This is a genomic window from Marinobacter sp. HL-58, from assembly GCF_001314605.1.
In the GTDB taxonomy this organism is placed as follows: domain Bacteria; phylum Pseudomonadota; class Gammaproteobacteria; order Pseudomonadales; family Oleiphilaceae; genus Marinobacter.
In genome coordinates, this window is the sequence record NZ_LIHP01000004.1 from 1 (window position 1) to 57671 (window position 57671).

Below are 57671 nucleotides of genomic sequence, written 5' to 3' on the forward strand. Positions count from 1 at the left end.
TTCGGAGAAAGTGATCTGATCCATGGTGGCAACGAATCCTATGCGGTTGGCGATGGCCGTATTATCGCTGATTTCGAGACTTATTCAGAGTCTCCCTAACACTGAGAAAATTCGATAAGTGAACATAATCGATACCAGGCTAAGTCTCGAATACTCCATTTTGAATCGAGTCTGGTATGGAAACATGAGTTAATCAACTAATAATATTCAGTGATTTCAACACTATATCAGTAAGTAATATCCACCTTATTGTTAAGGCTCTGTATTTACAAACAAATAAAAATCGACGGTTATATAAAGCCTGGCTTTAATCAAAATGACTCTAAAAAAGCCGTAAAAAATCTTTCATTTTGACTTTTATCATTTTCAGGCGGTTTTTGCCGGGAGCGCAAGACTTGCGCAATTGGCGAGAGTTCAGGCTGAATGTTATTGTTGATTGCCAATAATCAAGTGAGCCTTAAGACCCTCAGATAGCGCCTTTTACAAGGAAACAGGAGGAAGCATGGAGCCCCGATCTTTCGGAAACACCGATATTCAGGTGACACCGGTTGGCCTGGGTACCTGGGCCATTGGTGGCTGGATGTGGGGCGGCACTGATGAAGGCCAGTCCATTGATACCATCCACCGGGCGATCGACAGGGGCATTGGCCTGATTGATACCGCACCGGTATACGGATTCGGACGATCGGAAGAGATTGTGGGCAAAGCCCTGGCGGGCTATGCCGCGGTTTGCTGTCCGGCAAGATGCGTGAAGATACGCAGTTTACCGGTGACGACCTGAGAAAGAACGATCCCAAGTTCCAGGGTGACCGCTTTCGCCAGTACCTGAATGCCGTGGCTGAACTGGATGCGTTTGCCCGTGAGCGCTACCAGAAGAATGTTCTTGCTCTGGCGCGCACGGAGGCCTGAGCAACTCGATCCGGTGGACGATATCGAAGGCTGGTCGCGGGACAAGGAAGCGTTTGAAACGATTGACGGGATTCTCGAGAGGTGCATTGACGACCCCGTCGGCCCAGAGTTCATGGCGCCGCCAACGCGATAGTTGCCGGATATTGAGAACAAAATCTTGAGTATTGCTTCCAGGGAGGGGGAAAACGGCTCTTTTATGCCGAGGGGTAGATTATGGCATGTTCTTCTGTGCAGGGGCTGATCATGCTTGAGTCTCAAGTCCTGGATGGTCCCAGATCCCGGGATAGGATCCCTGTTGCTTCTATAATGGTCATACTAGCTATACTGTAATGTATTGCTAACGAGGAGTTTCCGTGGCTCAGGCAACCATCTATTATCTCGACGGCCATCAGAGCGTTGGCACCGTCGCGGCCTGGAAGCCCAATTCTGGTCGGATTGATCTGACGTCAGATGTGAACCATAGTCCTATACCCATCCAATGGCCACTGATTGCTCATGTAGACCGTCCCGTGTACGCCAGTCATCTGGGCAGCCCCCACGAGTTCCAGAATTACATTGTCACCCTTGTTAACGGCCAGACTATTAGTGGCACGATGGTTTCAGCCGTGGTCACGTCCCACGGGGTGGAGGTCTGGCATGCATCGGACGAAGCGCATCTTGTAGAACGCTTCGTTCCCTGGCAAGCCATCAGAACATACAGGCTCGGGCATGTTCCTTTACAGTCAGGGCCGGTGGAGGACCCTCCCGGGTTGGCGGCGGAAAGCGCAGATAGCTCGCAGGAAAAAGACACGTCTCCCTTGTCCCTGGGGCTTCTGGAGGTGGGCAATGCCCGACAATTGTCGGATGCCCTGGATCGCAGCAAAACGATTGAACAGAGCGGCTTCGACAGGACTCTGAGAAAAACCATTGGCGATATTCTTGTCCAGTCAGGGGTTCTGGACAGCGAGCAACTGAATACTGCCCTTCACCGTAAACGTACTGAGCCAACCCGTCCCATAGGCCAGGTTCTGGTCGACTTGGGATTTGTTTCGGAAGAAACCATTCAACGAGCCCTGGCCTACAAGCTTGGCGTTCCTTTTGTTCGTCTCGACGAGTTCGATGTAGATCCCAAGGCCACCCGTTTCATTCCTGCCACGACTGCCGCCCGGCTGAGTGTGCTTCCACTCATGTTTCACGAACGCCGGCTTGTCGTGGCTTTGAGCGATCCCTCGGACACTGAAGCTCTCAATATCCTTAATTTTCTTGCCGGCTATCCTGTTAAATATGTCCTGGCATCCAGGCCGGAACTGACCCGGGAAATCGATCGCTATTATGGCGCCGCCGAAAGTCAGGAAGCCGCTGAAGAGCTGGAGATGGAGCTGGTGGAAACCCCGGCTGCTCAGCCCAACCGGCAGGCGATTGAAAAACTTGGTCGGGAAAAACCGGTTATCCGGTTTGTAAACTCGGTCATCCGGGATGCAATCCGCCAGAATGCGTCTGACATTCACCTGAGCCCGAGAGAGGATTATGTTCAGCTTATCTATCGGCTCAACGGCGATATGATTCCCATCAAACGTTTCAACAAAGGGATGCTGGCGGCTGCCGTAAGCCGGATAAAGATTATCGGTGGTATGGATATCACCGAGCGCCGGACACCCCAGGACGGACGTGCATCAGTAAGGTGGGACAAGCACGATGTGGATCTCAGGATCTCGGTAATGCCCACCATCGTAGGGGAAAGTGTTGTCATCCGGATACTCAATACCCGCCAGGGGCTCAAATCCGTCGATGACCTGGGGTTTACCGATACAGACCGGCAGAAGTTTGTTGACCTCATTCATCGCGGGCAGGGCATGTTGCTCATTACCGGTCCAACGGGTTCGGGAAAAAGCACGACGCTTTACGCAGCGCTGCATGAGTTGCGCTCAAAGAGCGTAAACATTCTGACCGTGGAGAATCCCGTCGAGTACCACATGGACGGAATTGAACAGATGCAGGTGAACGAATCGGCAGGCTTCACCTTTGCCAGTGCACTGCGAAATATGCTTCGCCATGACCCGGATATTATTATGGTCGGTGAGATACGGGACAGGGAAACCGGCCAGATCGCAGTTCAGAGCGCGCTTACTGGCCATCTGGTGCTAAGCACACTGCACACAAACAGCGCCGCCAGCACCGTGATGCGAATGATCGATATGGGGATTGAAGATTATCTCATCAGCGGGACACTCAATGGTGTTCTCGCCCAGCGACTGGTCAGGCGCAACTGCCCCCATTGCATCGAACAGGAGGTTGTTGATCCCTGGGTGCGCGAAACCCTGGGTATCGGCGCCGATGAAGTGTTCTACAAAGGCAAAGGCTGCCATGCCTGCCACGAAACCGGCTTCTCTGGCAGACTGGCGGTTTACGAACTCATGGTTCTGACACCGGAACTCCGGAACATGATTGTTTCGGGAACTGCCGTGGATGCACTGGAAAAACAGGCTCTCGCCTCGGGGATGACACCATTGACCGGCCATGCGCTCGGCAAGGCCCGGAATGGCGACATTTCAGTTGCCGAAGTCTACCGTATTCGTCTTTCCTGACCGGAAAGGCTCAAGGAGTTGTTGATGGAATTGCCCGCCTATCTCAAAGTCATGGCCGAAAAAGGCGCTTCCGATCTTTATCTGTCCACCGGGGCTCCGGTGATGCTCAAGATCGAAGGTAAAACTGGCCCCATCACCCAGAAACCGTTGCCGCCAGGTGCGGTGAAAGAGCTGGCGTACTCAGTAATGAATGACAGACAGCGCGCCGAATTCGAGAAAACGCTTGAACTGGATATGGCTGTCGGGATCAGCCAGATCGGACGGTTCCGGGTAAACGTTTTCTGGCAGCGGAGCGAAGTGGCTATGGTCATCCGCCATCTTAAAACGGAAATACCCACGATCAGAGAGCTTGGGCTGCCGGATATACTGGAGCAGCTGATCATGGAACCCAGGGGGCTGATCCTGGTGGTGGGGGCAACAGGGTCCGGAAAATCCACAACGCTTGCTTCCATGATCGATCATCGGAACAGCCACAGAACAGGGCATATTCTCACAATCGAAGACCCTATCGAGTATACCCACCACCATAAACACAGCGTTGTAAACCAGAGGGAGGTGGGCGTTGATACACTTTCCTACGGCGAGGCCCTGCGCCGGGCCATGCGTGAAGCACCCGATGTGATCATGATTGGCGAAATCCGCGATCGGGACACCATGAAACAGGCCCTGACCTATGCTGAAACCGGCCACCTCTGCATTGCCACACTTCACGCAAGCAATGTCGACCAGACCATGAGGCGGATAGTGAACTTCTTCCCGGAAAATACCCACAGGGAACTTTTCATGGATCTGAGCATGCATTTGAAGGCGGTGGTTTCTCAGCGTCTGCTAAAAGGCAAAGACGGAAAAAGATCCGCGGCCGTGGAGGTAATGCTTGCGAGCCCTTATATCAAGGATCTGATCAACAAAGGTGAAATGGAAGGCATCGGAGAAATTATGGAGAAAAGCCCGGAGCAGGGTATGAAGACGTTTGACGAGGCGATTCTTGAACTCTATCACCAGGGAAAAATCAGCCAGGAGGAAGCGCTGGCCAACGCCGATTCCCGCCATAATCTTGAAGTGAAAATCAGGCTGGAACACGGCAGCCTGGATTCAGGGAGCAGCCAATTCAGCATTGACCAGAGCTGAAGGCAGGAAGGCTTCGTTGATCGCCTTGTTTGTTACAGAAAATGGTAGGACCACCCAGATTCGAACTGGGGACCTCTACCATGTCAAGGTAGCGCTCTAACCAACTGAGCTATGGTCCTGTGTCCTGCAACGGGGAGGAAATATACTGATTCCGACCGGTGTGGTCAACCTCTTTCAGGCGGATTTCGGTTTTCTGGTCCAGCCTTTGACTGCCTTGCTGATAACACCCCAGCGATTGATCAGCAAGGCCAGGAAAATCAGCCCGCAGCCGGCCAGTTGGGTGGCCGTCATACTCTCACTGAACCAGCCGGCGGCAAACAGCGCCACCCATACCGGCTCCAGCACCAGGATCACCACACCATGGCTGTGGGCCGACAGGCTCTGGGCGTAGGTTTGCAGCAGAAAACGCCCGGCTGTTCCCACCACGGCGCTGGCAATGATCCACATGGCCAGCACGCCGGAGAAGTTTTCCAGGGTCGGTGTCCAGGGTTCCAGCAATGTGGATTCCACCAGCGTCACGGTGCCTACGGTGAGCAGTGCGATGCTGGTGAGGGGCAGGGCGGGTACGCGGTGCTTCTCCACCGTTTCACCCCTGCGGTTGACCACCGTGCGCTGGTTGGCGGCGCGGGTGTTCAGGGTGAAGTACATCGCGAAGATAAACGCCGCTCCGACAAAGAACAGCTGTCCGATCTCGGGGCGGAAGCCGTTTTTCAGTGACAGCAGCGCCAGCCCGCTGACAGCCACGGGAATGGCAAACCAGGTGCTCAGGGGCTGCTCCTCCCGAAAAACCACCCGGGCAATCACCGGTACAATCACCACGCCCAGGCTGGTAAGAAAGGCGCCTTCTCCCACATGGGTAGCATGGAAAAGACCCATGACCCAGCAACTCATGGCAACCCCGAAAACCAGCCCCACGCCGGTACTGCGTTTGACCTGATCCAAGCTCAGCTTTCGCAGGGAAGGCCAGGCAATGACGGCCAGAACAGAACCGGCCAGCAGAAAACGCAGTGCCATGAACATCAGGGGTGGCATCAGCAGTACCGCTTCTTTGGAAAACATCCAGCTGATGGCGGCCATGAGGGTGACAACAACCAGTAACAGGTCGGATTTGTGGGTATTCGAGAGGGGCATTCACAACCGCCTTGCAGAAAATCGTCTGGCCCGGTCCGGGGCAGCGGCGGAGTTTATCACGAGCGCGGGAAAATGGCTCTTCCGTGAGCCGGTTGGTTCTCCCTCGGGCGGGTGAGCCCTTTGGTTGTTATTCAGTTATTGAGTGTGTTGTAGACCAGGGTCGACATGTCGGTCTGGTCAGAGCCGGGAACCTCCACATACTGGTCACCGGACCCCCACAGCTGCCACCAGGCCCGCTTGTTGTAGGTACGGCTGGCGAAGTCCACCTGGAGCCCGTTGAGGGTTGTATTGTTCACCACCGGCACGGAGATATTGCCGGTTTCCGAACCTAGCACACCACTGTGCGACACACCCTCGTTCATCAGAATGGGGAAGTGGTTGTAATACAGGTCGGACGGCCCGTTCTGGCTGGATACCTTGCCCGCCAGGCTCAGGTCGGAGGTACAGGAGTCGATGCCACTGCTGGATGTGGCGCCGCAGGCAGAGTGGGTGGGAACCACGCCATCGTCAGTGCCGGCGATGAACGGCTTGGTGATGCCGCCGTAAGACGACCCTCCGGCCACAAACCGCAACCGCGGTATGTTGTTGGGGCTGACCGCCAGGTTCCGGGCGGCGTTGGTTTGCAGGTCATTCACCACCCCCAGCTTACCCGGTTCCGGATCAATACCGGTGAAGGCGCGAACAGCCTCCTTCAGTGGCCAGTTATACCAGCTGTCGTTGTAGGCAATGCTCAGGGCAAGGTCGGCGAGTTCGGTGCCGCCACCGGCCCCCGAGTAATCAATGGCAGCCAGAATCTTCAGGGGTTGAAGACCTTCAGCCTGCAGCCAGCGTGCCTGGTTCTCCAGCAGGTAGCGGGTAACCAGATCACCGGTGGAGTGGGAGACCACAATACAGTAGTCGTTACACAGGCCCTGTTGGCTGATCTGGCGCAGTTGGCTGTAGGCCTGCTGGGCTATGTTACCTTCCACCCGGCCATCGCTGCCCCAGTCAACACGGGCATCGGAGCGGGACAGCCAGAAGGTGCGCCAGTAATCCTCGCCGGCACGTTTGACAGCGTCCAGGTTGGCAGGTGGATCGGCCAGGTCTTCCTGCTGGAAGCCATGAACCAGAATCACATTATGGCCGGCCAGCTGGGCCTGGGCAGTACCGGCGCAAAGCCCGCCGGCCAGGGCGACCGCCAGGGCGGCCTTACAGGCACTTCTCGTTCTTGTTTTCATAAAAGCTCCGTTTTTTGTTTTATTGTTGTATCAGAACTTGTTGGCCAGCCTTTGCAGCAGGGCCGCCCGTTGCTCTGATTCGGGGTCGCTCGCCGGGCTGTCGGTCAATCCGTCCAGGTCCGGTGGCGAGAACGTATAGCCTTCCTCGGGGCCAAAACCGTAATCCGTGCGGTCGCCGGGCTTTGCCGGCAACCGGCGGATCTGCAGGTTTCGCAGCTCCAGCTCGCCGGTGATCTCCCGGTTGGCGATAACCGAGCCGTGGGCCTTCAGTTCCAGCGTGTCCGTGGTGCCGTCCAGCCGCTTCTCGGTCTGTAATTGTGCGATGGCACGTTCACCATGGTAGAGCTGGGCAGCCAGGGCGTAGAAGCCCGGTTCATTGGCATCGAAGTGAACAGGGATGATCAGGTCATTGTTGTTAACACGGGGGCTGCCAAGGCCGTCGAATTCACCCAGGTCAGGCTCAATGGTCAATGTGGAGGCATGGCGTACGGGTTTGCCGTCGATGGTCGCTTCAACAATCAGCCGGTATTCTCCGGGGTCGGCATCGGCTGTGATCACCCCTTCGTACCAAGTGTCGTCAGAGGCGTTACCAAGTGATGCGCTGGCATGCTGCTGGCGGGAGTCCGTGGATTCCAGTGTGGCACTGAGACTGTCGGACACCACGGAAGAGCCGGTAATGGTAGCTACCACAAGAATGTCTTCGTCCTGCACGAAGCGGTACTTCTCGAGGGTGACGGTGAAACGCCCGTCACCCTCCAGAGGCAGCTCGACGGGCTCGAAACGGTTTCCGGTGTAGGCTTCTGCCTGTTCCTCGGAAAGCGGGACAGAGTATTCCGGGTAGCGGATGTTCTGGCTGTACTGATCCGCGGCACTGGCCAGCATGAAGCCCACCGCGTCATCGGGTGGCTCCGGCCTGGGTGGTGGCGAGGCATTGGCGGAAGCGGCTTCGGCCCGGGGCGCCTGCGAATCGGGCCCGGGCTCGCCGGCCGGGTCGCCGGTCAGCCACGAGAACCGATCAGGGTTCTCGGCGGCCAGCAGGTAACCCAGCCCGACGGCAGTGGATGCAGCGAGTGTGAGGGACAATAGCGCCCGCAGTGGCATTCCCGGATCCTTTCTGGTGTTGTTATTGTTCCATCAACATAGCGGGACGAACTTGTCCGAAGCAAAAATTTGGCCCCATTGTGTAACAGAATGTTTCCAGGCTGTGATGGCAGTCACATATTTCAGAGCCAGCCTGATTCGCGAATCGCTTCCAGCCCGAAGCGCAGGCGTACCTCGTCGCCCACCAGTTCATCCTCGATGCCGTAGGTCATTCCCCAGTCGCTGCGATTAATGGTGGTTTCCGCGGACAGGCCGAGGGTGTAATCCTTGTGGCCGATGGGGTAATCGGCGGACTTGTTCAGCGTGACGTCCACATCCACCGAGCGGGTCTGGCCCAGCAGTGTCAGGTCCCCGGTGACAACGCCGGTGTTGTCTCCGGTGGTCTCGAATCCTGTCACCTCAAAGGTGATATCCGGGAACTTGCCGCTGTTGAGGAAATCTTCGTTACGCAGATGGTCGTCCCGTTTGTCGTGATTGGTGAACACGCTCTTGCTTTTGAAGGTTACCTTACCTGAGGTCAGCTCTTTTTCTTCCTCATCGTATTCAAACTCTCCCTCAACCTCCCGGAACATACCCATAACCGGTGCGTACCCGATATGCATGACTTCGAACCCCATGGAGAAATGTTCTTCGTCAAGCACGTAGGTGGCTGGCTCGGCGAGCGCCGAGGAACTGGCCATTGCCAGGCTGGCGGCCGTTGTGGTTGCCAGGATTGCATTCGAGATGGTGGTTTTCATGGCTGTTTCCCTGTTTGATAAAGCCAGCGCAGATCCGTCAGAAACGAATAACACAACAGCGCCAGTGCAGTTGCGAGTGTCCAGGTTGCAAACGCCGTGGAGGTGACGGGCAGTATGGCAATCATCAGTGTCACTACCTGCCAGACACACACGGTTTTTCGTCGAAAGCTCTCGGGCAGTGGCAGCTTCATGAATGCCAGCCACTGGCCTGCGGCTACGAAGGCGTAGCGCATCAACCCCAGGGCAAGCACCCAGGCACCGGCTTTTTCCAGCGCCATTACTGCAATGCAGAGCCCGAGGATAAACAGGGCATCCAGTTCCATATCAAAGCGGGCGCCAAAGCTGGTTGCCGAGTCGGTGGCCCTGGCAATGGCACCATCCACCCCGTCCAGAACCAGGGCCAGTAAACACAATGACCCATACAGCCACAGCCAGTTCCCGAGCACGGTAATAAAGGGCGCCATACCGACCAATGCCACGATCAGCGCAGCGCGCACCAGGGTGGCCCGGTTAGCCCAGCCGAAGTCCCGCCCTGCAGGCCAGTAGCGCAGAACGGGCAGCGCAATGGCCAGATACAGCAACGCTGCGGTAACGTAATAGGCCACGGGCAATGGAAATCCGATACCGGAACCGGCTACCAGCAGGGCAGTCAGGCAGGCGCCCCAGGCCAGGTCAGCGGCCAGCGGCAGGCTAAATGTCCGGGTGCGGGAATCCATCAGTAAACCTCTGCGTATGTGCCTCTGTATGCACTATAGTTGCTTACGTGCGCTGTAAGGAAACAGACGATATGACGAACGCATTCTGGGTCACCGGTCCCCTGGAAGGGGCGATCCGCGAGGCGACCTTTGACCACCACCCCCCGGCCATGGCATCGGCAGACAACCCGGCGGTAGAGGTTCAGGCCCTGTACTCGGGTATCAGCCGTGGAACCGAAGCCCTGGTATTCAGCAACCAGGTGCCGGAGTCCGAATACCAAACCATGCGGGCACCCTTTCAGGAGGGTGACTTTCCATTTCCGGTCAAATACGGCTACGCCAGCGTCGGGCAGGTTATCTCCGGCCCTGATGAGTTGGCGGGGCAGAAAGTGTTCTGCCTGTTTCCCCATCAGACCCGCTACCGGGTTCCCGCAACGGCGGTTGTGCCCCTGCCGGAAGGGCTTTCCGCCGGCAGAGCCGTGCTGGCGGCGAACATGGAAACGGCTGTCAACGGCCTGTGGGACGCCGCCCCGCGCATCGGAGACCGTATTGCCGTGGTAGGGCTTGGGGTGGTGGGCCTGCTGGTGGCATGGCTTGCCAGCCGGATACCCGGTACCCGGGTGACCGCTGTCGATACCAACCCCGGCCGGCAGGCCGTGGCCGAATCCCTGGGCCTGCAGTTCACAACCCGTTGCCAGCAGGATGATAACGACCTCGTTATCCACGCCAGTGGTCATCCCGCAGGCCTTGAAACCGCATTGCAACTGGCGGGTATGGAAGGGCGCATTATCGAGATGAGCTGGTACGGCTCGAAAACAGTGCCCCTGTCACTGGGCTCGGGTTTCCATTCCCGCCGGCTGACCATCCGCTCCAGCCAGGTGGGGCATCTCAACCCGGCACAGGTTCCCCGCTGGCAGTATCGTGACCGCATGGCCCTGGCGCTGGATCTTTTGCGGGATAACGCGCTGGATAGCCTGATTACCGGAGAGAGTGATTTCGACTCATTGCCCGGGGTGATGGCGGCACTGGCCGGTGGCTCCGGCGGCAAAGATTTCCCCTCTGCATCGGAAACCCTGTGCCATCGTATTATCTATAACCGCACCTGATATCGTTCAATTACCCAAAGGAAACCGACCCTATGTTCAGTCTCACTGTCAGAGACCACATGATGATCGCCCACAGCTTCAACGGTGAAATCTTCGGCCCCGCCCAGGGCCTGCACGGCGCGACTTACGTTGTGGACGTAACCTTCGAGCGGGAAGCGCTGGATGAGGACGATCTCATAGTGGATATCGGCCTGGCCTCAAAGGTGCTCTCTGAAGTGATCGCCGAATTCAACATGAAAAACCTGGACGATATCCCGGAGTTTGCTGGCCGCAACACCACCACCGAGTTCATGGCCGCAACGGTGTTTGACCGGATGGCCGGAGCCATACAGGAGGGCAGGCTGGGGGAGACCGGCAGGGGGTTGTGCGGAATGAAAGTTACTCTCGGCGAATCCCATATTGCCTGGGCCAGTTACCATGGCAAGCTCTGAGGGCGCTCACCCGGTATTTTTTGTTGTTCCCGGTGATCCTGACCAGAATACCGGTGGTTACCGGTATGTCCGGCGGATAGCGGAGGGGCTCGGGGCCACCGGCGTTGAAGCATGCCGGGAGGGGCTGAGTGGTCGTTTTCCGTTACCGGATCGCCTGGCAGAGGCGTCAATGAACAGCTTCCTGGCCGGTGTGGCGGACGGTTCCACGGTGGTTCTGGATGGCCTGGCCATGGGTGCTTTGCCCGATGTGGTTGCAGCCCACGCCGGGCGGCTGAATCTCGTGGCGCTGGTGCATCATCCGTTGGCGGATGAAACCGGTCTGACAGCTCAAACCCGGGACTGGCTGTTCGAGGCTGAACGCCGGGCCCTGGCAGTGGTGTCCGGTGTTATAGCTACCAGCCGGCACACGGCGGAGCGACTGCTGGATTACGAGGTTTCGCCACAGCGTATATGTGTTGTGGAACCGGGAGCAGACACCATTGCGGGTGTCAGCGCATCCGGCGAGTCTTCACCCCGGCCTTCACCCCAGACTTCACAAGAGTCCGGCGACACCATCAGCCTGTTGTGTGTGGCCCATCTTTCTCCACGCAAGGCCCAGCATCATCTGGTGGAGGCCCTTGAGGGTCTTCAACACCTGCCGTGGCACTGCACACTGGCGGGCTCGATGGACCGGGATGAAGCCTACGGCCAGAGTGTACGACAGCTGGTCGATCAATACGGGCTTGAGGAACGCATCACCCTGGCCGGTGAACTGGACGACGAGGGGCTGAAAAAAGCCTACCGGCAAGCGGATATCTTTGTTTTGCCCTCGTTGTATGAAGGCTATGGCATGGTCATCGACGAAGCCATAGCAGCGGGCCTTCCCGTTATCACCACCGACGGTGGCGCTCTGGCGAACACCGGTAACCGCCCCGGTATCCGGCAGTACCCGGCTGGCGACATAACACAGCTCAGGCAATGCCTGGAGAACTGGGTTAATGTCCCGGCAGCATTGGCTCGGGCTACTGCAGAGGCGCGCGAACAGGCACAGCACCTGCGCAGCTGGAGCCAGGCCGCCAGGGAGTTCCGGGACGCGCTCTCAAGCCTGGTATCCCCGGGCGACCTTACGGTCTTCGACAGTGACTGGCTGGCGCTGCGGGAACCCGCGGACCACCAGGCCCGCAACCGAGAACTGATGTCCGGGGTGCGGGCGTGGGCAGAGCAGGCGTACAACACTCCGGATACAGAAAAAAGTCAGCATGCGTCCCCCCTGGTCATTGCCGACCTGGGCACAGGTACGGGCTCCAACGCCCGCTATCTGGCACCGGCCCTGGCCGTACCCCAGCACTGGGTACTGATGGACCAGGATGCCGGCCTTCTGTCCCGCGTTGCGGAACGGATGGAACGTCTGGATGTTCCTCTTGTAACCAGAACCTGCAAGCTGACGGCGCCAGAGCTTTCCGGCCAGATTCCCGAGGATGCCAGACTGTTGACAGCCTCGGCGCTGATTGACCTGGTGTCAGCGGATTGGTTAACCGCACTGGCCGATGCGGCCGCGGCTCGCAACGCTGGTGTATTGATAGCGCTTACCTACGATGGCCGGTTCGAATTGTCGCCATCGGAGGCCGACGACCCGTGGATACTGGCAACAGTCAATGCCCATCAGCACCGGGAAAAAGGCGCCGGGGCCGCCCTGGGCCCGGACGCCACTGGCTATCTGAAGGCACAGCTGCAAACCCGTGGCTACCAGGTGTCGGTTGCTCCCAGCCCCTGGCAACTGACACCGGACCAGTGGAAGTTGCAGATTGCCTTGTTGCAAGGCTGGCAACAGGCTGTACTTGAGCAGAGCCCGGGTGAACGGCAGCGGGCAGAACGTTGGTTTGAAACGCGGCTGGCACAGGCACGGCAACGGCAGTTGTCCATTTCCGTTGGCCATCAGGACCTGTTTGCGCGGCCCCACGCAAAGGCTGGTAACTGAGTGTTGCGAACCGGCGTACCCCAGTGGTTACGATGGCTCCTGACGCTGGTGTTGTTGCTGGCCACTGCAACCTTCCTAGATATTCCAGCGCTCTGGCAGGAGCTTGCCCGCTTTTCCCTGCCCATGTTGCTGGCGGCCATGGTGGTTTCGGTCGTCCAGGTAATGGTGTCGGCCTGGCGATGGCGTTATACCGCCGCGCAGCTGGGTGTCAGCCTGCCCTTTGCAGTGGCCGTAAGAGAATATTACCTGGCCACGTTTCTGAACCAGGTTCTGCCCGGGGGTGTACTCGGGGATGTCAATCGCGCCTGGCGCCATGGCCAGGACTCCGGGACCCGGCTCGGGGCTCTCCATGCGGTGATGATCGAACGGCTTTCCGGCCAGCTGGTCATGGTAACCGTTGCGCTGGTACTCGGGCTCTGGCTCACGTTGCACCAGGGAAGGGTTGCCGGCGTTGTTGCCGATCTGGGCGGCGGCGCCTTGCTCGCGGTATTCGCGGTGGTGGTCGCACTGGGGCTTTCGTTCCGGTTGTGGTCCCGGGGCAGGGGGTATGTGTATGCCCTGCGGCGGGATATCCGCAAGTCGCTGTTAAGCTGGCCGGCGTTCCTGATCCAGATGTGTTCATCCGCTCTGGTTGTGGCCACCTACCTGGGCGTGTTCGCATTGCTGGCTCTGGGCGCAGGCTACGGCCCCGGGCCTTCAGAGATGTTTACCCTGCTGGCGCTGTGCAGCCTGTTACTGCTGGCGATGGCGGTACCCGTCAGTGTGGCCGGGTGGGGGGTACGTGAGGGAGCGGCCGCTCTGTTGTGGCCGATGGCAGGGTTGCCGCCTGAGCAGGGGGTGGCATTGAGTGTGGGCTACGGCCTGGCGGTGCTGGTATCAAGCCTGCCGGGGGCGCTGTTCATTATTCGTGGCCGTGCGCCTGCCGGGTGAAGTCCAGGTCAAACAGCATGTCGCTGCCAAGGTCTAGCATCTGGGCCCTGGGGCGCAGGGCACTGCCAAGGTGGCTGATCTCCGGAAGCGAGAAGGCAGGGCGGCCGCTGCCAATAATCATCGGGGCAACCATCACGTGGAGCCGGTCCAGAAGGTCTGCAGAGAGAAACGCCGATACCGTCAGCCCGCCACCTTCCACAAAGATCTTGCGCAGGCCGAAATCCGCCAGAACCGACAGGATGTGAGCGGGGGCTGTGGTGCTATCACTGCCGAGACAGGGAACTTCGGTAACGCCCTGCCGGGGAATCAGTTTGTGGCCGGCCCGGTACTCACCGGCAACCAGTCGGAGGGTAGGCGCCGCTTCGTCACTGAACAGATGGTGGTTATCCGGTACCCGGCGGTTGCGATCAATCACCACCCGCACGGGATTGGCGCCCGGGGCTTTGCGAACCGTCAGCCTCGGATTATCAGTAGCAGCGGTGCCGGCACCCACAATAACCGCTTCCGACACCGCTCTGAGGCGGTGCAGATGGGTAATGCCATCCTCACCGTTGATGAATTTCGAGGCGCCGGTCACCGTGGCGATCCGGCCATCCAGGCTCTGGCCCAACTGGCCGATCACCCTCGAAGGCGCTCCCCTTGAAAGCGGGCAACACAGCGGCAGGAATACCGACAGCAGGCTTTTGGCCTCCGCAGTGGCCTGGGTACATAACTGCCAGTCGCCGTTACTACCAAGTTTCAGGGCCGCTGTGTCGCTGCCGGGTAATGGAAGTGTCTCGTTACTGCGGTTCACTGCTTCCAGTATCAGCGTCCAGGCCGTATTTTTGTCCAGTATCTGTGCCGCCATACCGAGTAATTCCATTGCTGGTGGATTCATTATAGGCAGATTGTGTGCAAAGCTATATGTACGTTACATTTCCTGTTTGATTCACTGAAAGTGTAATTAAACGTTCAGAAACCCGGCAGAGAACAATCCTTATGCGGTACCTGCAAACCTTCAACCGCCGTTTGCGGCAGATACGGGAAGCCGGGCAGCTGTCCCGCCAGGACGTAGCCCAGATGTGTGGCGTTGACGAGTCCAGGGTTGTTGGCTGGGAAGCGACTGACGTCAGGCAGCGCGGTTATCCCGGCGTTACTGAACTGCTTGACCTGTGCATCAGAACGGAAACCCCGCTGGAAGATCTGCTGGATCTGGACGACACCGGAGACACCGGGCAACTGGAACTGCCGGGCCTGGCTTTCAGCCAGGGCGATGATCTGTCGGCGGCACTGAAGGAGCTGGAGAAAGAAATCAGCCGGTTTCAGCTGACGGAAGAAGAGGTGGAACTGCTGCGCCGGTTCCGGAAGACCTCCGGGGAGAACCGGCGCATGGTTCTGCAGATACTGGGTAAATAGGCCAGAACTGCTTACTTGCCTTTCTTGTAGATATTCTCGTAGACGTAGTTGGTGGCTTCCACAAAGCCATCAATGCTGCCACAGTCAAAGCGGCGCCCCTTGAACTTGTAGGCCAGCACGCAACCATTCCTGGCCTGCTCCAGCAGGGCGTCCGTAATCTGCACCTCACCATTCTTGCCCGGAGGCGTGCGCTTGATGATGTCGAAAATATCCGGCGTAAGGATGTAACGGCCGATAATGGCCAGGTTGCTGGGTGCATCCTCAGGGGCGGGCTTTTCCACCATGTCGGTTATGCGGTAAAGGCCATCTTTCATGGACTCGCCGGCAATCACACCGTACTTGTGGGTTTCATCCTCCGGCACTTCCTCAATGGCCACGATGGAGCAACGGAACTGGTTGTAGAGTTTCACCATCTGCGCCAGCACACCTTCGCCGTCGCTGTCCGCCACACAGAAGTCATCCGCCAGTACTACTGCAAACGGGTTGTCACCCACCAGGTTTCGGCCGGTAAGAATGGCATGGCCCAGGCCTTTCATTTCGTTCTGGCGGGTAAAGGCAAAGGAGTTGTTGTTAATCAGCTCGCGAATGGAGTCAAGCAGGTCTTCCTTGCCTGAACCGGCTATCTGGTGCTCCAGTTCGTAACTGATGTCGAAGTGGTCTTCAATGGCGCGTTTGCCCCGGCCGGTGACGAATCCGAATTCGTGAACGCCCGCTTCAGCAGCTTCTTCCACGCCGTACTGAACCAGGGGCTTGTTCACAATCGGCAGGATTTCCTTGGGCATGGCCTTGGTGGCCGGCAGAAAACGGGTACCGTATCCGGCAACAGGGAAGAGACACTTCTTGATCATAACGTTCGTCCTTATATTCGCTTGGGTCGCGGCCTTGTTTCAGTCAGTCATCCGTGAGGGCAGACTCACAAAGTATGCCAAGTGTAACCAAGTTGTTCGTTTAAATGGAGGCCGGGGTACGGAATTGTATAGATTGGTAATAGGGTGAACCCGATCACCTTTGATGCTGCCTGTTGATTTGCATAGAAAAAACTTGCAAATAGCATCGTAACTGTCTGTAAAATATGCACATTTGGTTTGTAAAATTTGGCAACCAGTGCTGGATATATCCCTCCCGATGCAATACATTCCCCCATGAAAGAATATTCAGAAAAAACGGCTTTCCCTGGCTGCGAAGGCCGGCGCTATCTGGCGGGACCCTGAACCTTGAAATTATTCCTGTTGATTGCACTGCTATGGTGCATTTCCGGACAACCTCTCCATGCCAAAGAAAGCGGCACCTGGCTGCGCAATGGCTGGCAGCCGTATTCCGGAAACCTGGCCGGAAGTACCGATGCGTTCAAGGAAGAGCGAGAGCACTGGCTGCGGTCACGGCTGAAGTTTTCCGGCAAGACGGAATTGAACACGGATGGTCGCGATGGTGCCCTGGGGGTTGCCGCAGACAGTCTGGTCAGCCAGAGCGACGCCATTGGCTTTGATTTCCGGGATGCCCGGTCGTACAAAAATGACTCCGATTCCAGCGCTGCGTCTTTTCGTTACCGGTTCCCGGCAGGCGCCAACCGATTACAGTTTGAGGCGGGCAGGTCCCGTTATGATCGTGCTGTCAGTGATGGAGATCGTCGCTTCAATGCCAGCGGTGAATCCCGCATCGTGGGCTTCGGAGTCAGTCGCCCCCTGTTTTCCCGGTTTGGAATGGCCTTTGATGGGGTTGCCCGGCACCGGGGCCGCGATACCACGTCTTTCCAGGAAGAAAACCTGGTGTCTGAATCCCGTTACCAGCTCTCGACCCTGGGCCTGAAAGCAAAGGGTGGGCACGAACTCTGGGGAGGCCTGTCCGCAAGCACCGGCGTGCTGGCCCTGAGCGGCCGTGAATTCCAGGCAACCGATTATCCCGGGCAGGATGTTGCGGCCGATAAAGAAGATTTCTACAAGGTGGCCATGTCCGCAGCGCTGGAGCAGGAATTGCTTCGATGGAACTGGCGTATCAAAGGCCGGTATCAGTTTGCGGATGAGGACCTTCCGGCGTCTGAATATTTGAACGTTGCGGGCCCGTCCATGCTCACCGGCTTCAATGGCCAGTCGGTTTCCGTGATCAGGGGCGGATGGCTGCGCCTGGATACGGCCAGCCCCACCTGGCCCATGCCATTCATGGACGGTGTGCTTTCCAGCATCAATTTTGCGGTATTACAGGGCTGGGTTCCTTATTCCGCAGGCCAGACAGACCGACACGGCAAAGCCTGTGCCGGCCAGGTAGCACTGAAAATGCGAGGGCGGGCTTTTACCGCCAATGTCAGTGTTGGCCGGATGATTCACGCTTCAAGCACAACCATGACCACCCCGGACCATCCGGATGTGCGTTTCTCGCTGTCCATGGGGATCTGACCTCTATTGCGTCGTTGGTGTGCGCAGCCTTACGAAGATGTCACTTGAGAAAGCTTTGGCCGCAGGTGCTACATTAGTGTCCTAAGGGATATTAGTGAGGTCGGAGAACCATGCACTCAGGGACAGGATTGCTATCGCTGCTTTTTTTGCCATGTATTTTCTACGCCTTTCAGGCTCACGCTTTCGAATTCCGGGAGGTGGTCGACCGGGCCAGGGAACTGGCAGAGAGTAAATACCAGCCGCCACCAGAGGTGCCGGGATTTCTCAGAGACCTGAACTACCGTGATTATCAGGCCATCCGGTTCGATCCGGAGGCCAGCCTGTGGCGGGAAGGTCGTTCACGGTTTCGGGTCATGCTGGTTCCACCGGGCAACTATTACACCCACACCGTAAAACTCAACGAAGTTGATGCCAGCGGTGTACGGCCTATACCCTTCGATAAGAGTGCCTTCAGTTTTCCCGGTGATGAACTTGCTAAGCGAGTACCGGCCAACCTTGGTTATGCCGGCTTCAAACTCACCTATCCCCTCGGCGAGGAGACTGAACATAATCAGTTCCTTGTTTTTGCCGGAGCAAGCTACTTTCGCGGTGTAGGGTCGAAAAACCGCTTCGGGCTCTCCGCAAGGGCCGTATCCGTGGACACGGGCCTGCCCTCCGGCGAGGAACTGCCTTCCTTCACAGAGTTCTGGATCGAGCGGCCCGGCGGTGGCAGCGACCGGACCCGGGTCTTCGGCTTGCTGGACGGCCCCAGTGTGGCGGGCGCCTACCGCTTCGATATACAGCCCGGCCCTGCCACACGTATCGACGTAACGGCGGAGCTGTTTTTCCGCAGTGGTATGGAGCAGTTGGGCCTTGCGCCGCTCACGTCCATGTTCTATTACGGTGAAAACACGCTGCGACCGGCAGGGGAGTGGAGGCCACAGGTCCATGACTCCGATGGCTTGCTGGTCCACGACAAGGGTAACGACGAGTGGCTGTGGCGCCCGCTTCTCAATCCTTCCCGGCTCAGCCTCAGTTACCTTCAGGTAAACCGGCTCGGCGGTTTTGGCCTGATCCAGAGAGACACGGAGTTTCACCAGTTCGAGGATGCCGAAGCCCGCTATGACCTTCGGCCCAGCGCCTGGGTGTCCCCCGCAAAGGGCTGGGCGGATGGAGAAGTTGTGCTGGTGGAAATCCCCACGGATTCCGAAACCAACGACAACATCGTCGCTTTCTGGAAACCGGGGGAAGCGGTGAATGAAGGCGACCATCGCACCTTTTCCTACCGGCTCAGTTTCGGAAATCACAGCGTCGCTGGCCAGGACACCGGCCGGGTTGTCAAAACCTTCGTGGGAGACGGCAACCGCACAGGGGGCGGTGATGCTGAAAACGCCTACCGGATTATTGTTGATTTCGCCGGCGGGCCGCTGGATAACCTCAAGCCGGACGCTGCGGTAGTCAGCAAGGTCAGCGAGGCTGGTGACAGTAAAGGCGCCGAAATCATCGAGCATTTTGTTGAGTACATAAAAGCGGACAACAACTGGCGCCTGTCGATGCTCGTACGGCCGGGTGACGGAGATGACCCGGTATTTCGGGGCCAGCTACTGATTGACGACAAGCCGCTGACCGAAGTCTGGACCTATACACTGTCGGAAGCTGCCAGGAATGGCCAGAGCGAATCATGACAACGACGTCTACGCCAGAGATTTCCTGCCAACAGGCGCTGGAGCGGGTATTGACCTACCTGGGGGATGACGGTGTTCCCCTGACCACCGATGCCTGCAGGCAGGCGCTTCGTCTTGTGGATTCGGCCCTGGCTGACGGGGGCGGGGCGGATCTGCCCGCCAGGTGCATGGGCAGCATTGCTCACTATTTCGAGCTACCCACCGAATCCATTCCAGACGCTAATCCACCGCTGAAGCGGGGGCGAATCGGATATGACTGACACCGGAGCCGCAAACGCCACACCAGCCCGCACACGCTCCGGTAGCTGGCGCAGGGTCGCCACACTCAGGCGCCTGTTGCTGACGGTGTTTGTTGTGGGGCAAACCCTCATAGCCTGTTACTTCCTGCTATGGATTTTGCCCTACCATGGCGGAACCCTTGTGGAGCTGGGGCTTCTGGTTCTGTTTTCGCTGCTGTATATGTGGATTGCCGTTGGCTTCTGGACGGCCATCTTTGGCTTTGTGCTCAGGCTGGCGGGAGGTGATCGTCACAGCCTGCTGAAACGGCATGCCGGTGAGGCACTGGAAGCCACGCCGCTTGCGAAAACCGCGATCATCATGCCGGTGTACCACGAGCCGGTGCACTGGACTCTGAGTGGCCTCAAGGCGGTCTATCAGGACCTGGACCGTTCCGGCCATCTGGATCAGTTCGAATTCCACATCCTCTCGGACAGCCGCGACCCGAATATCTGGCTTGAAGAGCAGGCGGCCTGGTACCGGCTTTGCCGGGAACTGGGGGCAGAAGGCCGGCTGTTCTATCGCCGCAGGCGTGTGAATCTCAACTTCAAGAGCGGTAACGTGGCCGACTTCCTGCGCCGCTGGGGCCGCCGCTACCGTTATATGGTGGTGCTTGATGCCGACAGCCTGCTCAGTGCCGATACCATTGTGCGTATGGTGAAACTGATGGAGCGGGAGCCGAACGTGGGCATACTGCAGACGGCCCCCTCGGTGATCAACGGCGAATCCCTGTTCGCAAGGATTCAGCAGTTCTCCAACCGCCTGTATTCGACGCTGTTTGCCACTGGCCTGGCGGCCATTCAGATGGGCGATGCTGCCTTCTGGGGGCACAACGCCATTATCCGGATCAGGCCCTTCATGGATCACTGCGGCCTGCGCAAGCTGCGCGGTTTTGGCCTTTTCCGCGGCCCCATCATGAGCCACGACTTCGTAGAGGCCGCCTATATGGGCCGTGCCGGATACGAAGTCTGGCTGGAGCCCGGCCTGGGTAACAGTTTCGAAGAATCACCCCCAACGCTGTCCGACGAGCTCTCCCGCGACAACCGCTGGTCCCGGGGGAATCTCCAGCATCTGTGGATCCTGCTGTTCGGCCGCCGCTTGCGGCTGGCGCACAGGATGGCACTGCTTAACGGCGTTATGGCTTACATGGCGTCACCGCTGTGGCTGGGATTCCTGATGCTGACGACCGTGGAGGCGGTACAGATGACACTCGCCAGCATCGATTATTTCCCGGAGGGGCATCAGGGGCTGGCGCCGCTCTGGCCGGAATGGCGCCCGGAATGGGCCCTTGGTCTGGCGCTGAGCACCTTGTCACTGCTGTTTATTCCCAAGTTTCTGGCCATTCTGGACGCCGTTATCCATGGCACTGCCAGAGAGTTCGGTGGTTTCTTTCGCCTGTTTTTCAGCGTGATTACGGAGATTGTCGTTTCGGTGCTGCTGGCCCCGGTGCGGATGATGGCCCACAGCCGTTATGTACTCGGCGCCCTGTTAAACCTGTCACTGACATGGGCCGGCCAGAACCGCACACAGGAAACCACCTGGCGGGACGCTTTTCTTACCCAGTTCCCCGGAATGCTGGTAGGCGCCGGCTGGTCTGCCTTTGCCTGGAGCCTGGACCCCATGTTTTTTCTCTGGTCACTGCCGGTAGCCGTGCCACTGGTACTGGCTGCTCCGACGTCAGTCCTGCTTAGCCGTGTCGGACTTGGGCAAAGGCTGCGCAAATGGGGCTTGCTGCTGATACCGGAAGAGCGCTCGACCGTCCGGGTGCTGGAAGATGCCCGGGCTGCCAGGCTTCACAGTGGTGCCGATTCCGTGCTGACCGCCGTGGAAGAAGCGGTGGTCCGTCCCCGGCTCAATCAGCTTCATCAGGCCCTGGCAAGGGATATCCGACTTGCCCGCAGAGCGGAGTTACTGGAGCCGCTGGTCCAATCTTGCAGTGCCGAGGGGCCGGGATCGCTGTCTCGCAGCGAACTCAGCCAGATCTTCCGCGACAGGCAATCCGTGGCGGAGCTGCACCAACTGGCGTGGCAGTCACCACCCCACAGTTTCTGGGGGCGCCGTATAACCATGCTTGGCAAACGCAGCGTATATGGGGCTAACGATCCCGCCCGGTAACGAGGAGCACAACATGGACAGACGCAAGCTGATCAAAACGTTTATTGCCCTGGCGGGCGTTCAGGCACTGCCCCTGTCCGCATTGTTAACCGGCCGGCAGGCACAGGCTGATACAGTGGGAGAGGCCCGGCCGTTCAGTTATGGGTGGCTCAAGGGCCACGCCCGGGCCCTGGCCAGTGAACCCTGGAAATCCGGGGAGGGGGATCTGCCGCGCTCCCTGCGGGATCTGTCCTGGGACGACTACCAGGCCATCCGTTTTCGTCCCGAAGAAGCCCTGTGGCGCAATGACGATAATCCCTTCCAGGTTCAGTTATTCCACCTGGGCCTGTATTTCAGATCTCCGGTGCGAATCCATGAAATAGAGGGCGGAGAGGCCCGCGAACTGGCCTATGCACCGGAATACTTCCGTTATGACGGTGAGCAGCCCCTGGGCACTTTACCCGCAGACCTGGGTTATGCGGGCTTCCGGGTGCACTTCCACACAGACCACGAAAGGGATCTGGCTGCTTTTCTCGGGGCGAGCTATTTCCGCGCTGTAGGTTCCGACATGCAGTACGGGCTTTCCGCCCGGGGGCTGGCCATTAACACCGGCCTCAATGAGGAAGAAGAGTTTCCGCAGTTTACCGAGTTCTGGCTGGAGAAACCCGCTTCGGGCAGTCACCAGTTGGTGATCTATGCCTTGCTCAACTCTCCCAGTACCACCGGAGCCTACGCCTTCACCATGACCCCGGGGCGCAACATGGTCATGAAGGTGGACGCTGCCTTGTACCCACGCAAACCCATGGAGCGAGTGGGGATAGCGCCCCTGACCAGCATGTACCAGACCGGAGAGAACCATCGTCGAATGGCGAACGACTGGCGCCCGGAGATTCATGATTCCGATGGGCTGGCGGTTCATAACGGCCAGGGTGAGTGGCTATGGCGGCCCCTGGTGAATCCACGCTCGGTGCGGGTAAACAGTTTTGTCGACAAAAACCCGCGAGGTTTCGGGCTGCTGCAGCGAGACCGGGATTTTGCCAACTACCAGGACGACGGCGTGTTCTACGACAAACGCCCCAGCGCCTGGGTCCAGCCCCACGGGGAGTGGGGGCCGGGCAGCGTGAGGCTGGTGGAGATTCCCACTGACGATGAAACCTTCGACAACATCGTTGCCTTCTGGAACCCGGAAGAGCCACTGAAACCGGGAACCGAATACCTGTACGGCTACACCCTGACATGGGGTTCGGAGGCGCCAGAACGCCCCGACTCACTGGCTACTGTGCAAGCAACCCGCACCGGGATTGGCGGTGTGATCGGCCAGGAACGAACCTATTTTTCCTGGCGGTTTGCGGTGGATTTCGCCGGCGGGCCACTGCCTATGCTTGCCGACGATGCCGAGGTGGAGCCGGTGATTACCGCCAGCCGCGGCGAGGTGGAAATTACCTCGGCCCGGCCCCTGCCTTCGAATGGTGGCTACCGCGCCATGTTCGATCTGGTACCCGATGACTCCGTGGAGCCGATTAATCTCCGCCTGCAACTGAAACTGGGTGACCAGATACTGACAGAAACCTGGTTGTACCAGTACACGCCACCGCCAGAACAAGAGAGAACATAGTCATGGAAGGACGGGACGAAGAATCAGAAAGCGTGTCTGAACGTGGCCTGATACCGGGGGTTAATGTCCGCAGTACTGCAATAATAATCCTGACCACCATTGCCGCGCTGTATTTCATTTCGTGGGCCCAGGCGGTGCTGCTGCCCCTGGTGGTGGCCATACTCATCAGTTACGCGCTGGACCCGTTGGTGTCCGGGCTGGAGCGATTCCGGGTGCCCCGTATGCTTGGCGCAGCGCTGGTGTTGATCATTGTCGTGGCCACCGTTACAGCAGCCAGCATCCCCCTGAAGCGGGAAACGATGGCGATACTGGATAAGGCACCTCTCGCAATCGAGCAGTTCCAGCGTGCAGAAGCGCGCTCGGCGCCGGAGGAAGAAGGCGTTATGGAAAAGGCCCAGGATGTCGCCAAGAAAATCGAAGACAGTGCAGAAGGTGAAGAGGAGGAGACGGACGAGCCGGAAGTGACCCGGGTCAAAGTTGTGGATGAAAACTTCGATATCAGTGAATACCTGATCGAGGGTTCTTCGGAAATAGTGGTGCTGGTGTCCCAGGGTTTTTCCGCGCTGCTGCTGGTATTTTTCATGTTGTCGGCGGGGAGACTCTACAAGCGTAAAGTCGTCAGGCTGTCGGGGCCGTCATTCCATCGTATGCGCAAGGCGGCGCGAATCATGAATGAATTCCATAGCCAGGTTCGGCGCTTTCTGTTCGTCATGCTGTTGTCTGCTGTGTTTGTGGGTTTTTTCACCTGGCTGGCGTTCTACCTGATAGGGGTTGAACAGGCCATTTTCTGGGGTGTGGTTGCCGGCCTGGCAAGCGTCGTCCCGTACCTGGGGCCATTTCTGGTGCTTTTGGGTACTGGCGTGGCGGCCTTCATTCAGTTCGGTACCATCGACATGGCGGTACTCGTTGCCGTTGTCTCGCTCGTTATCAGCAGCATTCAGGGTAATCTGCTACTTCCGATGCTGACCAGCCGGCTCTCCAGCCTCAACGAGATCGCCATCTTTATAGGCCTGTTGTTCTGGGGTTGGCTCTGGGGCCCGGTGGGGCTCATCATCGCGACACCACTGTTAATGATCGTCAAAACCCTTTGCGACCATGTTAGCAATTTAACCCCGGTAGGGGAGCTATTGGGGAAGTAAAGCGCGCACTCAGGGTGCCATGTCAACAATTGTTCAATCTTTAATCCGTGGATTGTTGACAATAGCGTCGTTCGGGCGTAAATTCCGGGTCCTCAAAGTCACTATTGTTGACAATTTATGTCTGAAGTTGCCAGTCAAACCTATACCCGAGCCGATGAAGCCTTCGATTGTCTGCAAACGGCCATCGTAAAAGGCGACCTGGTTCCCGGCGAAAAAATCGGGGAAGTTGAGCTCTGCTCCCGTTTCAATCTCACCCGTGGCCCGCTGAGGGAGGCCCTTGGCCGCCTCGAATCCCGTGGATTACTCGTCCGCCGGCCCCATGCCGGCGTTAAAGTCGTCTCCGTGAGTGCTGAAGAACTCATGGAGCTGTATCGCATTCGCGAAACCATGGAAGGCCTCGCCGCCCGCCAGGCCGCCGAGCGAATGACTGACGAAGAAATCGCAGACCTCCACGCAACCCTCGACAGCCACGAACAGATGATTGAACAGGCCCAGGGCCAGGCCTACTACCAGGCTGAGGGTGATTACGATTTCCATCACCGCATCGCCACCGGCAGCCGCAACACAAAACTCGCGCAAATGCTGCTGGGTGATCTTTACTATATGGTCCGGATGTACCGTTATCGGCTAAGCACCTCCTCCGGCCGCCCCCACATGGCCCTGGGAGAACACCGAAGAATCGCAGAAGCCATCGCCCAGCGCGACGGCGAGCTGGCGGAGTTTCTGATGAAGCGCCACATTAACGCTGCTCGCCAGAACATCGAGAGAAAGATAAAGGAAGGGGCGTTGACGATCTGATAATTGCAGGGGGCAACGGATCTTGTCGGATTACGGCTACGCCTAATCCGACCTACAAATACCAACGCAGAAAACCAGTAACGTAGGTCGGATTAGGCGTAGCCGTAATCCGACAGCAGAAAACCACCAGACCCGTAGGTCGGATTAGGCGTAGCCGTAATCCGACAGCAGAAAATCACCAGAACAGAGAGGCCACCACCATGACCAAAAAACTATCCCCGGGCGCCCGCTTCCGCAAGGCGCTGAAAGACAACCACCCGCTCCAGATCGTGGGTACCATCAACGCCTATACCGCCATGATGGCCGACAAAGTGGGGCACCAGGCGATTTACCTGTCCGGTGGTGGCGTAGCGAATGCCTCCTATGGCCTGCCGGATCTGGGTATTACCACCATGAACGATGTCGTGGAAGACGTCCGCCGGATTACGTCAGCCACCGACGTACCGCTGCTGGTTGACATCGACACTGGCTGGGGCGGCGCGTTCAACATCGGCCGCACCATCAAGGAAATGGAACGCGCCGGTGCAGCCGCGGTCCATATTGAAGACCAGGTAGCACAGAAGCGCTGCGGTCATCGCCCCAACAAGGAAATCGTGTCCCAGGAAGAAATGGTGGACCGCATCAAGGCCGCCGTGGACGCCCGTGAAGACGAAGACTTCTTCATCATGGCTCGCACCGACGCCTTCCAGAAAGAAGGCCTGGAAGCAGCCATCGAACGCGCCAGGGCCTGCGTTGAAGCCGGTGCCGACGGCATCTTCGCCGAAGCGGTGACCGAACTCGAACACTACAAGGCTTTCTCCGAAGCGCTGGACGTGCCGGTACTGGCCAACATCACCGAATTCGGCGCCACACCGCTGTACAACCGCAAGGAACTTGCAGAGGCCGGCGCCGGTATGGTGCTGTACCCGCTAAGCGCCTTCCGCGCCATGAACAAAGCCGCGCTGATGGTGTACGAAAACATCCTGGAGAAAGGCGACCAGAAAGACGTCGTCGACCTGATGCAAACGCGGATGGAACTGTACGATTTCCTGAACTACCACGACTTTGAACAGAAGCTGGATGAGTTGTTTCAGCACAAAAAAGCTTGATATTAAGCCTGATTGTCGGATTACGGCTTTGCCTAATCCGACCTACAAATACCCAGGCCGAAAATAAAATGTAGGTCGGATTAGCCGAAGGCGTAATCCGACAACCGATACTAATTGATCAGTATAAATGGGGGCAGACCCCAAGGGGTCTGACCCCTTAGACATAAAACGTAGGTCGGATTAGCGAAGCGTAATCCGACGCCAGAATCAATGATGAGGGGGAAAACACCATGGCTGAAGCAAAAAAACTCGGTGGCGCCGGCCTTCGGGGCCAGGTAGCCGGAGTAACATCACTGTGTACCGTGGGCCAGTCCGGCACAGGCCTGACCTATCGCGGCTATGACATCAGCGACCTGGCCGAAAACGCACAGTTCGAAGAAGTCGCCTACCTGCTTCTGCGCGGGAAACTGCCCAACCAGCAGGAGCTGGACGCCTATAAGAAAAAGCTGGCGAGCCTGCGTGAACTGCCATACGCCCTGAAGACAGTCCTTGAGCACATTCCGAAAGACGCCCACCCCATGGACGTCATGCGCACCGGCTGCTCCATGCTGGGCAACCTGGAAACGGAAACCGATTTCAGCCAGCAGGACGACAAGATCGACCGCATGATGGCCCTGTTCCCGGCCATTATTACCTACTGGTACCGCTTTGCTCACGAAGGCGTGCGCATTGAAACCGCCAGCGACGTGGACTCTATTGGTGGGCATTTCCTGGAACTGCTCCACGGCAAGAAGCCCAACGAACTGCACGAGCGGGTAATGAACGTCTCGTTGATTCTCTACGCCGAGCACGAATTCAACGCCTCCACCTTCGCCGCCCGTGTCTGCGCTTCCACGCTGTCTGATATCCACAGCTGTGTAACCGGCGCCATTGGCACCCTGCGTGGTCCTCTCCATGGTGGTGCCAACGAGGCAGCCATGGCCCTGATCCAGAAGTTCCAGACCCCGGACGAAGCCGAAAAGGGCCTGCTGGGCATGCTGGAGCGCAAGGAAAAGATCATGGGCTTCGGCCACGCCGTCTACAGCGAATCTGACCCGCGCAACGCCATCATCAAGAAGTGGTCCGAGAAACTGGCCAACGAAGTGGGCGACACCGTGCTGTACCCGGTATCGGTGCGCTGCGAAGAGGTCATGTGGCGCGAGAAGAAACTCTTCTGTAACGCCGACTTCTTCCACGCCTCCGCCTATCACTTCATGGGCATTCCCACCGAGCTGTTCACCCCCATCTTCGTGATGTCCCGGGTATCCGGCTGGACCGCCCACGTGAAAGAGCAGCGCGAAAACAACCGCATCATCCGCCCCAGCGCCGACTACAACGGCCCGGAGCATTCGGAGTGGGTGCCGATCGACCAGCGCGATTAAGAGATGAGAGCAGCCTGTTTGTCGGATTACGGCTTTGCCTAATCCGACCTACGTGGTCGAGGGGTCTGACCCCGAATGGGGTCAGACCCCAAAACATTTGACCAGGCCTCAATTCCGGCACTAGTTAAGCCGGGTCAGTATTAGTGGGGTCAGACCCCATGCGGGGTCAGACTCCTGAGCCTGACCCCTAGGAGCGTAAACCAATGAACAAAGATTACCGCAAACCCCTCCCAGGCACAGACCTGGACTATTTCGACACCCGCCAGGCCGTGGAAGACATCCAGCCTGGCGCGTATGACAAGCTTCCGTACACCTCCAAAATCCTCGCGGAGCAACTGGTCCGCCGGTGTGATCCAGAGGCACTGACGGACTCCCTTAAACAGCTGATTGAACGCAAGCGGGACCTGGACTTTCCCTGGTATCCGGCCCGGGTTGTCTGCCATGACATCCTCGGCCAGACAGCCCTGGTGGACCTTGCAGGCCTGCGGGACGCCATCAAGGAGAAGGGGGGCGACCCGGCCAAGGTCAATCCTGTCGTTCCCACCCAGCTGATCGTAGACCACTCCCTGGCCGTGGAGCACGCCGGCTTTGAAAAGGACGCGTTCGAGAAGAACCGCCAGATCGAAGACCGCCGCAACGACGACCGCTTCCACTTCATCAACTGGACCAAGACCGCGTTCAAGAACGTAGATGTGATTCCTCCCGGCAATGGCATCATGCACCAGATCAACCTGGAGAAGATGTCACCGGTGGTTCAGAGCCGCGATGGTGTTGCCTTCCCGGATACCTGCGTAGGCACCGACAGCCACACCCCGATGGTGGACGCCCTGGGCGTTATCTCCGTGGGCGTTGGCGGCCTGGAAGCGGAGAGCGTGATGCTTGGACGCGCCTCCATGATGCGCCTGCCGGACATCGTTGGCGTGGAACTGACCGGTAAGCTGCAGCCGGGCATTACCGGTACTGATATGGTTCTCGCGATCACTGAATTCCTGCGCAAGGAAAGGGTGGTGGGCGCTTACCTGGAATTCTACGGCGAAGGCGCAGACAGCCTCACCGTAGGTGACCGCGCCACCATCTCCAACATGACTCCGGAATACGGCGCTACCGCTGCCATGTTCTACATCGACGGCCAGACCATCGATTACCTGAAGCTCACCGGCCGTGAAGACGATCAGGTGGCTCTGGTCGAGAAGTATGCGAAGGAAACCGGCCTGTGGGCCGACAGCATGAAAAACGCTGAATACGAGCGTGTGCTGAAGTTCGACCTGTCGAAGGTTACCCGCACCCTGGCTGGCCCCTCCAACCCGCATGCACACCTGCCAACCTCTGAGCTGGCCGAGCGCGGCATTGCCGGCGAATGGGAACAGGAAGAGGGCAAGATGCCGGATGGCGCGTGCATCATCGCGGCTATCACCAGCTGCACCAACACCAGCAACCCCCGCAACATGGTGGCTGCCGGCCTGATTGCCCGTAACGCCAACAAACTGGGGCTCACCCGCAAACCCTGGGTGAAAACTTCCCTGGCACCGGGTTCCAAAACGGTGAAGATGTACCTGGAAGAAGCCAACCTGATGGATGAGCTGGAAAAGCTCGGCTTCGGCGTGGTGGCCTTTGCCTGCACCACCTGTAACGGCATGAGCGGCGCGCTGGATCCGGAAATCCAGAAGGAAATCATCGACCGTGACCTGTACGCCACCGCCGTACTCTCCGGTAACCGTAACTTCGACGGCCGGATTCACCCCTACGCGAAACAGGCATTCCTGGCGTCACCACCGCTGGTTGTCGCTTATGCCATCGCGGGCACCATCCGCTTCGACATCGAAAAAGATGCCCTGGGTTACGACCAGGACGGCAATCCTGTCACCCTGAAGGATATCTGGCCGGACGACGCGGAAATTGACGCCATCGTGAAATCCAGCGTGAAGCCGGAACAGTTCCGCAGTACCTACATCCCGATGTTCGACATCACCCGGGATGCCCATGCCAATACCAACCCGAACTACGACTGGCGGCCCCAGAGCACCTACATCCGTCGCCCGCCATACTGGGAAGGCGGCATGGTCGGCGAGAAAACCCTCAAGGGCATGCGCCCGCTGGCAGTGCTGCCGGACAACATCACCACTGACCACCTGTCGCCATCCAACGCCATCCTGATGGACAGCGCCGCCGGTGAATACCTGCACAAAATGGGCGTGCCGGAGGAAGACTTCAACTCCTACGCCACCCACCGGGGTGATCACCTGACTGCCCAGCGTGCCACCTTCGCCAACCCGAAGCTGTTCAACGAAATGGTCCGGGACGAAAACGGCAACGTGAAGCAGGGCTCCCTGGCGCGGATCGAGCCGGAAGGGAAGGTCACCCGCATGTGGGAAGCCATTGAAACCTACATGGAGCGCAAGCAGCCGCTGATCATCATCGCCGGCGCCGACTACGGCCAGGGCTCTTCCCGCGACTGGGCTGCCAAAGGCGTGGCACTGGCCGGCGTGGAAGCCATCGTGGCCGAAGGTTTCGAGCGTATCCACCGCACCAACCTGGTGGGCATGGGTGTAATGCCATTGCAGTTCGAAGAAGGCACCACCCGCAAAACCCTCGCCATCGACGGCACCGAAACCTACGACGTGGAAGGCACCCCATCGCCCCGCGCCGAGCTTACCCTGGTCATCCACCGCAAAAACGGCAGCACGGAACGAGTGCCCGTAATCTGCCGGCTGGATACTGCCGAGGAAGTGTCGATCTACAGCGCAGGTGGTGTGTTGCAGCGGTTTGCAGAAGATTTCCTGCAATCGGAAGGTGCGGCGTAATCTGCGGAATGTCGGATTACGGCCCTCTGGGCCTAATCCGACCTACGTCATAGCTATCGCCAATCCAACGTAGGTCGGATTAGCGAAGCGTAATCCGACACAAGCAAAAAGGTACCCCATGCCAAACAAGCCACAGATTAAAATCCCAGCCACCTACATGCGTGGCGGCACCAGCAAAGGCGTCTTCTTCCGCCTGGACGACCTCCCCGAGGCCGCCCAAACCCCGGGCGAAGCCCGGGACAAACTCCTGCTGCGGGTGATCGGCAGCCCCGACCCCTACCAGAAACAGATCGACGGCATGGGCGGCGCCACCTCCAGCACCAGCAAAACCGTGATCCTGTCCAAGCCCACCATGCCGGACCACGACGTGGACTATCTGTTCGGCCAGGTATCCATCGACAAGCCCTTTGTGGACTGGAGTGGCAACTGCGGCAACCTCTCAGCAGCCGTCGGTGCTTTTGCCATCAGCAGCGGCCTGGTCGAGGCAGACCGTATTCCCGAGAACGGCACCGCCACCATCCGTATCTGGCAGGCCAATATCCGGAAAACCATCGTCGCCCACATCCCCATCACCAATGGCGAAGTGCAGGAAACCGGCGATTTCGAGCTGGACGGCGTCACCTTCCCGGCAGCGGAAATCCAGGTGGAGTTCATGGACCCGGCCGACGGCGAAGGCTCCATGTTCCCCACGGGCAACCTGGTGGACGACCTGGAAGTGCCCGGCGTCGGCACCCTGAAGGCCACCATGATCAACGCCGGTATTCCCACCATCTTCGTCAACGCCGAGGATATCGGTTACAAGGGCACGGAGCTCCAGGAAGCCATCAACGGCGACGAAAAAGCCCTGGCCATGTTCGAAACCATCCGTGCCCATGGTGCCGTCAAGATGGGACTCATCAACCATATCGACGAAGCCGCCAGCCGCCAGCACACCCCGAAAGTGGCCTTTGTTGCCAAGCCGGCGGATTACGTCTCATCCAGCGGCAAGAACATCAGGGCAGGGGATGTGGACGTACTGGTCCGGGCCCTGTCCATGGGCAAACTTCACCACGCCATGATGGGCACTGCTTCCGTTGCGATTGCGACCGCTGCAGCCGTTCCCGGAACGCTGGTTAATCTTGCAGCCGGCGGTGGGGACCGCACTTCCGTTACCTTCGGGCACCCTTCGGGCACCCTGCAGGTAGGTGCGGAAGCCACTTTGGTGAATAACCAGTGGACTGCTACCAAAGCCGTCATGAGCCGCAGTGCGCGGGTGTTAATGGAAGGTTGGGTGAGGGTGCCAGAACCTGATTGAACTGAATTTTCTGCAAGAGCATGAAACAAGGGTCAATGGAGCTTCCATTGACCCTTTTATGGCCCGCCTGGGGGCTAGTTCAGCTACATATGTTCAGAACTATGCTTCTTTACGGCGACGTGCAATGCCCAGGCCGAGCAGGCCTAAACTGAACAATGCAAGTGTGCCAGGCTCAGGAACTGACGCGGTACGGATGCCAGCCAGGGCGAAGTCTGTATTATCCGGGCTGGTCAGCTTAGCTGTGTCCGCAAAGAATTCAATGGAGGTTACACCAGTGAAGGCATCCAGTGATGAAAGCGGGCTTGCATTAAGAATGGTGCCTTCGAACAGGCCTGTGGTGTCAGAGGCTGTTCCCGTGAATCCGCCGCCGGCCCCAGTTCCGTTCACCTGGAATTGCGCAAGCTCAGCAGGTGAGTCAGTCGTGCTGTCCGCTGAAAAAAGATCCAGGAAAAAGACCGAGAGAATATCTACCTGTTGAGAGAAGGAAACCTTGAGGCGTTGTACGTCTGTTTTTTCCCCGTTTCCGAAAGTGACTTCATCATCGACAATGCCGATGCCGTCTGATGTGCATGCCAGTCCTACTGGTGAACATTTGGAGCTGTCGCCGTCAAAACCGGTTTCGGTAAATCCGGTAGAGTTCCCGTCAGTGTCAAACGCTTCGAGCGTTACCGACAGGCTTCCGAACAATCGGGGATTGTTGGCCGTCCACCCACCATCGGTGAAATCAATTAGTGCAGCACTTGCCGGTTGAGCCATACCAAGTGCCAGCGCCAACCCTACTCCTACTATCGGATTCTTCATTATTTTCTCCTGATCTACATCAAGGCTGGATGGCCGGAATTGACCCCTAAGACTCATCGTCTTCCGCCAGCTCTCTGCTCTTAAGCAGGAAAAATGCCACCGTAGACTTTGTTCATATTTTCAGTTACTTAATTTGAATACTGGTTCACGGCGGGGGAAACGTGTAAAAATACCCGACAGTTCCTGCCTCTTGAACAAAAAGGTCCGGAACTTTGCCGGACCTTTTCTGGTTTTGCTTCTCTGTTATTTAGAGTTAAGGGCCAGTCAGGCGGACTTACGACGGCGCAAAGAGGCAAGACCCAAAAGCCCAAGGCTGAACAGTGCCAAAGTGTCGGGCTCAGGAACTGAAACTGAATCATCAGAATCGTCCGGGTCGTCAGGATTAGAAGCGCGATCAACATTGTCGAGCCAAACGCTCCAGTTGGGGCCCATATCAACTTCGTTGGCGGGCTGATCCCATTCGGCCAGCAGAATAGGGTCCTGGCCATCATAATCAAAGCCATCAGACAGGTTGGTGCCGGCTGCAAAATTGGCGTAGGTCGCTACTGTAAACAGGTAATCCCCTGCCGACAGAGAACCGAGATTCAGGCCAGAATCGTATATGGTCTGCGTATCCGGATTAATGGTGTCGTCGTCATCGTTCTCGGCGATCAGCGCACCATCATCCGCATTCCAAAGGGCTGTAATCGGATCGAAATTCTCTCCATCATTGAAGGAATCCGTCCACATCCTGACATCGGTGGCGTCGGAATCCAACGTGAAATAGTTATAGATGATGTCGTTGTGGTACTCGATTTGCCCAGTAAAATTGATCGGTGCCGCATGACTCGTGCTGCCTGCGGCCAGTAGACATCCTGCTACCAGGTATTTAACGTTTCTCATCGTAACCTCCATATTAATTCCCGTGAGAAATTTTGGTTATGAAGCCTGACCGTACTGTAGGGCAGGCACGCTCTTGGTAGGCATGCACAAAGTACGCCATAATTTATTAGGGCTAATTTCAGTATTTTATGGAGTACTAGTCAGAAACTGTAAAAATAATCGACGTATTAGGCTCACATTGGGATATCAAACGGTTATCATCCCTTCCCCCGATTTAAAGGCTGCTCTATCTTTCTTAAGGCTGCCCTTCCAATGCGTCAGCATTATTTACGTACTTTATTGGCCTGTTTGTAGTCTCCTGTGATGTTTAATTCTTCAGTAACTAAAAATCAGCGCGTATAAATCTTTTTGTTCTAGTTGAGCCTATTCCGATGTGCTATTGAATAGACATGACGCTTGAGGCGATTCGTGTGCGTGCAATTGATGTCGAAGATACTTACACCTGAACCTCTGGTATATTTGGTTGTGAAGATAACGTATTGAAAAGCTGGAATATTAAATAGGTGGTACGGCAGATGCTTGTGAAGGGATACCACTGAATCGCTGGCGTCAATCCTGGCTGCCAGCGTTCACAATCAAGGAGAGATAATCATGAATACAGCATTCAAAAGAACGCTTTTATCGACACTTGTCGTACCCTTTGCACTGGCTGCTCAGTCTGCCAGCGCAGATATGATCACTGAGTGGGGATATGATGTCGACAGCAACTTCTCCGATGCAACGTTCACAGCAGCAGATGGCGTGAATGACGGAACCATTGATGAAAGTGATAACGAATTGTCATGGGGGGGTGATTCTGACTCGGATCGGTCTTCTGTCTCAATAGAGGACGTAAATTCGGCGGGTGGCCTTTTCACCAACGTTAACACTGTCGATGGCGGAACATTTACCCATGACAACAATGTTATTAGTGCCGACTATCAGTCACTGACCGGTTTCGATCTCACGTCCACGCTGATATTGACTCCGGTTGCCCCTGAAGCTGGCGACCCTCTGCCTCCGACATCTCTTACTTTTATGAGCTTTTTCAGTGAAACCTTCAACAGAGATAACGTCGACAACTGTGGCTTCCCATCAACCTCAGGATGTGATGACATCTTCACCATTGATAATTTTGACGAGCTTGGTGCGGTAGAAAATGGCGATGGCGGATTCGAGTTCGCTCAGTCTTTTACTATTGCTGACTATAAGTATACGGTGTTCCTTGAGCTGGCCGGCCTCTCCGTTTTGGATGACGATACTTGTGCGGAAGCAGGTGCCAGCTCCGGTTGTGTTGGTCTTCTGACTCTGGAGGACACTGAAAACAAGTTTGATACCAGTTTCCGGATCAACGCCTCACAGGTACCCGAGCCGGGCACTCTGGCACTGCTGGGCCTCGGCCTTGCCGGCCTTGGTCTGTCACGCAGGAAGAAAGCAGCAAAGGCATAATATCCGGTCGGTTCTAACGTTCGGATAAAATGCAGGTTAAAGAAGCCCCCCGCTGAGAAGCGGGGGTCTTCCTGTTATGGCGTTATGCAACCTGCCTGTCGTCTTCCATTTGTTCGCCATGCGGTTTTGCCGGCAAGTACCGCCCACCGTCCGTGATAAGCGACCAGACATCCGGACGACGCTGCCTTATACCTTCAAGAAGTGAAGCTGCTTCAGTGAAGGCAGGGCGGCGGTGGCCGTGATACTCCATCAAGGGCCCCACATGATCGAATTCCACACCAAACCGCTTTAACAAGCGCAGTTGAGCGGGTTCCATAACGGCCATCCAATGGGTAATGCCGTGTTTGACCGACATCTGAAGTATGGCGGCAAACAGCCCCAGGCTGATATAGGGCAGGGCGCGCCTGCCAATTTCCGAATCGCTGTAATAGGCAGGCTCGCTGATGCCGGACACAGACCGTCCCTCATTGAGTCGCCGCCGGAATTCCCGGCTCACGGCCATTCGGGATATTTCCGCAATCCGATCCCGGCGTGTGCCCGCAATGGCTTCCTGCGCTTGCTGGTCCATTCGATGGATACACGGGCCCTCCATGGGGAAATCGGCCTGTTCCGGGTTATCGCCTGCCATCACGAGGCGAACAGCGGCAACGCTGTCGCCTGTCATCCTGTGTCGGATCAAGGCATGCGCAGATCTCGGGTCGTATGAATCGTGTTCCCGTTTGTCGGCAAAGCATCTGGGATCTTCGAAAGGTCGGTCAATGCAGTAAACCTGGTAGCGAACCTCAAATACTTCATTGATCAACTCCGGAGAGTTCGCCAGCTGAACATTGAACACTGAATTGAAAATAGTACTTACGTCTTCCTGAGTTTGTTGATTTTTCTTATTAACGGTATCAGTTTGAAGAGCAAACCCTGTATGCATCTGAAGGTCCTCATATTCCCGTTAAGGGAGCTGTTATGACGATAATCCTTAATGAAAAAACACCATCTTGATATCCACTGACGGCGTACAACGGGGTATCGAGGTTACAGCTCATCAAACCTCGTAATGCTGGAGTAAATTCGCTGACGGGTTGTTCACCAACAGCGAAAAGATTATAAGTGAGTCAGTGCCGGCAAAATATGTCGCAGCATTACGGCTTCGGCTATAAAGGTTATTAGGGAACTTATTTGGTAACAGACAGTTGCAGCGAAATGGGAACAATATGGAGCAGGCTGTTAATTAAAATAAATTAACTTGGTTCGAATGGAACTTTTTGACGCAGGTAAAAGCCCGCTTTCCCTTAAGGAATATCCGGCCTTGCGGGTAGGTAGTGTCCGTCATCGGTAATAAGGGACCAGACATCGGGCCGGCGCTTCTCTATACGATCAATCAAAGACGCCGCTTCAGTGAAAGCCGGGCGGCGAAGGCCGTGATACTCCAGCACCGGCCCCACGTGATCAAACTCCACACCAAACCGTTTTAACAGGCGTAGCTGGGCGGGCTCCATAACCGCCATCCAGTGAGTGATGTTGTGCCTTACCGACATCTGGAGAATAGCGGCGAAGAGCCCCAGGCTGATATAGGGTACGGCACGCTTACCTTTCTCCGCATCCTTATAGCAGGCAGTCTCGCTGACCCCGGAGACTGTATTCTGCTCATTAAGCCGCCGCCGGAATTCACGGCTGACGGCCATCCTGGAGATTTCAGCGATCTGATCGCGGCGAGCGCCGGCAACCGCCTCACGTGCCCGCCGGCTCATCCGGTGCAGGCAAGGGGCTTCCATGGGAAAATCGGCCTGTTCCGGATGATTCCCGGCCATAACCAGTCGAACGGTCGCAACACTGTGGCCGGTTTTCCGATGCCGGATCAGGGCATGGGAGGACCGGGGGTCGTAGGAATCATGCTCCCTGTTATCGGGAAAGCAACTGGGGTTTTCGAAGGACCGGTCAATGCAGTAAACCTGGTACCTGACCTCGAACACCTCGTTGATTGCCTCCTGGGATGTCGCCATTTCAACCTGGAATACCGAGTTGAATATGGTACTGATGTCCTCGCGAGCCTGTTCGTTCTTTGAATTCCCTTTGCCTTGCTGGTAAGCGGAGCCGTTCTGCATGTCAGCACCTCATTCCCTTCCATTGAAAGATCTGGAAACGTAACGCCCGGGCGCCAGGATAAAATTGGGGTCAACTGCCGCTTTCAACTGGCTCGAAAGCCTGGTGAAAACTGAGTCACCTGTCGTCAGAATGCCCATGGCGTCGATATTGAGCCTGTAGGGCAGGAATCCCTCCTTCTGCCCCGCTTCGAACAGTGCGCGATAACATTCGTTGGCTCGCGCTGTCGCATCGGCATCCCCGCGATCAAAGAGCAGTGGAACGGTCGAGTCGAAGCAGCGATCATTGATTGTTGTCAGTGTTATTAACGGATTCACCCCGAATTGCGGGCAAATCCTTTCAATCATATCCACATAGCGGCGAACATCTTTTCCCCTTATGGGGACCAGTGGCGCGAACCAGATAAGCCCACAACCGTCCCGTGCGGGGTTTTTCGGTTTTCCCGGCGCTGGCAGGGTACCGGAGCGCCAGTAGGCCAGCGCCAGTGCAACATCATTCGGTGTGCCATGCATGATCTCAAGCGCACCCGAGAGCGTGTCCGCCATGCCGTTGACCCGTGTGGCGAGCTTTTCGGGCAGTACCCGGGCGAAGGTTCGTGCCATATTAATTCTTTGGCGGTTGATAAAGACCAGGCGGTCCGTTACCGGCCCGAGAAGCCGCCTCAAGGTGCGTCGGGCCGCCCGGGCGACCTCCCTCGAGGCATAGATCGCCCCGACTCCGCTCCAGGCAGGCACGCCATGGCTTCTGGCCAGTATTTCAACTTCCTCGGCGGGCAAGACTCCGTCTATGGCCTTATCTTCAGGAAACGGCGTCATCATCGAGAGCATGCGCTGGTTGTTAAGCAGATTAATGGCCACTACGGAACCGCCGAGCGCTCGCAGCACAGCCCTGACAGTGGGCACCAGAGCTTCCAGCCTGGCGTCGTCTTTTGTGGAGAAGAAGAATGCCGTCACGGTTTCGGGGGCGGGTGCAAGGGCGATGGTCATATTGACAACAACACCGAAGTTTCCCTGGCTGAAAAGCCCATCCAGATAAGGCCCCAGCCCCCATTTGAACAGCCCGTCCACTTCGGCGCCGCCAAGTTCACTCAGTGGCGTCCGGTAAAGGGTGCCGTCGGGTAATATTGCTTCTATCTTGGTTACGGCCGCAAAATGATCAGTAATCGGGGTGATGCCATAGCCCCGCTCAAGGGCATTGCCAAGAATACTGCAGGTGGGGCCGGCGCCGGTGACGGGAACAAGGTAATCGCCTTCGTGTTTATCAAGGAATTCCCGCAGGGCTCCCTGGGTTACTCCCGGCCCGACTGTGACAACCCCCAGTTCAGGGTCGAAATCGGAAATACTGTCGAGCTTGCGAAGATCAAGGATCACGCAGCCATCCTCAACCGGATTTGCACTGCCATAGCCCCAGTTATTACCGGTACTCACTGGATAAACCGCCACATTATGTCGCTGCGCAACCCGCAGAACCGCTGCCACCTGTTCCTGGTTTTCCGGGCGAAGCACGGCCGGTATTGAACGTTTTGCTCCGATGGTGGAGGCGCCAACACCTGTTTCTCCAGCCGCTACAACGCCGGACGCGCCCAGAATAGTCACCCATTCGGCAATTGCAGACTCGGTAGCGGTGTTGTTCACAGGTGTTTCCAGCGTCATTCGAAGTAGCTCTGAATTAGTGATAGAAGTGCGCGGCTAATTTTTAACCAATGTCATTCAGAGTATAGGTGAGATCTCGCCGACAAAGCTATGTTGCAGCAATGAATGCTGAGAACGATTGGTGATAAAAGAACGGTGTTGCAACAGTCTCCGTAAGCCTGTCAGTGTCAGATCTTCAGCTAAGCTTGAAGTAAAACGCACAGACCACCCGGAGTTCATACCATGTCAGCAACATTCGATCTCAACGAACGTCCCGACTACGATCAGGTGATTCAGACCATTGCCGACTACACCCTGAATTACCGCATAAAAAGCAAAGAAGCCTGGAACACTGCCCGCAACTGCCTGATGGACACGCTTGGGTGTGGCCTGCTGGCCCTCCGGTTTCCCGAGTGCACCAAACACCTCGGCCCGCTCGTGGAAGGAACGGTAGTGCCCCACGGTGCAAGGGTGCCCGGCACATCGTTTCGACTGGATCCGGTAAAAGCCGCCTGGGACATCGGCTGCATCATACGCTGGCTGGATTACAACGATACCTGGCTGGCAGCTGAGTGGGGCCATCCGTCTGACAACCTGGGGGGTATTCTTGCGGTCGCGGACCACCTCTCCCAAAAGCGGGTGGCGGAAGGCAAGTCACCGCTTACCATGAAGGACGTGCTGGAAGCCATGATCATGGCCCATGAAATCCAGGGCGTACTGGCACTGGAGAACTCCTTCAACCGGGTAGGGCTGGATCATGTGGTGCTGGTCAAAGTGGCCTCCACAGCCGTCACGGCAAAACTCATGGGGGCAAACCGCGAGCAAATGCTTTCTGCCCTGTCTCACGCCTGGGTGGATGGCCAGTCTCTTCGTACTTATCGCCACGCACCCAATGCAGGGTCACGAAAGTCCTGGGCCGCAGGCGACGCCACCTCCCGGGCAGTCCGACTTGCAGACATCGCCATGCGAGGCGAAATGGGCGTCCCAAGCGCTCTGACGGCGCCCCAATGGGGCTTTTACGATGTGCTGTTCAGCAAAACCAACAAAGACCAGAAACTCAAACCCGAAGACAAGCGTCAGTTTTCCTTACCCCAGGAATTCGGCTCCTACGTGATGGAGAACATCCTGTTCAAGATCTCCTTCCCGGCGGAGTTTCACGCCCAGACGGCGGCTGAAGCGGCAGTTACCTTGCATCCACAGGTTAAGGACCGGCTTGATGAGATCGACCGGATTGTCATCACCACCCACGAATCCGCTATCCGTATTATCTCCAAGCAGGGCAAGCTGGCCAACGCGGCCGACAGGGACCACTGCCTGCAATACATGGCGGCGGTGCCCCTGATCTTCGGTAGCCTGACAGCGGAGCACTACGAAGACAGCTTCCACGAAGCGAATCCGATTATCGAAAAGGTTCGGGAAAAAATGGAAGTTGTCGAAGATGAACGGTATACCCGCGAATACCTGGAGGAAGACAAGCGCTCCATTGCCAACGCGATTCAGGTGTTCTTCAAAGACGGCACCAGCACGGACAACGTGGCGGTTGAATACCCGATTGGCCATCGTCGCCGCAGGAAGGAGGGCATTCCTCTGCTGGAGGACAAATTCCGCAATAACCTGGCAACACGGTTTCCGGGGCAGCGATGCGATCAGATATTCCAGCTTTGCAGGGAGCAGAAGGCACTGGAGAGTACGCCAGTTCAGGAGTTTGTCGCCCTTTTTGTAATATGAAGGTGTTGCATGAAAGTTACAGGGGTGTCAGTTTAATTTACACGTGGTTAAGCCTGGCGACATAAGTGCCTGTAATGTAGTAATAATTTATTGTGGCATGGGCCCTGCATTCAGTACTCCGTGAAGTCGAATTACGTCAGGTAAACGGAGTACTGATATGAACAAGCTAACAACCATCATCGCAACCGGACTGCTTTTCGGTGCTACTTCTTTAACCTCTGCGGCACCTATCCTTTCAATCAGCGACGAGGGAGAATCGGCAGCGGGCAATGCCGAGGGCAACTTCCTTGCCACACTGGACGGCGGCTTTCTTACTGAAACCTTCGAAACGTTTGAAGAAGATGGAGTTGTCTACAATGCCCCGGGCGCACAAACGACCACCTTTACTTCCCCCCAGGGTGTCGGTTCTTTCACCAGCGTGACAGCCGGTTCCGGGGGCCTTTGTGACAGTGGCGGTTACAGCTGCGACGATGGCCTTGCTGTTCTCGATTCAGGCACCACGCCTTTCACCGGTCGTTATTCAGTATCCGGTGACAACTGGCTGGACAGCATGGATGCGGAACAAATGACGATCTCTCCCACCTCTGGTTATAACGCCATGGGCTTTTACATGACGGACCCCAATGACTCAGGTGGTCGTTTCTCGATTGGCGGCGTGGATTTCGAATTCAAGGATATCTTCGGGTCTTCACTCGGTAACGGAAAGATTTTCTACATTTCACTGTTTGACGCGGCCGGCCTTGGTGATGTCTCCATCTTTTCCAATAACTCGGATGATGGCTATGGTCTGGATGACGTAACTGTTGGCAAAGTAGTGGTGCCGGAACCTGGCACCCTGGCACTTTTCGGCCTTGGACTGGTTGGGCTGTTGCTGGCCCGCAAGCGCAAGCAGCCATAATGTTGGATAGCGTGGGATAGCTGGTAACCCTCGAGCTTCGGGTTGTCAGCTTTCTTTACATGCTGTCATGCTCTTTTACATAGCTGTCCATTGCAGTAACTGAGAATTGCAGTACACTGCTGTTCACGTAACGCTGTATACAACGCACTGGATGCGTTTTTAATGTTGTGAGCAGCAAAAGGAGTTGACGTGGCCCACGTCAGATTGTTCAGACACTACATCCACCTTCCGTATGTCATCCTCGGCCTGATTGATTTTCTGGTGTTGGCGTGTGCCTTCGCTTTGGCCGTGTTTTTTCGTTACTTTGGTGATATTGCATTCTTCCTTGAAAACCTGAAGTTCATGTTGCCATCAGCGGCAGTGTTCTCAGCAATCAACTTGCTCATAATGGTTGCTATCGGGGTTCATCAGTCCCGCCTGGAAGAGGGCATGTCCGGCATGATGCTCCGGACAATCATGGCACTGATTGTCAGCATTCCACTGTGCGGTTTTGCCTACCTGCTGGCGAACGAGTGGCTCTGGTATATCGGTTCCAGCAGCGTACTGACAACGGGCTCCGTATTCGGTTTTTTCCTGCTTGGAATCATCCGGTCAATTTTCTTTACGGTAGTGGGGAAGGAGTCCTTCAAGCGAAAAGTACTGGTGTTGGGTGCCGGCTTCCGTGCCAGACAGATTCACGAAGACCTCAGAACCCCTTTCAATCGCAAGGGGTTTATCCTGACCGGTTTCGTACCACTGCCGGACGAACCGGTTGAAATCAGCGAAGAGTACCTGCTGAACATCCCCACCACTCTCCAGCAATACATCATCAGGCATCCTGTACATGAAATTGTGGTAGCCGTGGATGACCGGCGTAAAGGCTTGCCAATGGAGGATTTGCTGGAATGCAAAATGGAGGGGGTGCGGATTATTGACGGGGCCAGCTTCTACGAGCGGGAATCCAGAAAAGTCGCCCTTGAGATGGTTACTCGTGGCTGGCTGGTTTTCTCAGACGGGTTCACGGTGTCTTCGGTTTTCGGTTTCGGTAAGCGTTCTCTGGATATCCTGTCGGCGTCTGTGTTGCTGGTGGCAGGCTTGCCGTTGATGATCCTGACCGCCATAGCCATCAAGATCGAGGACGGCCTCAAAGCGCCGGTTTTCTACAGCCAGGAACGGGTAGGGCTTAACGGCAGTGTTTTCAAAGTTCATAAATTCCGGTCAATGAGAACCGACGCAGAAAAAGACGGCGCTGTCTGGGCCAGCCAGAACGACGCCAGGGTTACAAAAGTGGGGGCATTCATCCGCAAGGTCCGGATTGATGAATTACCACAAATTTTTAACGTACTGAACGGCACCATGGCCTTCGTCGGCCCACGTCCGGAGCGGCCTGTATTTGTGGAGCAGCTGTCAGAGAAGATTCCCTTCTACAGCGAGCGACACCGCGTTAAACCGGGTTTGACCGGCTGGGCCCAGCTCTGCTTTGCTTATGCAGATAATGAAGAGGATACCCGTGAAAAACTCCGGTACGACCTCTACTACATCAAGAACCAAAGCCTGCTGCTCGACTTATTGATTATAATTCAGACAGTAGAAGTGGTATTGTTCAAGAAAGGATCAAGGTAGTTTCGGGACCAGCTCTCCCCGAGACATGGAAACAGAAACGGAATCAGAGAGGAATGACAATGTCATCGAAGTATTCACTCCGGGGGCTGCTTATGTCCCTGACGGCGGTAGCGTTTGTAACGGGTTGCGCCGGGCCGCAGTCATCTTCGCAGGAAGATATTAATGCAGCCCTCAATCTGCAAACCTCAACAAGCGTTGATGAGTATGTGCTTGGCCCCACCGATGAAATCCAGATTTCCGTCTGGCGTAATCAGGATCTCAGTATAAGCGTTCCCGTCCGCCCCGACGGCAGAGTCTCCATGCCCCTTATTGGCGATATCCAGGCCACCGGAAAAACCCCGGAGCAGCTCTCAGACGAAATAGAAGAGGGACTGACAGACTTCATCCGGGAGCCGCAGGTAACCGTTGTTGTCAAATCCATGGGTAGTCACGAATTCAGCGACCGCGTACGGGTAACAGGTGCCGTCAATGAGTCCATCTCTGTGCCTCACAGGTCCGGAATGACTGTACTTGATATGGTACTGAGTGCCGGCGGCGCTAACCCCTTTGCCAAGCTTAATGACTCCATGCTTTACCGCCTGGCGGACGACAAGGTGGTAGCTATTCCGGTTCGCCTCGACGACATCCTGAACAAGGGGGATGTGTCCACCAACTATCGTATGCGCCCCGGGGATATCCTGTCGGTGCCGGAACGGACATTCTAATATCAGTTTTAACCGCTGCTTGATAGAAACAGCGGAACCGGTTTATAGGTACGAAAAATGGCACTTCCACTAAATCAACTTCCGTCAGAAATAATCAGAGAGGTCCGGTCACGCAAGTGGCTGGCCTTCCTCCTGTTTGCAATTGTGAGTTTTGCTGTACTGGGGACGGGGTTTGTCTGGCCATACAAGTATCAGTCGAATGTTGTGATATTTGTGGATGACCAGAACATCATACGTCCATTGATGGAAGGCAGCGCCGTGACCACGGAAATCGACGAACGTACCTCCGCAGCCAAGGAAATGCTTTGGTCCAGGGATGTCATGGCACAGGTAGCGAAAGATAAAGAGATATTTGGCACGGACGCCGAGGAGCTTTCTGACGAGGCACTGGAGCGCCGGATTGGTATGCTTCGCTCCAACATGAACGTACGTCCCCGCGGCGAGCGTTACTTCAGCATTGGCTTTACGTCCGAATCGCCGATGGAAGCTTTCAGAGTTGCTCAGCGGCTGGGCCAGCTTTTTATCTCCGAAAATTCCGAGAACAAACGTAAGGAAAGCCGAAGCGCCTATAACTTTATCGACAAACAGGTCAAAAGCTACGAGAAAATTATCGCCGACGTGGAGCAAAAGCTGAAGAGTTTCCTGTCCGAAAATGTTGATGGAACAGAGGACGAAGCCAATGCCCGAATGGCGAATCTGCGCCGGGAACTGGAGCTTGCGCAGATGGAACGCACCGAGTTGATGGCCCGGGCCGAATCATTGGAGTCGGAGATTCAAAGCGTGCGACCGATGTTGAATCAGGGGCGTTCAGCAGATGCCTATACGCGAAGAATCCGGGAGAAAGAAGCCCAACTCGACGACTTGCGCCTGCAATACCACGACACCTACCCGGACATCGTCGCGCTGAAAGAGCAGATTGCCGAATTGCGGAACCAGCGTGACAGGGCAACCGAAAGCGGAGAACTGGACCAGTCTAATAGCGAGGGAGACCAAATGGTTAACCCGCTGCACCAGGATATAAGTTCTGAACTTGCGACAACCCGCGCCGATGTCCGTACCCAGGAATCACGCATCGACTCCCTGCAGGGCCTGATTGCTGAGCAGGAGAAGCGAATGGAGAGGATACAGGAAAACAATGCGCAGTATTCAGAGCTTACACGCGATATGGAAGTCAACGAGGAGATCTACAACGACCTGCTAAAACGCCGTGAAAAAGCCCGCGTATCCATGCACCTGGATATCGAAGGCCAGGGCCTGAACTTCAGAATCAACGAAACCGCCCAGTACCCTCTTGATCCGTCCGGGCCGCAGTTTGAACTGTTCGCCTCTGCCGGCCTGATACTCGGAGCCCTGGCTCCGTTCGGTCTTGCAGCCGGTGTATTGCAGATAGATCCGCGCATACGGGCCCGTAAACAGCTTGAAGATGGTATTGGCCTGCCGGTACTGGCCGAAATTCCACCTGTGAGAACACCCTACGAGAAACGCAAAGACCGCTGGCTGACAGTTTCAGTTTCTGTATGTGCCGTACTGGTTGTAGCTGCCTATGGCGGTGTCGCCGGTGCTGCTCTGATGGGAGTTATTTGATGACAGAGCAAAAACAGAACAGCGACAGGAAAGACATGGAAGCAGATACCCGCCCCCGGGATAAGACATCCAGGTCCGAAGATCTTAACGGAAAAGAGCGAACTGGCGATCTTGATAAACAGGGAAAGGGTGTTGACGGAGGCCATGGAGACAACGGGCACGGCAGTGGATTCTCTCAATGGAGCGATGATTCCCGCATGCTGGTGCCCAGCTCTCTGGAGCTCGGCCCCGGCGCTGTTGACAAGTACGTTATCAGCAAACAGATCGTCAAAATGCAGGAGCCACGCCGGCTTACCCGCGATGACATGGACGAGCGGCGCATCATATACCCCGAGTCCAGCAACCGGGAACTGGTCAACCGGTTCCGCCACCTGCGCACCAAACTTTTGGAGTTGTCAGGCGGCAACAACTTTACCATGGTGGTCAGTGGTGCCTGTGAAGGGGCCGGCACATCCTTCATGGCTCTGAACCTGGCGGCTGCGTTTGCCTTTGATCAGTCCAAAACAGCATTGATTATCGACTGTAATCTGCGCAACCCAACACTGCACTCCCAGTTGGACCTTGCCGCAGACACAGGCCTGACGGATTTCCTGGAAGACTCGGACTACGATATAGGGCGAATTATTTACCCAACAGGTATTCCCCGGCTCCGGCTTATTCCTGCTGGCAACCAACGGGAAACCCCGGCGGAATTCTTTACTTCATTCCGTATGAAACAGTTCCTGCAGGCGATTCGCCGGCGTTACCCGGATCGCTTCATAGTACTGGATACCGCGCCCATCAGCGATTCACCGGATGCCCGCATTCTGGGCGACCTGTGCGACTACTCGATGCTGGTGGTGCCCCATGGCCGGATAACCGCCACCGCAGCGGAAAACGCAGCCCAGGCGTTCGATCCTGAGAGGTTTGTAGGAGCTGTTATCAATGGATGAAACATATGGGTCAGGGAAGATCCGGTGGATTACCTCCATCGGCACAGGATTGCTGATAGCATCCGCGGCGCCAGCCATTGCGGCCACCAATACCCTTTCGGGTGGGATTGATAACCGCTTCTCCGACAATGCTCGCCGCACCGCGTCCAATGAGCAGAGTGACCTGGAAACCCGGGTAAACCTGAACTACCAGCATCGCAGCGATCCGGGCCAGTGCACATCTTCGGTGGATATGGGGCTTGGCTATGGATACTGGCACGATGACGCCTTTGACTCCGAGGTCTACACCAACGGCATGCTCATGGGGCAGTGCGAACTGGCCAAGGGACTGGTCTGGCAGGCATCTGACCGTATCAGCCAGGTCACGCAGGATAGCAGCCAGGCCGACACTCCGGATAACCGCACCCGCAAGAACGTCTTCCGTACCGGCCCGGTATACACACTGGAGCTGACACAAGTGGATGAACTGCAGTTCTCCGCAGCCTACGAAAATACAGAGTTTGAAGAGCCGGAAGAACCGGACAGCGACCGCGTTACAGGTTCGGTTGCCTATAATCACATTTTCAGTGAAACGCTGCAGGGCGGGTTGTCATTGAGTGCCGAGCGCACGGAACTGGACACCGGAGAAGAACTGGACCGAGAATCCGCCGTGGTGACCTTCGACAAGACCTGGGCAACAACCCAGGTCAGTGGCTCTCTTGGTGTCAACCGCCTGGAAACCAGCCGGGGCACCCAGGATACCTCCACGGATGGCGTTACCGGAACCTTCAACCTGACGCGGGAAATCAATCCCACCAGTGAATTTACCCTGTATGCCAATCGACGTCTGACAGACCAGACATCTACCGTGGGCATACAGTTTCAGGACTTCGAGTTTGACCTGGATCAAACCTCCGCTGTGGAGGTTACAGCGATAAGGGCAGGGTACAACAACCGCTTCAGCAATGGCTCCGTATTCACGGCCGGGTTGTCTACCAGCCGTAGTGATTATATTCAGACTGGCGAGCGTGAAGAGCGAAGCGGTATTGATCTCGGATATACCCGCCCGGTAACTGAACTGCTCTCCTGGTTTGCAGAAGCAGGCTACCAACACCAGCGGTTCGAGGAAGCTGCTGAAGATAACCTGGTTTCGGTGTCTGCCGGGCTGGATTACCGGCTGACTAACCGGATGGATATCCGTTCCAGCATCGGGCGCCGGCAAAAGTTCAGTGACTTTACATCCAGAGAATATGATGAAAACTGGATAATGGTTTCCCTTAACTATCGATTTTTCTGAGAAGGGGGGCGTAGCAATGACCAACCATACCGACACCACCCGGATAGCCAACGCCCTCACCATCGACGTGGAAGATTACTTCCAGGTGGCAGCCCTTGCCGAAGCGGTTAACCGTGACGACTGGCATTCCATGGAATACCGGGTAGAGGCCAACACCCACGGGCTGCTGGAACTGCTTGATCGCCACAATACCCAGGCAACCTTCTTTACCCTGGGCTGGGTGGCGGAGAAATCCCCCCAACTGGTTCGCGATATCCAGAAAGCCGGGCACGAGGTTGCCAGCCACGGATACAGCCACCAATTGATCTACAACCAGACACCAGAAGTGTTCCGGGAAGAAACCCGACGCTCCAAGGACATTCTTGAGGACATTACCGGCGAGCCCATCACCGGTTACCGGGCAGCCAGCTATTCCATCACCAACCAGTCCCGCTGGGCCCTGGACATACTGGCCGAGGAAGGGTTTGTGTGGGATTCGTCCATATTCCCGGTACATCATGACCGCTACGGCATGCCAGGCACCCCGCGCTGGCCTCATCGCCTGAAGACCGACAAAGGCTATGAACTGGCGGAATTTCCTCTCAGTACACTGAAGTTCCCCGGCTACACCCTGCCCATCGCCGGTGGTGGCTACTTTCGCCTGTTTCCCTACTGGTTCAGCCGTTGGGGCCTGGGCAGCATCAACCGCCAGGGCCAGCCGTTTGTGTTCTACCTCCACCCCTGGGAGGTGGACCCGGGCCAGCCAAGGCTGGATGTAAAATGGCTCTCCCGCTTCCGGCATTACAACAACCTGGATGTGTGCGAGCAGCGGCTTGACCAGTTGCTGGGCGATTTCCGGTTTACCACCATGGGGGATGTGCTAAAGAACCAGCAGCTGCTTGACCAGGAAACACCAGTAAACACCGGCCACGAGAAAATGGAATTTTCATCACCATGCTAGTCGCACTGTTCTGGCTATCCCTGGCGTTACTTGTCTACATCTATTTTGGTTACCCGCTACTGGCAAGAATGGTGGCAACCCTGTGGCCTAACCCCGTGCGCAAGAACCCGGAACACCAGCCCAAGGTTTCCATACTGATAGCCGCCTACAACGAAGCAAAAGACATCGAAGCCACCCTGCAGAACAAACTGGCGCTGGACTACCCGTCCGACAAGCTGGAAATCCTGGTCATTTCGGACGAGTCCGACGACGGCACCGATGCCATCGTAGAGCGCGTGGCGGCCTCCGCCCCCTTTCCCATCCGCCTGTTCCGCCAGGTGCCCAGGCAGGGCAAGACCGCCGGCCTGAATACGCTGATACCGGAAGCCAATGGCGAAATCATCCTGTTCTCCGACGCCAACTCCCAGTGGGACACCTATGCTGTTAGCAGACTGTGCAGCAATCTTGCCGATCCGAAAGTGGGTTACGTAACCGGTAAAATGGTCTACGTAAACGAAGACGGCTCCCTGGTAGGGGATGGCTGCAGCGCCTACATGAAATATGAAAACTGGCTGCGGGAACAGGAAACCCTAATTGGTTCGGTGGTAGGCGTGGACGGCGGTATCGACGCTATGCGCAAAGAACTCTATCAACCCCTGCGCGCAGACCAGTTGCCGGATTTCGTGCAGCCACTGAAAGTGGTAGAGCAGGGCTACCGGGTGGTGTACGAGCCAGAGGCTCTGCTCAAAGAAGAAGCCCTGAACGACAGCGACAGTGAATTCAGCATGCGGGTACGGGTGAGCCTACGCGCCCTGTGGGCGCTGAAAGACATGCGGCACCTTATGAACCCCCTGAGGGATCCGTTGTACGCCTGGCAGTTGGTCTCCCACAAACTGCTGCGCTATGCCGCATTCATACCTCTTGCGACGCTGGCGGCGGCAACATTGCTGCTGGCCCCGGCCCGGGGCATCTACACGCTGGCCTTTCTGGGCCTGGTTGTTTTCCTCGCCCTGGCCTGGACCGGTCATAAGCGGGAGGCGGGGGGAGAGTCATTGTCTGTCATCTATTCGATACCTTATTACTTCATGCTACTGAATGTGGCTTCCTGTAAGGCCTGTGTTGCCTTTCTGAAGGGCGAGAAGAAGGTTATCTGGAATCCAAGGAAGGGTTAATCCCGTTATGGGACTCAAAGTATTACACCTGATTGATAGTGGTGGCCTTTATGGCGCGGAGAAGATGCTGCTGAATCTGGTGCAGGAACAGCTGAACCAGGGCCTTGAGCCCATGATCCTGAGCGCCGGCGAGCCTCATATTGAGGAAAAGCCAATCGAGTCAGAGGCAAAGAGACTGGGCTTACCGGTAATCGCCTGGAGGATGACTCCCGGGCTCAACCTCAAAGAAGCCTGGCGCATTATCAGGTGGGCGAAGGAGAAGAACTACCAACTACTGCACTCCCATGGCTTCAAGTTCAATGTGCTGGTTGGATTATTCCCGAGGTTTCTCCGGAAAATCCCTTCCATAGCCACGCTGCACGGATACGTTCACGCCAAACGTTTCACCAAAATGTGGATCTACGAGTGCATTGACCGCATTGCAATTTACCGTATGGACGGCGTGGTGCTTGTCGGGGAAGCAATGAAAGGCGAGGTTCCGAAACGTTTGCGCGCTTCCCCGAATATCAGGGTTATCCCGAATGGCCTGAATATAGCTGAACTGAAAAAACGATCGACCAATGAGCTTGAAGACCAGATCCAACAGTTTTTCAACAGTCATGAACTGGTGATCCTGGGTATCGGCCGCCTGTCTCGTGAGAAAGGCTTCGATCATCTACTACGTGCTTTCCAAAAAGTGAAAAACGAATTCCCAGGGGCAGGTTTGATCCTGGTGGGGGAGGGCAAACAACGGGGTGCACTAGATAGTCTGGCCGAAGAGCTTGGTCTCAGTGAGGCGGTACTAATGCCCGGTTACTGCAGCAATGTCCCCGTTTTACTGAAACAGGCCCGATTATTGGTTATGCCGTCGCTAACAGAAGGCTTGCCCATTACATTGCTTGAGGCCATGGCCATTGAAACGCCGGTACTGGTGTCTGCTGTCGGTGAGATGCCCAAAGTGCTTGGTTACGGTGAGGGTGGGCACATTACCCAGTCCATCGAACCGGCAGAACTTGCGGATGCCATGATTGCACAATTGCAAAGTTCTGGGCCCCGTAAGAAAACCGAGTGGGCGGTCCAGGCAGTGGTGAGGGATTACTCGGCAGAGGCGATGGCAAATAATTACCTGTCACTTTACAACACCGTGGTGGGGCAGAAAGCGTGATTCGTCAACTTCGATACATGCTCACGCGGATGGCTTTTATCTGTATGGGCCTGCGTGTTTCCAAATACCGGAAAGAGGTCGAGGCCCTGTGGGCCATGCCTGAGAACGATCGAAACAACGAGCTGGACAGGCTGCTTCGTAAAAACCGGCCGTTAAACGCAGCGGCGGAAGAGGTGACGAGTCTCGAGAAGCTGTTCAGTTCGCCCCCATTGTCCAAGCGGGCGTTGAGGGAGCAAGACAGTCAGGGACGAGGGAAAAAGGCCGGTCGATTTGGTCGTCATACCGCAGGTACCACTGGAGAGCCAAACCATGTGTCGCTGTGTCGGAGTGAGCTTGGCAGGATGTTAGGTGTCAGAGATTATTGTTTTCGTCATTATGGTTTAAAGCTTGGTCAACGAGAGGCAAGGTTGTGGGGCAGGCCAGAAGCAGGCATGAAATCTTGGGTCAAGAACTTCATACTGAACAGGCACGTTTTCCATCCGGTAGGCCCAGATGCCAATAATGAGATGGCGGGCCTGTTGGATTGGAAGCCAGACTATCTATACGGTTATGCATCGCTGTTACTGGATGCTGCCCAGATTCTGGAGACGATGGACATAGAGTTCGTTCCACCGAAATGTGTGATCTGTACAGCAGAGTCTATCCTGCCGGCTCAGAAAGCGTATATTGCAAGAGTGTTCAAGGCGCCGGTAGCGGAAGAGTACGGGGCAACCGAGTTTGATGTGATTGCGTTTGAGTGCACGGAAGGGCACCGCCACCTAGTAAACCCCTGGGTACTTGTTGAGAATTCAGGAGATAATGGCTGCTTGGTGACCGACGTTTCGAGAACCTCTCAAAGCCTGGTGCGCTACGAATTGGGTGACTCCATTGAGCTGGAACTTTCAGAATGTATCAGGTTAGGCGCCCCTGAAGTTATTAGCCACCTGGAAGGGCGGTCGATCAACCGGTTTGCTTACTTGTCGCGGAATGAAAAGTTTCATGCGCTGGAGTTTGCTCGGGCGGTGGATCGGTACCAATCACAATCCGGTGAAGTTTTTGGCTTTACTGTTCACCAGTATCGATATGGCTGTTTTGTCCTTGAGACCTCTTCAGATCCAAAAAAAGGCATCCAGGATTTATCCGACTTTATTGTTGAATATTTGGACGGTGTGGTGGGAGTACGCGTGGAGATCACGCCCGAGAACGAAAAGATAGTTGCAGAACCCACTGCAAAGAAAGGTTACTTTATACAAGCAATGGAACCTGATCATGATGGCTGAATCTGCACTTACCATCTCAGCAGTGGGCGACATATCGTTAGGTGATCATCCTGTATGCGTCGGCCATGGAATGAGGAAGGCCATCGGTACCCATGGCGTCGATCTGTTCTCTGATGTTCGAGAATACTGGTCAAACAGCGATGTGGTGATTGGCAATCTGGAAACCGTGGCATCTGATGTTGGCTTAATACCGGGGAAGCTGTCTTCTTTTGAGATGCGTGGCGATCCGGCCGCACTGACGACCCTGAAAGAAGCAGGTTTTAATGTTTTGACCGTTGCAAACAACCATGCATTGCAACACGGAAAAGACGCCTTCGATGATACGGTTGCGAATCTGAAAAGAATTGGTATCGAATCGATAGGGTTGGATGATGAGAAAACGAATAAAACCGTTCCTTTCGTGTTTGAAAAATCCGGAAGAAGAAATGTATTCCTTGGTTATTCATTAAGACCGGAAGAATGGTGCAAAAATGATATCCCCTACAGTCACAGAGACTCCATCGATTCCTTGATCTCCGAGGTACAGGGTTTCAGGAATGAAGTGGATGGAGCCGTTGTGGTCTCGATTCACTGGGGGCTGGAGTATCTGACCTATCCAGGGCCTGAGCAATTAGAACTGGGCAAGAGGCTTATCGATGCGGGTGCTGATGTGATCATTGGGCATCATCCACACGTTTTGCAGCCCTTCGAGTACTATAAGGACGGATTAATCATCTACAGCCTTGGTAATTTCCTATTCGATCTGTGGCATCCGGAAACGAAGCCAACGGTGGTTGCACAAATAACCATTCCGCATGGTGGCGCTCCAAAGGTTGAATTCAAACCTGTGTACATTGATTCCAATTTTATCCCGAGAAAGGCGAACCAACAGCAGTGCTCTACTGTAAGCAAATTATTGTCGTTTGACGATCATTCCATTGAGTCTATTGCCAGGATGTCGCCAGAGGAGTATCGAGCGAGATACAAGGAGAATCTGGCAATGGTTAGGCCGCGAAAATACCGATATTTTATCAAAAACATATACCGATACCCGCTCGGAATTATCTTCCAGTCGTTTATGAGGACCTGCTACAGGCGGCTAACTGGAACCTGACTGCGGCTTAAGAGTAGACGGATACTAAAACGGGTGTCATTAAGGATAAATGAATGAACAAGACAGTTGATGTGTTGTGGACAGGGGGATGGGATTCAACCTTCAGGGTGATCCAGTTACTCTTCCAGGGTATTGACGTCAAGCCCCATTACATTTGCGATCCAGGCCGGGCTTCCTCTCCTTTAGAAATCTCGGCAATGAATCGTATAAGCGACTCGTTGAAAAGAAACCCTGAACTGAAAGGCGCACTACTACCTCTTACAATTGTCGAATTTTCTGATTTTACGAAATATAACGACATTGAAAAGGCGTACATTGACCTTATGAGGGAGCACTATATAGGGGAACAATACAAATGGATTGCTGATTATTGTCGGCATGCAAACTTGGAATCTATTGACATTTCGGTGCAGAATAATCCTTTTATTCGAAGAAATCATTCCAGGACAGATTATCCATTTTCTGTAATATTTAAAGGTCTGAATTTCCCGCTTATTAATTATTCAAAGAATGATATGAAAAAGTGGTGTATTGATAATGGGTTCCTATCAATCATTGAAGAAAGCTGGTTCTGCCACTCTCCTACCCGTAGCGGTAAACCTTGTGGGGTTTGCAGCCCTTGCATTGTGGTTTCTGAAGAAGGCATGGGCTATCGACTGCCAACTAGCGCAATAATCCGCTATCACTTGAGGGTGCTTCCAAGGGTAAAAAGTTTCTTGAAAAATTATCCAAAATTCTATGCGCGCCTCTACAGGCTAAAATCGAAATAGTACAGCGCGCTGACCCAAGATATTATACGAACATATTGTTTATTGTTTCTTTTAATACCTTTTCGTCATTTTCCCAATTGTATTTGGTTGTAACTGCTGTGCGACCATTTAGCCCAAGAGTTTTCCTTTTTTGGGGGTCGCTTAAAATACCTAGTTTTTCTGCAATATCTATTGGATCCTGATCTTTGCAGACCACTCCGCTATCAGTCTCTTTTAATATTCGTGCTATAGGGATGACTTCCGTGGCTAGCACAGGTAATCCAGCCAGCATATAGTCAAATATTTTATTGGGGATCGTATGGTTCCAGTGGCCGCATACGCGATAGGTGAGGGCGCCTACATTCGCTGAAGACATCAGTTTATCTACCTCATCATGATCCAACCATCCATGAACTACGACGCTTTCACTGATACCAAGCTGATTGCTTAGAGCGATCAAATGTTCCTTCTGTGCTCCCTTTCCTATAATGTCGATTCGAATCGCATCAGCAGACGATTGTTTTTTAATATAGTGAGCGGCTCCCTCTATGAGCAAATCCAGGCCTCTTAGCTTTGACAGAAATCCCACATAAACAATTCTTAGCTGGTTACCATGGTGTTCATGTATTGCGCCTTTGAACTTATCGACAGGCGGGGTATTGCTTACGATGGATATTCTGGTGTCATTGACCCCCATCGATAATAGACGGTTTTTAGACTCCTGGATCATAACCAGTATGTGGTCTACTTTATTGACAACACTTTTTTCATAAGTTCTTGCCAGCCAGGGGTTTTTCAGTATTTTTGTTGTTAGTGACCTGTTCGAAAATTTTGCTGCAGATTCATACATTTCCGGATAGCATTCGGCCATATCGAAAACTATTTTTGACCTCCTGAATTTTGCTATCAGCAGTCCAGCTTTAACAAGTGGCAGATCCCGAACAATAAGTACACCTCGCTTTTCTTTTAAAATCTTGGATGATCTCAATAAAAGCCATATCCAAAAGGGATTGAACCAAAGTGGCAGGTTGACAGCTGCCTGAAGGAATTTGGGGAGTTGGCGAGTTACCGGGAGGCGACGAATGGCAATGCCATTGTCCTCATCTATCGAGGGCAGTTGATCCCTGTTACGGGCAATAATAGTGACATTGTGCCCAGCGCTCCTGAGCGATAGTGCGAGCTTCTCTACCCGTACATCCCACGGATAGTCTTCCTTGTATACAATTAAAACTTCCATTTTGGTTGAAACCGTCGATTATAGAGGTGTACGGTGATAAGTCTTTGTTTGTGCTAGTGGCTTCGTTCCGCATTGTTAGTTTTTTGCTCGGAATATGCAAGGTTCGGTGTAGGTATAGTGGAGGTTTTTATCTCGTAACGCAGGAGCTCCACCGCACGATCTACGCCCAACTCCAGAGCTTTCTCTTCCGCAGGGGAAAAGGATCGAAGAACCGCTGTTTTCATTGTGATGATTTCTTCATCCCGTTTCACGCCAACCCGCAAACGTTGGATGTCATTGGATCCGAGTGCAGCAATTACCGACTTTAGCCCTGTGTGGCCAGCATCGCCGCCGCCTTGTTTCAACTTCGCCTTACCCAGGGCCAAATCCATTTCATCGTGGACGACCAGGCAGTTACTTACAGACGTGTTCATTCGCTCAAGGAATAGCCGGGTTGGCGGACCACTGTTATTAATTTTCGCTGAGGGTTTAAACAAGCTTACGGTTGTTCCTTCGAGATCCAGCTCACAAAACAATCCCTCTGGGCGGGAAAGCCATGATGCGTTTGTTTCTGCCGCTATCCGATCAAGCACCCGATACCCGGCATTGTGCGGTGTGTTCTCGTATTCCAACCCTGGATTTCCCAGCCCCACGATTATTTTCCGACCTGAATCGTTACCGGCCAAAGGAGGCTTGATCGAATGAAGGTGTTGCTTATCACTACCTATAGCGTGCCCGGTTTCAGACGCCATAGGCTTGTACAACTTCGGGCAGTCACCACAAAAATCCTGTATCCCACATCGGCCGCGCCAACAACCGACAGATTTCTCCGTGTTGTACATCAATCTGACCAAGTGGTCTGCTTTGTTGGAGCCCTTTAGCAACACCAGGTCGCCGGGTTCAAGGAGCCTGTTCAGGAATTCAGACGCTTCGCGTATTTCGCTAAAAGCATGTAGATTCTGAACGGTAGTGTTTTGCTTCGCTTTGACTGCCCTCTGTGCGTGAGGTCCTACGAAAATAACAATATCGCCGACCTCGAGTGCTTGCTTGGCTACCTTGGGATAGAGCTTCGATGCAGATAAGGAATAGTCAGAGAGTGTGCCGATAACGAGAATTTTTCTCCGTGCCTCTGCCTCAGCGATAAACTCGAGAGGTGCCGAAAAGGACCAATGGGGGGCTTTCCAGTCATCTCGTAGAAAGTTGACGCCATTCTTATTCGTAACAGCCTGCATCCTTCCTTCTGCCGGTTTCACATCTGCCAAAGCTGAAATTGCGTTCTCCAATGGAACGCCGGCGGCCACCCCGACACCCAAGGCAGAAAGGACTGGCAAGGCAAGGTGTTTACCGTGGAAGCTCGTTCTTACCTCATGAATGACCCCTTTATACTCCACTTCCAGAATCAGGGGTTCGGGCCACCTGGATCGTACCGAACGAAGCTTTAAAGTTGCGTCTTCCGATTGCCCTACCCAAATGACACGCCTGTTACAGCTTTCACCTATGGATCTTACGAGAGGGTCATCAATATTCAGGACAGCCACTCCGTTCGGTGGCAAAGCCGCAATAAGCTTGCCTTTTTCCTTTGCAATGGCATCCAAGCTCTTGTGAGCCTTGAAGTGGTCCCTGGCAACCAGAGTTAGGACAGCGATGCTTGGCGTGAATAATTTAAGCGGCCGATCCAGGTCGCCTGGGTTGCCGCCAGATACCTCAAGAACGCAGAATTTGTTACGGGGACTGACCTTGAGCAAAATCTTGGCAATGCCGTCAGGGTAATTCATGGACCTTGGAGTGCTGTAACATTCTCCTGCTGTGGCGAGGATGCTTGCGGAAAGGTCCTTGACAGTTGTCTTGCCTGCGCTTCCAGTGATGCCCACGAAGCACATTTGTTTAAGCTTTTTGCTATACACGAGTGCCAACCAGAACCTAAGAAGGTAGGCCGTGTAGCGGAAGCAATTGAAGAGGTATTCCCATGTTCTCGCTTGGATATCACTGATCATTGACGTTTCGCTTCCTTGAAACATGGGCAGGCTTAGCTTGCCCCTAATTGAAATGCTTTTTGCCTTAGCAATTGACTTTAAATGATTTGATCTAAGAGTAATCGCCGCTTGTATGTACGATCATTGCGAACGTGCTGCCCTAATCACCCTATCACTAATAGTCTTTTCTCGCCTGTTACTTTTAGGGGTGACACTATTCGCACCCATAATTGCTTGACCCAAGAGAAGTTGATTCAATTATGGAAGCGACGAATCCTACACGGTGGTGAGCTGGAATCATATCTGCATTCGTTTGAATACAAAGTGTGGAATATGCCTTATAACAAACATGATTAACCACCATTTTGGTGGTGCATACGTAATATTTTTCTTAACTTTCACTGCATGGACAATAATTCTTGCGACACTATCGGCTCGAGCAAAAGAGCCTCCTCTAACTTGTAGATGGCGAGTCATCGGTGTTTTTGTGGGCCCAGGCTTAATTAGCGTTATGCTCACTCCAGTTCCAGAAACCCTGTGCTGTAGACCTTGAGCATACCTCTCAACGAGCCCTTTTGCAGCACCATAGGAATAGTTTGATTTCCGCCCTCGGTCGCCGGCTACGGAGCCGATGATTGCCAGTGAACCATAATTTACCTCTTCCATTTTCCCCACCAATGCCTCTGCGAACAGTGCAGGAGAAAGACCGTTCACTGCTAGAGAATCCGAGCAAGCGTTAAGATCACTCTGGCATACACGCTGATC

Annotated in this window: 47 protein-coding genes, 1 tRNA gene and 1 pseudogene (1 of these 49 running past the window's edge); 33 read left to right on the top strand and 16 right to left on the bottom strand. The window is 55.4% G+C overall.

Features of this window, described 5'->3' with window-relative positions; genetic code table 11:
• The first annotated feature begins 502 nt into the window (after window positions 1-502).
• From HLUCCO03_RS03805 to HLUCCO03_RS03815, 3 genes and pseudogenes are all read left to right on the top strand, one after another.
• Window positions 503-1042, top strand: a pseudogene (locus tag HLUCCO03_RS03805) (aldo/keto reductase).
• Window positions 1043-1262: 220 nt separating this feature from the next.
• Window positions 1263-3473, top strand: a complete 2211-nt coding sequence (locus HLUCCO03_RS03810; protein ID WP_081813557.1) for a GspE/PulE family protein — start codon at window positions 1263-1265, stop codon at window positions 3471-3473.
• 24 nt (window positions 3474-3497) lie between these two features.
• Window positions 3498-4601, top strand: coding sequence for a PilT/PilU family type 4a pilus ATPase (locus HLUCCO03_RS03815; RefSeq protein ID WP_027832259.1), 1104 nt, complete (start codon window positions 3498-3500; stop codon window positions 4599-4601).
• 42 nt (window positions 4602-4643) lie between these two features.
• Here HLUCCO03_RS03815 and HLUCCO03_RS03820 read toward each other — a convergent pair.
• From HLUCCO03_RS03820 to HLUCCO03_RS03845, 6 genes are all read right to left on the bottom strand, one after another.
• Window positions 4644-4720 (bottom strand) — tRNA-Val (locus HLUCCO03_RS03820).
• A 55-nt stretch (window positions 4721-4775) separates the two neighbouring features.
• Window positions 4776-5732 carry a DMT family transporter gene (locus HLUCCO03_RS03825; protein ID WP_027832258.1) on the bottom strand — a complete coding sequence of 319 codons (957 nt, stop codon included), beginning with the start codon at window positions 5730-5732 and terminating at the stop codon, window positions 4776-4778.
• 131 nt (window positions 5733-5863) lie between these two features.
• Entirely contained in the window at window positions 5864-6949 is a 1086-nt protein-coding gene (locus HLUCCO03_RS03830; RefSeq protein WP_027832257.1) for a hypothetical protein, read from the bottom strand.
• 30 nt (window positions 6950-6979) lie between these two features.
• Window positions 6980-8050, bottom strand: coding sequence for a hypothetical protein (locus tag HLUCCO03_RS03835; protein ID WP_027832256.1), 1071 nt, complete (start codon window positions 8048-8050; stop codon window positions 6980-6982).
• A gap of 122 nt (window positions 8051-8172) precedes the next feature.
• Window positions 8173-8787 carry a YceI family protein gene (locus HLUCCO03_RS03840; RefSeq protein ID WP_027832255.1) on the bottom strand — a complete coding sequence of 205 codons (615 nt, stop codon included), beginning with the start codon at window positions 8785-8787 and terminating at the stop codon, window positions 8173-8175.
• On the bottom strand, window positions 8784-9503 hold the full coding sequence (locus tag HLUCCO03_RS03845; protein ID WP_027832254.1) for a CDP-alcohol phosphatidyltransferase family protein: 720 nt from the start codon (window positions 9501-9503) through the stop codon (window positions 8784-8786). The genes HLUCCO03_RS03840 and HLUCCO03_RS03845 overlap by 4 nt, the downstream gene beginning before the upstream one ends.
• 71 nt (window positions 9504-9574) lie before the next feature.
• Here HLUCCO03_RS03845 and HLUCCO03_RS03850 point away from each other — a divergent pair, with 71 nt between their 5' ends.
• The 4 genes from HLUCCO03_RS03850 to HLUCCO03_RS03865 are packed head-to-tail and all read left to right on the top strand — an operon-like array spanning window position 9575 to window position 13906.
• Complete coding sequence (locus tag HLUCCO03_RS03850; protein WP_036197534.1) at window positions 9575-10588, top strand: zinc-binding alcohol dehydrogenase; 1014 nt, start codon at window positions 9575-9577, stop codon at window positions 10586-10588.
• Window positions 10589-10620: 32 nt separating this feature from the next.
• A complete protein-coding gene (locus tag HLUCCO03_RS03855; RefSeq protein WP_027832252.1) occupies window positions 10621-11019 on the top strand; it encodes a 6-carboxytetrahydropterin synthase in 399 nt (132 codons plus the stop codon).
• Window positions 11006-12976, top strand: coding sequence for a glycosyltransferase family 4 protein (locus tag HLUCCO03_RS03860; RefSeq protein ID WP_027832251.1), 1971 nt, complete (start codon window positions 11006-11008; stop codon window positions 12974-12976). Before HLUCCO03_RS03855 ends, HLUCCO03_RS03860 begins: the two co-directional genes overlap by 14 nt.
• Window positions 12977-13906 (top strand): lysylphosphatidylglycerol synthase transmembrane domain-containing protein, encoded by a 930-nt coding sequence (locus tag HLUCCO03_RS03865; protein WP_027832250.1) that lies wholly within the window; start codon window positions 12977-12979, stop codon window positions 13904-13906.
• On the opposite strand, the gene HLUCCO03_RS03870 is transcribed toward HLUCCO03_RS03865, so the two are convergent.
• Window positions 13878-14753 carry a RibD family protein gene (locus HLUCCO03_RS03870; protein WP_027832249.1) on the bottom strand — a complete coding sequence of 292 codons (876 nt, stop codon included), beginning with the start codon at window positions 14751-14753 and terminating at the stop codon, window positions 13878-13880. The two genes, HLUCCO03_RS03865 and HLUCCO03_RS03870, sit on opposite strands and share 29 nt — an antisense overlap.
• A 131-nt stretch (window positions 14754-14884) precedes the next feature.
• On the opposite strand from HLUCCO03_RS03870, the gene HLUCCO03_RS03875 reads away from it, so the two are divergent.
• Window positions 14885-15301 carry a helix-turn-helix domain-containing protein gene (locus HLUCCO03_RS03875; protein WP_027832248.1) on the top strand — a complete coding sequence of 139 codons (417 nt, stop codon included), beginning with the start codon at window positions 14885-14887 and terminating at the stop codon, window positions 15299-15301.
• 11 nt (window positions 15302-15312) lie between these two features.
• Here HLUCCO03_RS03875 and galU read toward each other — a convergent pair whose 3' ends face one another.
• Window positions 15313-16149, bottom strand: a complete 837-nt coding sequence (galU, locus tag HLUCCO03_RS03880) for a UTP--glucose-1-phosphate uridylyltransferase GalU (RefSeq protein WP_027832247.1) — start codon at window positions 16147-16149, stop codon at window positions 15313-15315.
• Window positions 16150-16515: 366 nt separating this feature from the next.
• On the opposite strand from galU, the gene HLUCCO03_RS03885 reads away from it, so the two are divergent.
• From HLUCCO03_RS03885 to prpF, 11 genes are all read left to right on the top strand, one after another.
• Window positions 16516-17691, top strand: a complete 1176-nt coding sequence (locus tag HLUCCO03_RS03885) for a ShlB/FhaC/HecB family hemolysin secretion/activation protein (protein ID WP_027832246.1) — start codon at window positions 16516-16518, stop codon at window positions 17689-17691.
• A 146-nt stretch (window positions 17692-17837) separates the two neighbouring features.
• Entirely contained in the window at window positions 17838-19355 is a 1518-nt protein-coding gene (locus tag HLUCCO03_RS03890; RefSeq protein WP_292016612.1) for a glucan biosynthesis protein G, read from the top strand.
• Complete coding sequence (locus HLUCCO03_RS03895; protein ID WP_292016613.1) at window positions 19352-19615, top strand: hypothetical protein; 264 nt, start codon at window positions 19352-19354, stop codon at window positions 19613-19615. Before HLUCCO03_RS03890 ends, HLUCCO03_RS03895 begins: the two co-directional genes overlap by 4 nt.
• Window positions 19608-21746, top strand: a complete 2139-nt coding sequence (gene mdoH / locus HLUCCO03_RS03900) for a glucans biosynthesis glucosyltransferase MdoH (RefSeq protein ID WP_051603875.1) — start codon at window positions 19608-19610, stop codon at window positions 21744-21746. Before HLUCCO03_RS03895 ends, mdoH begins: the two co-directional genes overlap by 8 nt.
• A gap of 13 nt (window positions 21747-21759) precedes the next feature.
• The gene (locus HLUCCO03_RS03905; RefSeq protein WP_027832243.1) at window positions 21760-23340 is read left to right on the top strand and encodes a glucan biosynthesis protein; all 1581 of its coding nucleotides are present in this window, start codon (window positions 21760-21762) and stop codon (window positions 23338-23340) included.
• Between the two features lie 2 nt (window positions 23341-23342).
• Complete coding sequence (locus tag HLUCCO03_RS03910) at window positions 23343-24479, top strand: AI-2E family transporter (protein ID WP_027832242.1); 1137 nt, start codon at window positions 23343-23345, stop codon at window positions 24477-24479.
• A gap of 117 nt (window positions 24480-24596) precedes the next feature.
• On the top strand, window positions 24597-25277 hold the full coding sequence (locus tag HLUCCO03_RS03915; protein WP_027832241.1) for a GntR family transcriptional regulator: 681 nt from the start codon (window positions 24597-24599) through the stop codon (window positions 25275-25277).
• Window positions 25278-25477: 200 nt separating this feature from the next.
• On the top strand, window positions 25478-26365 hold the full coding sequence (prpB, locus tag HLUCCO03_RS03920; RefSeq protein WP_027832240.1) for a methylisocitrate lyase: 888 nt from the start codon (window positions 25478-25480) through the stop codon (window positions 26363-26365).
• A gap of 230 nt (window positions 26366-26595) precedes the next feature.
• Window positions 26596-27726: a 2-methylcitrate synthase gene (gene prpC / locus HLUCCO03_RS03925; protein WP_027832239.1), complete on the top strand. Its 1131-nt coding sequence runs from the start codon at window positions 26596-26598 to the stop codon at window positions 27724-27726.
• A 203-nt stretch (window positions 27727-27929) separates the two neighbouring features.
• Window positions 27930-30527 (top strand): Fe/S-dependent 2-methylisocitrate dehydratase AcnD, encoded by a 2598-nt coding sequence (gene acnD / locus HLUCCO03_RS03930; RefSeq protein WP_027832238.1) that lies wholly within the window; start codon window positions 27930-27932, stop codon window positions 30525-30527.
• A gap of 118 nt (window positions 30528-30645) precedes the next feature.
• Window positions 30646-31821, top strand: coding sequence for a 2-methylaconitate cis-trans isomerase PrpF (prpF, locus tag HLUCCO03_RS03935; RefSeq protein ID WP_027832237.1), 1176 nt, complete (start codon window positions 30646-30648; stop codon window positions 31819-31821).
• Between the two features lie 99 nt (window positions 31822-31920).
• On the opposite strand, the gene HLUCCO03_RS03940 is transcribed toward prpF, so the two are convergent.
• A complete protein-coding gene (locus tag HLUCCO03_RS03940) occupies window positions 31921-32622 on the bottom strand; it encodes a PEP-CTERM sorting domain-containing protein (protein WP_081813556.1) in 702 nt (233 codons plus the stop codon).
• A gap of 264 nt (window positions 32623-32886) precedes the next feature.
• Window positions 32887-33504 carry a DVUA0089 family protein gene (locus tag HLUCCO03_RS03945; RefSeq protein ID WP_036197531.1) on the bottom strand — a complete coding sequence of 206 codons (618 nt, stop codon included), beginning with the start codon at window positions 33502-33504 and terminating at the stop codon, window positions 32887-32889.
• A 591-nt stretch (window positions 33505-34095) separates the two neighbouring features.
• Here HLUCCO03_RS03945 and HLUCCO03_RS03950 point away from each other — a divergent pair.
• On the top strand, window positions 34096-34932 hold the full coding sequence (locus HLUCCO03_RS03950; RefSeq protein ID WP_027832234.1) for a THxN family PEP-CTERM protein: 837 nt from the start codon (window positions 34096-34098) through the stop codon (window positions 34930-34932).
• An 82-nt stretch (window positions 34933-35014) separates the two neighbouring features.
• On the opposite strand, the gene HLUCCO03_RS03955 is transcribed toward HLUCCO03_RS03950, so the two are convergent.
• From HLUCCO03_RS03955 to HLUCCO03_RS03965, 3 genes are all read right to left on the bottom strand, one after another.
• On the bottom strand, window positions 35015-35854 hold the full coding sequence (locus HLUCCO03_RS03955; protein WP_027832233.1) for a PEP-CTERM/exosortase system-associated acyltransferase: 840 nt from the start codon (window positions 35852-35854) through the stop codon (window positions 35015-35017).
• Between the two features lie 361 nt (window positions 35855-36215).
• Window positions 36216-37028, bottom strand: coding sequence for a PEP-CTERM/exosortase system-associated acyltransferase (locus HLUCCO03_RS03960; protein WP_027832232.1), 813 nt, complete (start codon window positions 37026-37028; stop codon window positions 36216-36218).
• A 9-nt stretch (window positions 37029-37037) separates the two neighbouring features.
• Window positions 37038-38678, bottom strand: coding sequence for an FAD-binding oxidoreductase (locus HLUCCO03_RS03965; RefSeq protein WP_292016614.1), 1641 nt, complete (start codon window positions 38676-38678; stop codon window positions 37038-37040).
• Window positions 38679-38900: 222 nt separating this feature from the next.
• Here HLUCCO03_RS03965 and prpD point away from each other — a divergent pair, with 222 nt between their 5' ends.
• The 13 genes from prpD (at window position 38901) to HLUCCO03_RS04030 (ending at window position 53738) form a co-directional block, all read left to right on the top strand.
• Window positions 38901-40385: a 2-methylcitrate dehydratase gene (prpD, locus tag HLUCCO03_RS03970; protein WP_027832230.1), complete on the top strand. Its 1485-nt coding sequence runs from the start codon at window positions 38901-38903 to the stop codon at window positions 40383-40385.
• A gap of 157 nt (window positions 40386-40542) precedes the next feature.
• A complete protein-coding gene (locus HLUCCO03_RS03975; protein ID WP_027832229.1) occupies window positions 40543-41283 on the top strand; it encodes a PEP-CTERM sorting domain-containing protein in 741 nt (246 codons plus the stop codon).
• Between the two features lie 189 nt (window positions 41284-41472).
• On the top strand, window positions 41473-42885 hold the full coding sequence (locus HLUCCO03_RS03980; protein ID WP_027832228.1) for a TIGR03013 family XrtA/PEP-CTERM system glycosyltransferase: 1413 nt from the start codon (window positions 41473-41475) through the stop codon (window positions 42883-42885).
• Window positions 42886-42944: 59 nt separating this feature from the next.
• On the top strand, window positions 42945-43589 hold the full coding sequence (locus tag HLUCCO03_RS03985) for an XrtA/PEP-CTERM system exopolysaccharide export protein (protein ID WP_027832227.1): 645 nt from the start codon (window positions 42945-42947) through the stop codon (window positions 43587-43589).
• A gap of 57 nt (window positions 43590-43646) precedes the next feature.
• Window positions 43647-45173, top strand: coding sequence for an XrtA system polysaccharide chain length determinant (locus tag HLUCCO03_RS03990; RefSeq protein WP_027832226.1), 1527 nt, complete (start codon window positions 43647-43649; stop codon window positions 45171-45173).
• On the top strand, window positions 45173-46105 hold the full coding sequence (locus tag HLUCCO03_RS03995) for a polysaccharide biosynthesis protein (protein ID WP_292016615.1): 933 nt from the start codon (window positions 45173-45175) through the stop codon (window positions 46103-46105). The genes HLUCCO03_RS03990 and HLUCCO03_RS03995 overlap by 1 nt, the downstream gene beginning before the upstream one ends.
• On the top strand, window positions 46098-47381 hold the full coding sequence (locus HLUCCO03_RS04000) for an outer membrane beta-barrel protein (protein WP_051603874.1): 1284 nt from the start codon (window positions 46098-46100) through the stop codon (window positions 47379-47381). The genes HLUCCO03_RS03995 and HLUCCO03_RS04000 overlap by 8 nt, the downstream gene beginning before the upstream one ends.
• Window positions 47382-47397: 16 nt before the next feature.
• Window positions 47398-48321 (top strand): XrtA system polysaccharide deacetylase, encoded by a 924-nt coding sequence (locus HLUCCO03_RS04005; RefSeq protein WP_027832224.1) that lies wholly within the window; start codon window positions 47398-47400, stop codon window positions 48319-48321.
• Window positions 48315-49472: a glycosyltransferase family 2 protein gene (locus HLUCCO03_RS04010; protein ID WP_027832223.1), complete on the top strand. Its 1158-nt coding sequence runs from the start codon at window positions 48315-48317 to the stop codon at window positions 49470-49472. The genes HLUCCO03_RS04005 and HLUCCO03_RS04010 overlap by 7 nt, the downstream gene beginning before the upstream one ends.
• 7 nt (window positions 49473-49479) lie before the next feature.
• A complete protein-coding gene (locus HLUCCO03_RS04015; protein WP_036197528.1) occupies window positions 49480-50616 on the top strand; it encodes a glycosyltransferase in 1137 nt (378 codons plus the stop codon).
• Window positions 50617-50660: 44 nt separating this feature from the next.
• Entirely contained in the window at window positions 50661-51875 is a 1215-nt protein-coding gene (locus HLUCCO03_RS04020) for a CoF synthetase (protein WP_155939952.1), read from the top strand.
• A complete protein-coding gene (locus HLUCCO03_RS04025; protein WP_051603873.1) occupies window positions 51865-52968 on the top strand; it encodes a CapA family protein in 1104 nt (367 codons plus the stop codon). The genes HLUCCO03_RS04020 and HLUCCO03_RS04025 overlap by 11 nt, the downstream gene beginning before the upstream one ends.
• A gap of 53 nt (window positions 52969-53021) precedes the next feature.
• On the top strand, window positions 53022-53738 hold the full coding sequence (locus HLUCCO03_RS04030; protein WP_027832220.1) for a 7-cyano-7-deazaguanine synthase: 717 nt from the start codon (window positions 53022-53024) through the stop codon (window positions 53736-53738).
• Between the two features lie 22 nt (window positions 53739-53760).
• Here the strand turns inward: HLUCCO03_RS04030 and HLUCCO03_RS04035 are convergent, their stop codons facing one another.
• The 3 genes from HLUCCO03_RS04035 to HLUCCO03_RS04045 all read right to left on the bottom strand — a co-directional run.
• Window positions 53761-54954, bottom strand: a complete 1194-nt coding sequence (locus tag HLUCCO03_RS04035) for a glycosyltransferase family 4 protein (RefSeq protein ID WP_027832219.1) — start codon at window positions 54952-54954, stop codon at window positions 53761-53763.
• Between the two features lie 53 nt (window positions 54955-55007).
• Entirely contained in the window at window positions 55008-56927 is a 1920-nt protein-coding gene (pth, locus tag HLUCCO03_RS04040) for an aminoacyl-tRNA hydrolase (RefSeq protein WP_027832218.1), read from the bottom strand.
• A 276-nt stretch (window positions 56928-57203) separates the two neighbouring features.
• Window positions 57204-57671: the 3' portion of an SDR family NAD(P)-dependent oxidoreductase gene (locus tag HLUCCO03_RS04045; protein WP_027832217.1), read on the bottom strand. It continues 276 nt past the right edge of the window; the window shows 468 of its 744 coding nt (coding positions 277-744); its start codon lies beyond the right edge, outside the window; it ends in the stop codon at window positions 57204-57206.

What these genes read in the sequence shown, in the direction of transcription:
- HLUCCO03_RS03815 (WP_027832259.1), top strand. Translation starts at nt 3,498, where the DNA reads ATGGAATTGCCCGCCTATCTCAAAGTCATGGCCGAAAAAGGCGCTTCC.
- HLUCCO03_RS03825 (WP_027832258.1), bottom strand. Translation starts at nt 5,732, where the DNA reads ATGCCCCTCTCGAATACCCACAAATCCGACCTGTTACTGGTTGTTGTC.
- HLUCCO03_RS03830 (WP_027832257.1), bottom strand. Translation starts at nt 6,949, where the DNA reads ATGAAAACAAGAACGAGAAGTGCCTGTAAGGCCGCCCTGGCGGTCGCC.
- HLUCCO03_RS03835 (WP_027832256.1), bottom strand. Translation starts at nt 8,050, where the DNA reads ATGCCACTGCGGGCGCTATTGTCCCTCACACTCGCTGCATCCACTGCC.
- HLUCCO03_RS03840 (WP_027832255.1), bottom strand. Translation starts at nt 8,787, where the DNA reads ATGAAAACCACCATCTCGAATGCAATCCTGGCAACCACAACGGCCGCC.
- HLUCCO03_RS03845 (WP_027832254.1), bottom strand. Translation starts at nt 9,503, where the DNA reads ATGGATTCCCGCACCCGGACATTTAGCCTGCCGCTGGCCGCTGACCTG.
- HLUCCO03_RS03850 (WP_036197534.1), top strand. Translation starts at nt 9,575, where the DNA reads ATGACGAACGCATTCTGGGTCACCGGTCCCCTGGAAGGGGCGATCCGC.
- HLUCCO03_RS03855 (WP_027832252.1), top strand. Translation starts at nt 10,621, where the DNA reads ATGTTCAGTCTCACTGTCAGAGACCACATGATGATCGCCCACAGCTTC.
- HLUCCO03_RS03860 (WP_027832251.1), top strand. Translation starts at nt 11,006, where the DNA reads ATGGCAAGCTCTGAGGGCGCTCACCCGGTATTTTTTGTTGTTCCCGGT.
- HLUCCO03_RS03870 (WP_027832249.1), bottom strand. Translation starts at nt 14,753, where the DNA reads ATGGCGGCACAGATACTGGACAAAAATACGGCCTGGACGCTGATACTG.
- HLUCCO03_RS03875 (WP_027832248.1), top strand. Translation starts at nt 14,885, where the DNA reads ATGCGGTACCTGCAAACCTTCAACCGCCGTTTGCGGCAGATACGGGAA.
- galU (WP_027832247.1), bottom strand. Translation starts at nt 16,149, where the DNA reads ATGATCAAGAAGTGTCTCTTCCCTGTTGCCGGATACGGTACCCGTTTT.
- HLUCCO03_RS03895 (WP_292016613.1), top strand. Translation starts at nt 19,352, where the DNA reads ATGACAACGACGTCTACGCCAGAGATTTCCTGCCAACAGGCGCTGGAG.
- mdoH (WP_051603875.1), top strand. Translation starts at nt 19,608, where the DNA reads ATGACTGACACCGGAGCCGCAAACGCCACACCAGCCCGCACACGCTCC.
- HLUCCO03_RS03905 (WP_027832243.1), top strand. Translation starts at nt 21,760, where the DNA reads ATGGACAGACGCAAGCTGATCAAAACGTTTATTGCCCTGGCGGGCGTT.
- HLUCCO03_RS03910 (WP_027832242.1), top strand. Translation starts at nt 23,343, where the DNA reads ATGGAAGGACGGGACGAAGAATCAGAAAGCGTGTCTGAACGTGGCCTG.
- HLUCCO03_RS03915 (WP_027832241.1), top strand. Translation starts at nt 24,597, where the DNA reads ATGTCTGAAGTTGCCAGTCAAACCTATACCCGAGCCGATGAAGCCTTC.
- prpB (WP_027832240.1), top strand. Translation starts at nt 25,478, where the DNA reads ATGACCAAAAAACTATCCCCGGGCGCCCGCTTCCGCAAGGCGCTGAAA.
- prpC (WP_027832239.1), top strand. Translation starts at nt 26,596, where the DNA reads ATGGCTGAAGCAAAAAAACTCGGTGGCGCCGGCCTTCGGGGCCAGGTA.
- acnD (WP_027832238.1), top strand. Translation starts at nt 27,930, where the DNA reads ATGAACAAAGATTACCGCAAACCCCTCCCAGGCACAGACCTGGACTAT.
- prpF (WP_027832237.1), top strand. Translation starts at nt 30,646, where the DNA reads ATGCCAAACAAGCCACAGATTAAAATCCCAGCCACCTACATGCGTGGC.
- HLUCCO03_RS03940 (WP_081813556.1), bottom strand. Translation starts at nt 32,622, where the DNA reads ATGAAGAATCCGATAGTAGGAGTAGGGTTGGCGCTGGCACTTGGTATG.
- HLUCCO03_RS03945 (WP_036197531.1), bottom strand. Translation starts at nt 33,504, where the DNA reads ATGAGAAACGTTAAATACCTGGTAGCAGGATGTCTACTGGCCGCAGGC.
- HLUCCO03_RS03950 (WP_027832234.1), top strand. Translation starts at nt 34,096, where the DNA reads ATGAATACAGCATTCAAAAGAACGCTTTTATCGACACTTGTCGTACCC.
- HLUCCO03_RS03955 (WP_027832233.1), bottom strand. Translation starts at nt 35,854, where the DNA reads ATGCATACAGGGTTTGCTCTTCAAACTGATACCGTTAATAAGAAAAAT.
- HLUCCO03_RS03960 (WP_027832232.1), bottom strand. Translation starts at nt 37,028, where the DNA reads ATGCAGAACGGCTCCGCTTACCAGCAAGGCAAAGGGAATTCAAAGAAC.
- HLUCCO03_RS03965 (WP_292016614.1), bottom strand. Translation starts at nt 38,678, where the DNA reads ATGACGCTGGAAACACCTGTGAACAACACCGCTACCGAGTCTGCAATT.
- prpD (WP_027832230.1), top strand. Translation starts at nt 38,901, where the DNA reads ATGTCAGCAACATTCGATCTCAACGAACGTCCCGACTACGATCAGGTG.
- HLUCCO03_RS03975 (WP_027832229.1), top strand. Translation starts at nt 40,543, where the DNA reads ATGAACAAGCTAACAACCATCATCGCAACCGGACTGCTTTTCGGTGCT.
- HLUCCO03_RS03985 (WP_027832227.1), top strand. Translation starts at nt 42,945, where the DNA reads ATGTCATCGAAGTATTCACTCCGGGGGCTGCTTATGTCCCTGACGGCG.
- HLUCCO03_RS03990 (WP_027832226.1), top strand. Translation starts at nt 43,647, where the DNA reads ATGGCACTTCCACTAAATCAACTTCCGTCAGAAATAATCAGAGAGGTC.
- HLUCCO03_RS03995 (WP_292016615.1), top strand. Translation starts at nt 45,173, where the DNA reads ATGACAGAGCAAAAACAGAACAGCGACAGGAAAGACATGGAAGCAGAT.
- HLUCCO03_RS04000 (WP_051603874.1), top strand. Translation starts at nt 46,098, where the DNA reads ATGGATGAAACATATGGGTCAGGGAAGATCCGGTGGATTACCTCCATC.
- HLUCCO03_RS04005 (WP_027832224.1), top strand. Translation starts at nt 47,398, where the DNA reads ATGACCAACCATACCGACACCACCCGGATAGCCAACGCCCTCACCATC.
- HLUCCO03_RS04010 (WP_027832223.1), top strand. Translation starts at nt 48,315, where the DNA reads ATGCTAGTCGCACTGTTCTGGCTATCCCTGGCGTTACTTGTCTACATC.
- HLUCCO03_RS04015 (WP_036197528.1), top strand. Translation starts at nt 49,480, where the DNA reads ATGGGACTCAAAGTATTACACCTGATTGATAGTGGTGGCCTTTATGGC.
- HLUCCO03_RS04020 (WP_155939952.1), top strand. Translation starts at nt 50,661, where the DNA reads ATGGGCCTGCGTGTTTCCAAATACCGGAAAGAGGTCGAGGCCCTGTGG.
- HLUCCO03_RS04025 (WP_051603873.1), top strand. Translation starts at nt 51,865, where the DNA reads ATGATGGCTGAATCTGCACTTACCATCTCAGCAGTGGGCGACATATCG.
- HLUCCO03_RS04030 (WP_027832220.1), top strand. Translation starts at nt 53,022, where the DNA reads ATGAACAAGACAGTTGATGTGTTGTGGACAGGGGGATGGGATTCAACC.
- HLUCCO03_RS04035 (WP_027832219.1), bottom strand. Translation starts at nt 54,954, where the DNA reads ATGGAAGTTTTAATTGTATACAAGGAAGACTATCCGTGGGATGTACGG.
- pth (WP_027832218.1), bottom strand. Translation starts at nt 56,927, where the DNA reads ATGATCAGTGATATCCAAGCGAGAACATGGGAATACCTCTTCAATTGC.